This is a genomic window from Cohnella sp., assembly GCF_041640265.1.
Lineage (GTDB): Bacteria > Bacillota > Bacilli > Paenibacillales > Paenibacillaceae > Cohnella.
In genome coordinates this window covers 267,336-323,151 of sequence record NZ_JBEQAP010000002.1, presented here as the reverse complement: position 1 = coordinate 323,151, position 55,816 = coordinate 267,336, and the positions used below count along the sequence as shown (strand labels likewise).

General features: G+C 46.2%; 51 protein-coding genes (1 of these 51 running past the window's edge). 11 read left to right on the top strand and 40 right to left on the bottom strand.

Annotated features, from left to right (window positions below; translation table 11 throughout):
- Positions 1–158: 158 nt before the first annotated feature.
- From ACESLK_RS03250 to moaA, 17 genes are all read right to left on the bottom strand, one after another.
- Positions 159–1,532 carry a glycoside hydrolase family 172 protein gene (locus tag ACESLK_RS03250; RefSeq protein WP_372662112.1) on the bottom strand — a complete coding sequence of 458 codons (1,374 nt, stop codon included), beginning with the start codon at positions 1,530–1,532 and terminating at the stop codon, positions 159–161.
- Positions 1,533–1,572: 40 nt separating this feature from the next.
- On the bottom strand, positions 1,573–2,418 hold the full coding sequence (locus ACESLK_RS03245; protein WP_372662109.1) for a carbohydrate ABC transporter permease: 846 nt from the start codon (positions 2,416–2,418) through the stop codon (positions 1,573–1,575).
- 12 nt (positions 2,419–2,430) lie between these two features.
- Complete coding sequence (locus ACESLK_RS03240) at positions 2,431–3,312, bottom strand: carbohydrate ABC transporter permease (protein ID WP_372662106.1); 882 nt, start codon at positions 3,310–3,312, stop codon at positions 2,431–2,433.
- A gap of 76 nt (positions 3,313–3,388) precedes the next feature.
- Positions 3,389–4,726, bottom strand: a complete 1,338-nt coding sequence (locus ACESLK_RS03235) for an ABC transporter substrate-binding protein (RefSeq protein WP_372662103.1) — start codon at positions 4,724–4,726, stop codon at positions 3,389–3,391.
- 293 nt (positions 4,727–5,019) lie between these two features.
- Complete coding sequence (locus ACESLK_RS03230; protein WP_372662100.1) at positions 5,020–6,459, bottom strand: flotillin family protein; 1,440 nt, start codon at positions 6,457–6,459, stop codon at positions 5,020–5,022.
- A complete protein-coding gene (locus ACESLK_RS03225) occupies positions 6,456–6,989 on the bottom strand; it encodes an NfeD family membrane protein (protein WP_372662098.1) in 534 nt (177 codons plus the stop codon). Before ACESLK_RS03225 ends, ACESLK_RS03230 begins: the two co-directional genes overlap by 4 nt.
- Positions 6,990–7,137: 148 nt before the next feature.
- On the bottom strand, positions 7,138–7,707 hold the full coding sequence (locus tag ACESLK_RS03220) for a manganese catalase family protein (protein ID WP_372662094.1): 570 nt from the start codon (positions 7,705–7,707) through the stop codon (positions 7,138–7,140).
- A gap of 15 nt (positions 7,708–7,722) precedes the next feature.
- Entirely contained in the window at positions 7,723–7,995 is a 273-nt protein-coding gene (locus ACESLK_RS03215) for a spore coat protein CotJB (RefSeq protein ID WP_372662163.1), read from the bottom strand.
- A gap of 28 nt (positions 7,996–8,023) precedes the next feature.
- Positions 8,024–8,257 carry a spore coat associated protein CotJA gene (locus ACESLK_RS03210; RefSeq protein WP_372662090.1) on the bottom strand — a complete coding sequence of 78 codons (234 nt, stop codon included), beginning with the start codon at positions 8,255–8,257 and terminating at the stop codon, positions 8,024–8,026.
- Between the two features lie 184 nt (positions 8,258–8,441).
- A complete protein-coding gene (gene ytvI, locus ACESLK_RS03205; protein WP_372662087.1) occupies positions 8,442–9,476 on the bottom strand; it encodes a sporulation integral membrane protein YtvI in 1,035 nt (344 codons plus the stop codon).
- 4 nt (positions 9,477–9,480) lie between these two features.
- On the bottom strand, positions 9,481–10,797 hold the full coding sequence (locus ACESLK_RS03200; protein WP_372662161.1) for a hemolysin family protein: 1,317 nt from the start codon (positions 10,795–10,797) through the stop codon (positions 9,481–9,483).
- A 53-nt stretch (positions 10,798–10,850) separates the two neighbouring features.
- Positions 10,851–12,005 (bottom strand): radical SAM/CxCxxxxC motif protein YfkAB, encoded by a 1,155-nt coding sequence (gene yfkAB / locus ACESLK_RS03195; protein ID WP_372662084.1) that lies wholly within the window; start codon positions 12,003–12,005, stop codon positions 10,851–10,853.
- A gap of 156 nt (positions 12,006–12,161) precedes the next feature.
- On the bottom strand, positions 12,162–13,277 hold the full coding sequence (locus ACESLK_RS03190) for an HD-GYP domain-containing protein (protein WP_372662081.1): 1,116 nt from the start codon (positions 13,275–13,277) through the stop codon (positions 12,162–12,164).
- 135 nt (positions 13,278–13,412) lie between these two features.
- Entirely contained in the window at positions 13,413–14,264 is an 852-nt protein-coding gene (locus ACESLK_RS03185; protein ID WP_372662077.1) for an undecaprenyl-diphosphate phosphatase, read from the bottom strand.
- 20 nt (positions 14,265–14,284) lie between these two features.
- Positions 14,285–15,721 carry a bifunctional metallophosphatase/5'-nucleotidase gene (locus tag ACESLK_RS03180; RefSeq protein WP_372662074.1) on the bottom strand — a complete coding sequence of 479 codons (1,437 nt, stop codon included), beginning with the start codon at positions 15,719–15,721 and terminating at the stop codon, positions 14,285–14,287.
- Positions 15,718–16,170, bottom strand: a complete 453-nt coding sequence (locus ACESLK_RS03175; protein ID WP_372662071.1) for a hypothetical protein — start codon at positions 16,168–16,170, stop codon at positions 15,718–15,720. The genes ACESLK_RS03180 and ACESLK_RS03175 overlap by 4 nt, the downstream gene beginning before the upstream one ends.
- Positions 16,171–16,182: 12 nt before the next feature.
- The gene (gene moaA, locus ACESLK_RS03170) at positions 16,183–17,184 is read right to left on the bottom strand and encodes a GTP 3',8-cyclase MoaA (RefSeq protein WP_372662068.1); all 1,002 of its coding nucleotides are present in this window, start codon (positions 17,182–17,184) and stop codon (positions 16,183–16,185) included.
- A 119-nt stretch (positions 17,185–17,303) separates the two neighbouring features.
- On the opposite strand from moaA, the gene ACESLK_RS03165 reads away from it, so the two are divergent.
- The 3 genes from ACESLK_RS03165 to ACESLK_RS03155 all read left to right on the top strand — a co-directional run bounded on the left by ACESLK_RS03165 (position 17,304) and on the right by ACESLK_RS03155 (position 20,266).
- On the top strand, positions 17,304–18,068 hold the full coding sequence (locus ACESLK_RS03165) for a molybdenum cofactor biosynthesis protein MoaE (RefSeq protein ID WP_372662065.1): 765 nt from the start codon (positions 17,304–17,306) through the stop codon (positions 18,066–18,068).
- Positions 18,058–19,110, top strand: coding sequence for a ThiF family adenylyltransferase (locus ACESLK_RS03160; protein ID WP_372662062.1), 1,053 nt, complete (start codon positions 18,058–18,060; stop codon positions 19,108–19,110). The genes ACESLK_RS03165 and ACESLK_RS03160 overlap by 11 nt, the downstream gene beginning before the upstream one ends.
- Before the next feature lie 103 nt (positions 19,111–19,213).
- Positions 19,214–20,266 (top strand): HD-GYP domain-containing protein, encoded by a 1,053-nt coding sequence (locus tag ACESLK_RS03155; RefSeq protein WP_372662060.1) that lies wholly within the window; start codon positions 19,214–19,216, stop codon positions 20,264–20,266.
- Positions 20,267–20,325: 59 nt separating this feature from the next.
- Here the strand turns inward: ACESLK_RS03155 and ACESLK_RS03150 are convergent, their stop codons facing one another.
- The 7 genes from ACESLK_RS03150 to ACESLK_RS03120 form a co-directional block, all read right to left on the bottom strand.
- A complete protein-coding gene (locus ACESLK_RS03150; RefSeq protein ID WP_372662057.1) occupies positions 20,326–21,279 on the bottom strand; it encodes a C40 family peptidase in 954 nt (317 codons plus the stop codon).
- A 139-nt stretch (positions 21,280–21,418) separates the two neighbouring features.
- Positions 21,419–22,816, bottom strand: a complete 1,398-nt coding sequence (gene sufB / locus ACESLK_RS03145; RefSeq protein WP_372662055.1) for a Fe-S cluster assembly protein SufB — start codon at positions 22,814–22,816, stop codon at positions 21,419–21,421.
- 18 nt (positions 22,817–22,834) lie between these two features.
- Positions 22,835–23,293 carry a Fe-S cluster assembly sulfur transfer protein SufU gene (sufU, locus tag ACESLK_RS03140; protein WP_372662052.1) on the bottom strand — a complete coding sequence of 153 codons (459 nt, stop codon included), beginning with the start codon at positions 23,291–23,293 and terminating at the stop codon, positions 22,835–22,837.
- Positions 23,277–24,506 (bottom strand): cysteine desulfurase, encoded by a 1,230-nt coding sequence (locus ACESLK_RS03135; protein ID WP_372662049.1) that lies wholly within the window; start codon positions 24,504–24,506, stop codon positions 23,277–23,279. Before ACESLK_RS03135 ends, sufU begins: the two co-directional genes overlap by 17 nt.
- Before the next feature lie 2 nt (positions 24,507–24,508).
- Complete coding sequence (gene sufD / locus ACESLK_RS03130; protein ID WP_372662047.1) at positions 24,509–25,813, bottom strand: Fe-S cluster assembly protein SufD; 1,305 nt, start codon at positions 25,811–25,813, stop codon at positions 24,509–24,511.
- A gap of 18 nt (positions 25,814–25,831) precedes the next feature.
- Positions 25,832–26,611, bottom strand: coding sequence for a Fe-S cluster assembly ATPase SufC (gene sufC / locus ACESLK_RS03125; RefSeq protein ID WP_372662044.1), 780 nt, complete (start codon positions 26,609–26,611; stop codon positions 25,832–25,834).
- Between the two features lie 172 nt (positions 26,612–26,783).
- Positions 26,784–27,350, bottom strand: coding sequence for a DUF1802 family protein (locus tag ACESLK_RS03120; RefSeq protein WP_372662041.1), 567 nt, complete (start codon positions 27,348–27,350; stop codon positions 26,784–26,786).
- A gap of 295 nt (positions 27,351–27,645) precedes the next feature.
- Here ACESLK_RS03120 and ACESLK_RS03115 point away from each other — a divergent pair, with 295 nt between their 5' ends.
- The 3 genes from ACESLK_RS03115 (at position 27,646) to ACESLK_RS03105 (ending at position 31,827) form a co-directional block, all read left to right on the top strand.
- Positions 27,646–29,394 (top strand): alpha-glycosidase, encoded by a 1,749-nt coding sequence (locus ACESLK_RS03115; RefSeq protein WP_372662038.1) that lies wholly within the window; start codon positions 27,646–27,648, stop codon positions 29,392–29,394.
- Positions 29,395–29,574: 180 nt separating this feature from the next.
- Positions 29,575–30,489, top strand: coding sequence for a LacI family DNA-binding transcriptional regulator (locus tag ACESLK_RS03110; RefSeq protein WP_372662035.1), 915 nt, complete (start codon positions 29,575–29,577; stop codon positions 30,487–30,489).
- 72 nt (positions 30,490–30,561) lie between these two features.
- Positions 30,562–31,827, top strand: coding sequence for an MFS transporter (locus ACESLK_RS03105; RefSeq protein WP_372662032.1), 1,266 nt, complete (start codon positions 30,562–30,564; stop codon positions 31,825–31,827).
- A 94-nt stretch (positions 31,828–31,921) separates the two neighbouring features.
- On the opposite strand, the gene ACESLK_RS03100 is transcribed toward ACESLK_RS03105, so the two are convergent.
- The 4 genes from ACESLK_RS03100 to ACESLK_RS03085 form a co-directional block, all read right to left on the bottom strand.
- Positions 31,922–33,511, bottom strand: a complete 1,590-nt coding sequence (locus ACESLK_RS03100) for an alpha-amylase family glycosyl hydrolase (RefSeq protein ID WP_372662029.1) — start codon at positions 33,509–33,511, stop codon at positions 31,922–31,924.
- Positions 33,508–34,347: a sugar ABC transporter permease gene (locus ACESLK_RS03095; protein WP_372662026.1), complete on the bottom strand. Its 840-nt coding sequence runs from the start codon at positions 34,345–34,347 to the stop codon at positions 33,508–33,510. Before ACESLK_RS03095 ends, ACESLK_RS03100 begins: the two co-directional genes overlap by 4 nt.
- Entirely contained in the window at positions 34,344–35,657 is a 1,314-nt protein-coding gene (locus ACESLK_RS03090; protein ID WP_372662024.1) for a carbohydrate ABC transporter permease, read from the bottom strand. The genes ACESLK_RS03095 and ACESLK_RS03090 overlap by 4 nt, the downstream gene beginning before the upstream one ends.
- Before the next feature lie 83 nt (positions 35,658–35,740).
- A complete protein-coding gene (locus ACESLK_RS03085; RefSeq protein WP_372662021.1) occupies positions 35,741–37,051 on the bottom strand; it encodes a sugar ABC transporter substrate-binding protein in 1,311 nt (436 codons plus the stop codon).
- A 398-nt stretch (positions 37,052–37,449) separates the two neighbouring features.
- On the opposite strand from ACESLK_RS03085, the gene ACESLK_RS03080 reads away from it, so the two are divergent.
- From ACESLK_RS03080 to mtnA, 3 genes are all read left to right on the top strand, one after another.
- The gene (locus ACESLK_RS03080) at positions 37,450–38,475 is read left to right on the top strand and encodes a LacI family DNA-binding transcriptional regulator (RefSeq protein ID WP_372662018.1); all 1,026 of its coding nucleotides are present in this window, start codon (positions 37,450–37,452) and stop codon (positions 38,473–38,475) included.
- A gap of 185 nt (positions 38,476–38,660) precedes the next feature.
- Positions 38,661–39,869 carry an S-methyl-5-thioribose kinase gene (gene mtnK / locus ACESLK_RS03075; protein WP_372662015.1) on the top strand — a complete coding sequence of 403 codons (1,209 nt, stop codon included), beginning with the start codon at positions 38,661–38,663 and terminating at the stop codon, positions 39,867–39,869.
- A gap of 31 nt (positions 39,870–39,900) precedes the next feature.
- Positions 39,901–40,974 (top strand): S-methyl-5-thioribose-1-phosphate isomerase, encoded by a 1,074-nt coding sequence (gene mtnA, locus ACESLK_RS03070; RefSeq protein WP_372662012.1) that lies wholly within the window; start codon positions 39,901–39,903, stop codon positions 40,972–40,974.
- 14 nt (positions 40,975–40,988) lie between these two features.
- Here the strand turns inward: mtnA and ACESLK_RS03065 are convergent, their stop codons facing one another.
- Positions 40,989–41,303 (bottom strand): YunC family protein, encoded by a 315-nt coding sequence (locus ACESLK_RS03065; RefSeq protein ID WP_372662009.1) that lies wholly within the window; start codon positions 41,301–41,303, stop codon positions 40,989–40,991.
- Positions 41,304–41,485: 182 nt separating this feature from the next.
- Between ACESLK_RS03065 and ACESLK_RS03060 the strand changes: the two genes are divergently transcribed.
- The gene (locus ACESLK_RS03060; RefSeq protein ID WP_372662007.1) at positions 41,486–41,878 is read left to right on the top strand and encodes a hypothetical protein; all 393 of its coding nucleotides are present in this window, start codon (positions 41,486–41,488) and stop codon (positions 41,876–41,878) included.
- Positions 41,879–41,915: 37 nt separating this feature from the next.
- On the opposite strand, the gene ACESLK_RS03055 is transcribed toward ACESLK_RS03060, so the two are convergent.
- Together ACESLK_RS03055 and ACESLK_RS03050 are read right to left on the bottom strand one after the other, a co-directional pair.
- Positions 41,916–43,730 (bottom strand): putative bifunctional diguanylate cyclase/phosphodiesterase, encoded by a 1,815-nt coding sequence (locus tag ACESLK_RS03055; protein WP_372662004.1) that lies wholly within the window; start codon positions 43,728–43,730, stop codon positions 41,916–41,918.
- A 108-nt stretch (positions 43,731–43,838) separates the two neighbouring features.
- On the bottom strand, positions 43,839–44,216 hold the full coding sequence (locus tag ACESLK_RS03050) for a DUF423 domain-containing protein (protein WP_372662001.1): 378 nt from the start codon (positions 44,214–44,216) through the stop codon (positions 43,839–43,841).
- Positions 44,217–44,288: 72 nt separating this feature from the next.
- On the opposite strand from ACESLK_RS03050, the gene ACESLK_RS03045 reads away from it, so the two are divergent.
- Positions 44,289–44,726, top strand: coding sequence for a hypothetical protein (locus ACESLK_RS03045; RefSeq protein WP_372661998.1), 438 nt, complete (start codon positions 44,289–44,291; stop codon positions 44,724–44,726).
- 331 nt (positions 44,727–45,057) lie between these two features.
- Here ACESLK_RS03045 and ACESLK_RS03040 read toward each other — a convergent pair whose 3' ends face one another.
- The 9 genes from ACESLK_RS03040 to ACESLK_RS03000 all read right to left on the bottom strand — a co-directional run.
- Entirely contained in the window at positions 45,058–45,903 is an 846-nt protein-coding gene (locus ACESLK_RS03040; protein WP_372661995.1) for a carbohydrate ABC transporter permease, read from the bottom strand.
- A 14-nt stretch (positions 45,904–45,917) separates the two neighbouring features.
- Entirely contained in the window at positions 45,918–46,820 is a 903-nt protein-coding gene (locus ACESLK_RS03035; RefSeq protein ID WP_372662158.1) for a carbohydrate ABC transporter permease, read from the bottom strand.
- Between the two features lie 87 nt (positions 46,821–46,907).
- Positions 46,908–48,275, bottom strand: coding sequence for an ABC transporter substrate-binding protein (locus tag ACESLK_RS03030; RefSeq protein WP_372661992.1), 1,368 nt, complete (start codon positions 48,273–48,275; stop codon positions 46,908–46,910).
- A gap of 148 nt (positions 48,276–48,423) precedes the next feature.
- Complete coding sequence (locus ACESLK_RS03025) at positions 48,424–49,701, bottom strand: extracellular solute-binding protein (RefSeq protein WP_372661989.1); 1,278 nt, start codon at positions 49,699–49,701, stop codon at positions 48,424–48,426.
- A gap of 30 nt (positions 49,702–49,731) precedes the next feature.
- Positions 49,732–50,718, bottom strand: a complete 987-nt coding sequence (locus tag ACESLK_RS03020) for a substrate-binding domain-containing protein (RefSeq protein ID WP_372661986.1) — start codon at positions 50,716–50,718, stop codon at positions 49,732–49,734.
- Between the two features lie 12 nt (positions 50,719–50,730).
- A complete protein-coding gene (locus ACESLK_RS03015; RefSeq protein WP_372661983.1) occupies positions 50,731–52,521 on the bottom strand; it encodes a cache domain-containing sensor histidine kinase in 1,791 nt (596 codons plus the stop codon).
- 1 nt (position 52,522) lies between these two features.
- The gene (locus ACESLK_RS03010; RefSeq protein ID WP_372661980.1) at positions 52,523–54,148 is read right to left on the bottom strand and encodes a response regulator transcription factor; all 1,626 of its coding nucleotides are present in this window, start codon (positions 54,146–54,148) and stop codon (positions 52,523–52,525) included.
- A 228-nt stretch (positions 54,149–54,376) separates the two neighbouring features.
- Positions 54,377–54,763, bottom strand: coding sequence for a hypothetical protein (locus ACESLK_RS03005; protein WP_372661977.1), 387 nt, complete (start codon positions 54,761–54,763; stop codon positions 54,377–54,379).
- A gap of 53 nt (positions 54,764–54,816) precedes the next feature.
- Positions 54,817–55,816, bottom strand: partial view of an AAA family ATPase gene (locus ACESLK_RS03000; protein WP_372661974.1) — the end only. Its footprint extends 2,093 nt past the window's final position; the window shows 1,000 of its 3,093 coding nt (coding positions 2,094–3,093); its start codon lies beyond the right edge, outside the window; the stop codon is at positions 54,817–54,819.

Genomic DNA, 55,816 nt, shown 5'->3' with positions numbered 1-55,816 from the left:
CTTTGTTTGCTGTGCACTTTTTTTTGCTTTCACCAAAAAAACAAACGGCACAGGACTTTACCCATGCCGTTTCGGATTTCATTTTTATTCCTGTTCTTGTCTTTGAGCTAAACTAAATGACATTGCCACTCAGGGAGCCCTTGTTACGGTTTACGATATCAATCCGCTACATTTGATTTAACGTTATCTGTTATTAACTGCCGCAATTTCCGACTCTGCTCCACATTTCCCTTGGAGTATTTGCGTGTGTTCTCCAACTTTTTCTCCAATACCTTGCTCATGCCCTCTCGATATTCCCTATCCCGCTGTTTATAGGCGTCTGCGACTTCCTGGTAAGGGGAATCGCGAACGTCTAGGTTTGGCCGGGCAGGCTTCGCAACTTCAGGCATACGCTGAATCCGTTGTTCAACCGGCAAAATTCCGAATGGCTTTGTGGGCAGCGTTTGATACCAGTAAGCCGTGGTTGACCAGTCATCGGAAAGGTGATTGGCGTGGCCATGCTCCATGGTTACTCGGATGCTCTTATCGAAATGAATCGGGTCTACGAGATGAAAGCGATACGATACCTGATAGCCCGGCACGTCACTTTCGTGGACGATTGATCCGCAGAATGGAGCGGAAACCTTCTGCAGACCCCAGCCGTGACCGAAGTAATCCTCCATCCCGCTTCCGGCAATACTCGGCTCGGTTTCCCCGTCGATGAAGAACATGTCGTCCCCCTCGCCCCACCAGCTTTCTTCGAAATGAGTGACGGAGTGGTTGCAGCCGATATAATGTCCCTTACCCTCGGCCTCCAGCACGATGTAATTGCCCTCACCATTAATATTTGCGACACTGTTCACTTCCGGCGAGTTGGGCTGCAGGTCCGGTCCCCAGCCGTCGCAAGGGTTTTCCCGCCGCCATTGTGCGTGGAAATAAGCGGTGTCCTTGCCGAGCGGCTGACGGTACAGCTCATAATCGATATAAAAGAACAGTCCGAACGGAATATCGTTCTCATTGATGATTTCGATCCGTGCCCGACCGTTAAACGGCATAGGCAGGTAGCAATTCAAGGCGGACACGCCGCCGAACTTGTATTCTTCGCCCGGCTTCGCAGACACCGTGAAAGGCATGGATGTGAACGTCCCCGGCATGGAATGACCGACGCAGAAGAAGTCGCCGAGCGGCGCAAGCACGCTTGGATGGCTCTGATCGTCCCAGGTCATCTTGATCAGCACCTTGCGATACCACGCCGGATCGGCCGTTTCATAGGAAACGCCGAGCGCATTGTGAATCTCAAGCACCGATGCTACCATGCCGGCCTGATCCGTATCGAGAATGGCAGGGCCCAGAATTCTTCGGCAGAAGGAGGTCATCCAGATGTGTGTGATGCAGCCCGGCCCTTCTATATCAGCCAGAACGATAGATTCTCCTGCAGGAATCATCCAGTAATCCTGATTCCGTCCACTTTGATCCGAGCTAGATGCCCGCGCGGAGCGGACGTCCTTTACCTGAGTTAATTGGCCCAAAAAGTTTGATGATTGATTTAACATCTCATTTTTGCCTCCTGTGTCGATATGCTTCCTCTACGTTTTATTTCATGCCGGTAGTAGCTAGACCTTGCACATAATACTTCTGAAAGGAAGCAAAAATGATGACCATAGGCATCGTAGCAATCAATATAGCCGCGAGCACGGGTCCCCAAGGGACATTGGGCAAGTTGAAAAAGTAATTGATCCCGATCTGGATAGTCCTCATTCCGTTATCGGTAATGAGCATACTCGGCCACAAATATTCCGTCCAATGATACGTGAATTGAAGGATGGCGACTGTCGCCATAACGGGCTTGGCTAACGGTATAACAATCTGAAAGAAAGCTCTTAATGTGGATGCCCCGTCAATTCTTGCGGCTTCCTCCACTTCCTTCGGGATTCCGAAGAAAAATTGCCGAAATAAGAAAATATACAACGGCGCGGCTACGAATGGCACAATCAAACCGACATAAGAATTGATCCATCCAAGTCGATGGATAAGCAGATATAAGGGAAGATAAATGGTTTCCACAGGTACGATAATTGTGGCAAGCAGCAAAATGAAGATGAAATCCTTCAACCAGAATTCCAACTTTGCAAAAGCATATCCCGCCATAGAGTTAATGATCAGTCCAAAGAAGACAATCAAAGTGCTGTAGAACAAACTGTTAATGATATATTTCATCAATGGTACTGCCTCGAAAGCGATTAGATAGTTATCAAAATACCCGTCGTGAGGCGCTGGAGGCAATATGGCGCGAATCGACCGCATATCTCCGAAGATTTGAAGCTGATCAGGTTTGAATGTCGATGCAACCAGCCAGAGCAGCGGGTAAATAAAAATTAATGTCAGAAAAATCATAATGGCGTATCGAAGGATAGCCAGCTTGTCCGTTTGTGCATTCACGGGGTGAACCTCCTAACTCTTATCATCCTTAAGTGCAAGGCGTTGTATGACGGTTACCATCAGTACGAGCAACAGAAAGACTACAGCGATTGCTGAGCCGTATCCGAGATTTCTAAATTGAAAGCCTGACTCGTACATGTAGTAAAGCAGCGTTTTCGTAGAATCCAGCGGACCGCCCTGCGTCATAACCAACGGTTGGATAATGAGACGGAATGCCCCCATTGTAATAGTTATCAATACAAATATCATGACATTCCTTAAACCAGGCAGTGTAATATGAAGGAACTTCTGCCACATACTTGCACCGTCAATCGACGCCGCTTCGTACAGTTGCTCAGGAATATCCTTCAAACCAGCCAGGAAAATAATCATCTGATAGCCGGCACCCTGCCATACTGACATCACGATAATGGAATTCATCGCCTGATCCGGGGAGCTTAGGAACTTCAAACCTTCGAAGCCGAAAATATTAAAAATTGCATTAAACAAACCGTTATTCGGGTTGTACAGGAACGTGAACAGCAAACCCACAATAACAAGCGACATGACGACTGGACTGAAAAAAGCAGTTGTAAAAAAACGCTTGAATTTGATTTTCGGGTGAACCAACAGAGCTAGTCCGAGAGACATCGCGGTCTGTAAAGGAACCACGAATATCACAAAGTACAACGTATTCTTCAACGTTTTGTAAAACAAAGGGTCATCGGACAGACGAATGTAGTTATCGAAGCCAATGAAAGTTTTATCATTCGGCCTTAGCAAATAATAGTCCGTGAAACTGTAATAGATCATGAAACAAATCGGCACAAACAAAAATAGGGTGATACCCGTCAATGCCGGCAAGAGGAACAATAAAGATTCCCTGGATATTCGGCGCTTTGAGGAATCAGCCATTATGTTCCTTCCTCTCTTCTACGTAAATTACAGGAGCCTGCCGAACACAGGCTCCTGCCCTCATTGCTTAGCTATATTATTTCTTGAGGTACGCGATCTGCTGGTCAACTTTCTTAACCGCATCGTCTAGTACCGTTTTGACATCCTTGCCGAACGCCGCAGCACTGTATGCTTCTGCGAACGCTTTTGACAACACCGGATATACAGGAGTTCTCGGTCTGGCTTGTGCGGATTGCTTCAATTGATCAGCAACGATTTTGAATGGCTCGCTGTTGAACTTATCCATTTGAGCGAATACTGATGTACGGCTAGGAGGCATTGTGATCGCTTCAGCATGGCCCTTCACGGTGTCGGTATTCGTCATCCACTTGATAACTTCAGTTGCTTCTTTCATATTCTCGGATTGTTGCGTGACACCGTAGGACCATCCACCGGACGGAGACTTAGGCGTCTTGTAATACGGAAGCGGCATCATGCCGTATTCAAATTTCGTCTCAGCTGCAACCCATACGCCGCCGATTGCAAGCGGGGATTTCTGGTCTTGCCAATCCGTTTCACCAGGGGACGTTGTAGACAATTTCTCGGTATAGAACTTCGCGATGTTCTCGAGAACTTCAATCGTTTCCGGGGAGTTCAGGTAACCATCAGTTGTGCTTCCGTCTTCGGAGATAATATTGCTTCCATTCGACCACACGAACGGAGTAGCCATATAGGTCTGCCATTCGCCAACGCCATAGTTATCAAAGAAAGTAACGGGGAAATTTTCGCCCTTCTTCAGCTTCTTCGCGTTTTGGTAAAATTCTTCCCATGTCCATGCATCTTCAATGGATGTTGCAGGCTTGATTCCTGCATCTGCCAATGCTTTCTTATTGTAGAACAGAACAACGCCCGACTCCGTAGGAGCAAGTAGATACAATTTTCCTTCGTAGGTCCCTTGCTCAATAACGGAACCAACGAAATCTTTCAAATCCTCGTCAGTCAAATACTCATCCATCGGTGCCAGAATACCGGATTGTACATAAGCAGCAGCATTTGGACCATCGACATCTACGATGTCCGGCAACTCGTTTGCTGCAATCGCGACGTTCATACGCTCCTCATATCCGTTACTGCTTTGCCCGCGTGGAATACCTGTCAATTTAACTTTGATTTTCCCATCGTGAGCCGCATTAAACGCTTCTACGCGTTCGCGCTTGTATTTGTCTTCCGCTTCGTTGGATTCGTGTGTCCACATTTCGATCTCTACCGGATCCCCAGCTGCGGCAGGCCCCTCTTTCTCCGGTGCATTGTTTGAGGGTTTCTCCAGAGCTGAAGTGGTAGTTTGCTTTTCATTGTTGTTTCCGCAAGCGCTAACAATCAAACATAAAATGAGGATGACACTTAAAGCCACGATACCTGATTTACCCTTGCGCATTGGATTAACTCCTTCGTTTAGTTTCTGAATATAATACTTATAAATACTCAATACAAGAGACTCCCCTTACCACCACCTCAATAAATATTCGAAGTAAACGTTTACTTATGAGAAAAAATTACGCCTACCTCGCAAATTACTTAAATTTACTTCTTCATTATAAGTACTTATAAGTAAATAAATCAATACTTGTGTTTGATTTTTTCAAATATTTTATTAATCTAACTATCTATATGAAAAGTCCACTTTCCCAAGTGTTTGGAAAAGTGGACTCTCGTTTGTTGAGGATATGATTATACATCGCCCTGTGCACTTATATCTTTTTTCATAGCCTTATCCCCACTTGCAAGCTTGCGGAGTAATTGGTTGACATCCACGCCTGTCAACGCTCCCACTGTTTCCGGCATTTTGGCGAGGAGATCTGTTACGTACCCGGTTACTTTGCCCGCTCCGCCATTGGGACCGCTTCCACCCCCATCGACAATGACGATTTTCTCTGTCCTTGAGAGCGGCTCCGCGATTGCCCGCGCAATTTCCGGAAATTTCTCTACGATTAGCTCGATAACTGCTGCTTCCCCGTATTTACGAAGCGCGTCGGCGATTTTGTCTTTGGCTTCCGCTTCTGCCAATCCTTTGAGCCTAATGACATCTGCCTCCGCTGTACCTTCAGCTCGTTCCTTATCTGCATTAGCATTACCGGCAAGCCTTACGGACTCCGCTTCGGCTTTCGCTTTGGCTTCGATCTGATAACGATCCCCTTCGGCCCGCTGCTCTTGAGCGAAGCGTTCCGCCTCCGCCTGCTTCTTCACGGTTGCAACAAGCTCCTTCTCCCGTCTTTCAATTTCCTTGCTTTCCAGCTCGATCTGCTTTTCCCGTTCAATAACCTGGATTTGCATTTCCTCGGCTTTGACCGATTGCATCGTACGGGCTTCTTGGAGCTTATAGGCTTGATCCGCTTCGGCTTTCTTCATATCCTGCTCTTGCTTAAAGGCGGCTTTTTTCACTTCCATCTCTTTATGCGCCTCTGCGATATTTGTCTCGGCATTAAATTCCGCCTTTTTACCGTCTTCTAACGCCTTTGATTTAGCAACCTGTTCATCTCGGAAGGCGTTGGCTTTGGCAATTTCCGCATCCCTCCTTACAGAAGCAATCTGCGGCTGCCCAAGGGCTTCCAAATATCCGTTCTTATCTCTAACGTCGCGAATGGTGAAGGAAACGATTTGAAGTCCCATCTTGTTCAGATCGCTTGCCGCTACTTCTTGAACATTCTTAGCGAATTCCTCTCGGTTCTTATACACGTCTTCAACAGTCATCGTACCAAGGATGGACCTTAGATGGCCTTCCATGGTCTGCGTGGCAATATTTTTGAGCTCAGCATCCGGTTTACCTAGAAATTGTTCCGCAGCTGTAGCCATCGATTCCTGATCGCCTTTAATTTTGATTTGTGCGACGCCATCCACCATGACAGGAACCCCATGCACGGTATAGACTTCAGGTGTATGTACATCTAGCGTTTGTACTTGCAAGGACAAGAAGGAGGCATTTTGTAAGATAGGCCATACGAATGTGCCTCCGGCTTTGACGATTTTCATCCCGTCACTGGTCAGTGCCCCCGTTACGATCATCGCCTCATCTGCCTTAACGGTACGGTAACGAGAAGCAAAAACAACAATAAGTAAAATAATTACAATAACAATACCTACAGGTATATAGATCGTAGCATCCATGTTCATTTATAATCGCTCTCTTTCTTTATCAAGATGGCTTCTTTTTTTACAATAAACGTTCCAGCTATCTCATCCACAATCCTTACCGAAGAGCCATAGGGAATTGTAATCTCCTCCAATCCTCTTGCCGGAGCGTTATGCCTCGTTCCTCCCTGCTCATAAACGATCTCGCCAACCCTAAATCCTTCAATTGAAGTGATAACCTTTGCTTCACAGCCAATCATTGCTTTCGCTGAGAGCGCCTCTCCTTTCTGGGCGGCATGAAGGGGAAGAACGACAAGGAATAATACAACAGAAGAGACCCCTATCGCTATCAGCAAAGACAACCCTGCAACGGCAAGAGCAGGCCAACCGGTGTTATGTAACAGCATATAACCCACCCCGCCGAAAACCGTTAAGAAGGTAGCGATGATTGTCGGTGACAAGAAGGGAAGCTCTCCCGCATGAAACTCTACTCCGAATACATCACCTGCAATCGCTGAAAGAACGGCATAACCTATTCCGATGGCGAACAATACAATCAACAAGGTTTCCAAGTATGCACCCCTTTCTAGCAGGATGGTCTCTCATATGATGTAATACGTTGCTTTGTATGGAAAGTTTCCCCTTTTATGGCGACTTGTGCTGTAAACCAGCAAAGGCATCCCACATATGTTTATGGGATGCCTTTTACTAACCCTATATCTAGAAAACCTTCTTCTGCTCCCTATCAGCCTTAAGCATCTCAACCGCTTCCTTAAATCGCATGGAGTGAACAATTTCCCGTTCGCGGAGGAATTTCAAGCTATCCTGGATATCAACATCATCCGTATAATCAATAAGCCACTGATAGGTCGCTCGGGCTTTCTCCTCTGCGGCGATATCTTCGTACAGATCGGTAATTGGATCACCCTTCGCTTGGATGTACGTAGCAGTCCAAGGTACTCCTCCTGCATTCTCATAAAATAACGCACGATCATGATTGACGTAATGAGCTCCTAATCCCGCAGCCTCCAGCTGCTCTGGGGTCGCATCCTTCGTCAGCTTATAGATCATCGTTGCAATCATCTCGAGGTGCGCGAATTCCTCCGTTCCAATATCCGTTAGAAGACCGATTACTTTATCGGGAATCGAGTATCGTTGGTTTAAGTATCTTAAAGCTGCCGCAAGCTCACCATCCGCACCGCCGTATTGCTCAGTAAGGTAACGAGCCATTCGGGGATCGCATTTGCTTACCTTTACAGGATACTGCAGTTTTTTCTCATATACCCACATGTTCTGGCTCCCTCCTTAAACCTGCCATGGCCATGGACTATCTACCCACTGCCACGGGAATCGGCTATAGCTGTGACCATATTGCAATAAAGGACCATACTTCATCTCGAAGACATTCGCCTGTTGCTGACGTCGCTGAGCTAATTGGTTAAATTGCTGTACTGCCTGCATATCCGTTGGGTGAGTGTCCAAGTATAAGGTTAATTCCACCAAAGCGAAGTCGACCTTCTGAAGCTCCTCCAGCTCTCTGCGATAAACCTCATCTCCGCGAACGCTTTGCTCTTCCATTTTGTTCCCTTCATCGCGTTGGTTTCTTTCAGCCATTCACCTTACCTCCCTTCGCCCCGCGCCGCGCAGGATAGGGACTATAGAGCGCCGGCCATAACGTCCCCCTGTATAAAGCTTCATCTAATGAATATTGCGGCAAATTCATCGGCTGGTATGGGATGTACTGATTCGGAGGCACAATATACCACTTCACTCGGATAGGGGGACACGGATCATAGGGGCTGACATAAGGTGCGTATTCCCTCCATTGGGCATCGTACATGGGAATTTCCCTCCTCTGATGTTTAACAATCTGTTTATAAACCGTGATATATCCGCTTATATCCTATGCTCAAGTTGACGGCTTTCAGACATTTTTATTTCGGATCGAAGAAGAGAATGTTTCATAAAAAAATAGAGCCATCCCCTTTTGAGGCGGGATAGCTCTATTACTTAGAAAGCTTCTGTTATTGGAACTTGATTTTGAAATCGAATAAGCCCGCTTTACGCATCGCCATGAATACGATCACTACGATAGGTCCGAGGAACACACCGATTAGTCCGACAAGTTCGTACCCAACGTACAAGCTGATCAGCGCAGACAACGCCCCAATCCCGACTGCATCTCCGAGGATTTTCGGCTCCACGATCCGTCTGACAACAGTAATAACAAGAAACAATAACAGCAACCCTATTCCCGTGAATACATCTCCGACCGCCAGCTGATAGAGCGCCCACGGAACAAGGACTGATCCGGTTCCTAGTATAGGCAGGATATCCACAACAACAATTAATAGTGCAATGGCCAGCGGATATCCTGTTCCGATAATAAGCAATCCGATAAACGAAATAATATAAGTAATGACGCTAAGCAACAGCTGCGCACGTAGAAATCCAAATACGGATTTGCGCAGACTTATCAACACATCCTCTACCTGAAGGCGGGATTTATCCTCGAACATCGAGAGAAACGAGCTTTTCATCGACGGCAAGCTTAAGCTAAACAAAAACACAGCGACCAAGAACACGATAAAGAAAATAAAGAAATCCGGAACACCGGCAGCAACCCCTAATAAAATGGTAGAAATCTTGCTGGATAGTGTTGTCAAGGCGTCAATTAACTTGGATACCCAATCCTCAAGCTGATCCGGAAGCGGAGCATTGCCATTGTTCGAATAGCTTTGGAGCTGCTTCAACAAATCACGTATGTAAGCATTCGCGTTCCTAAGAATATCAGGCATTTTCGCGAAAAAATTACTTAATTCACTGACAAGCTTCATTCCGATTAATCCCAAGACTCCAAGTAATAGAACAGTGAATATGGAACTTGAGATAGTCGATGCGGCTAAGCGATTCATCCGCGTCTTCTTCATCAAAAATGTCGTTAATGACTCAAGAAAAATAGCAGCGACAAGTGCCAATAGGAAAGGAGCGCCTACCGTGAATAATAAATATAAAAAGGCTACTGAAAATCCCATTAACAACATAGTGCGTATCGGCATACTCTTACTCCTCTCTAACTCCCTTATAAATATGCACTCGTTGAACACGTAACCGTTCCGTCTGTGCAATCTCAAAAACGTAGTTCTCATGAAGGACCTTCTGACCTCTAGAGATATTACCTTCAAGATGATTGAACAGCCAGCCGCCAATGGAGTCCACTTCTTCATCCTCGATATCAAGGCCTAATAAGTCATTTACATCTTCAATTAGCATACGTCCATCCACTGATGTTAATTCGCCCTTCACTACGACTGTCGGCAGCTCGTCATCGAATTCATCGTGTATTTCCCCGACAATTTCCTCTAATATAGTTTCAGCCGTCAGCATCCCCGCAGTACCGCCATACTCGTCAATGACGATGGCCACCTGTGACTTCTTGTGCTGCATCAGCTTCAACACCTTACTAACTTCCATAGACTCCGGAACGCTTAATATCGGGCGAAGAAACTGCTTGAGATCATGCTCCTCATCCGGGTCGGCAGTAAGCAGATCAGTGATATGAACGAATCCAATAATTTGGTCTTTGTCTTCTAGCCCTACAGGATAACGGGTATGCTTCGATGTATAAACCTGCTTCACATTTTCCTCATAGGAGACATTGGCAAACAAGCAATCCATGTCTGTTCTTGGAAGCATAACCTCGCGTGCAACACGGTCCGCGAATTCGAATACGTTATCGAACAACGTCATCTCATCCTTGTCGATAATGCCGCTCTTGGCGCTCTGGCTCATCAGGATACGGATCTCTTCCTCTGTATGGGCAGCCTCGTGCTCACTGGCAGGTTCAACTCCGACGAGCTTAAGCAATCGATTCGCAGTTCCGTTCAGAAACCAGATAAAAGGAAGGAACATTCGATAGAAAATAAGCAGGGGCCAGGAAAGCCACAAGGAAACGCCAACCGAACGTTGGATGGCTAGCGACTTAGGTGCCAATTCTCCAAAAACAATATGAAGAAAAGTAATGATGATAAATGCAACCGTGAAGGCTATCGAGTGGATGACAGTCTGATCCGTCATACCGAAGCTATGCAGCAATGGTTCAATTATCAGGTCCGCAATAGCAGGCTCTCCTACCCATCCTAGTCCAAGGGAAGCTAAGGTAATGCCTAATTGTGTTGCCGAAAGGTAAGCATCCAGTCGTTTATTAACCTTTAAAGCGTATTTCGCTCTTACATTCCCCTCATTGTTCAGCTGTGTTAATCGGGTTTGACGGACCTTAACCAGAGCAAACTCCGAAGCTACGAAGAAACCGTTCAGAAACACCAAGAGTAGGACAAGCGTAATATTCCAAAAGATTAAACTCCACTGTAGTTCCAAAATAAATCAAACTCCTCCTAGTCTACCCCATTCCGGCAGCTTAATTATCTGATGCCTTAGGGGATTGCGCGCCTGATCGTAAAGTCAGTATCCCGGTAATACATGTCGGACACTAATAAATTCGGGCCGCAGCATTTCGCCGCCGGACAATGACAATTCACAGCCTGCTGCATCGGATGATCCCGCCATTTCGCAAACACTTGATCCAGCCTTTCATTCTTAATATTTCCAAAAGAAGGGACGGCTGCGAAATCCGTTACGTATACATCTCCGGTGAACATGTTTACATTTACCCGATTACGCCCATCAGGATCATTACGGACGGTAACGTTCTTTTCAGTCGCAAGCCGATTAACCAACCTTCTCTCCTCTAGATTGTCGCTGCATGCAAAGAATGGCAACGTCCCAAACAGCATCCAAATGTTGGGATTACGGTTATCTAGAAGCGATGCTATCGCTTCAACCATCTGATTGCGCGTTACGGCAGGTAAGCCGGAAGCGAATGAGCTCGGGTACATCGGATGAATCTCATGACGCTGGCAACCCATCTGGGAGATCATTTGGTGAATTTCTGTGATTTTGTTATAGGTTCGGTAGTTGATCATGGATTCAGCCGAGACGAGCAACCCGCCTTTAGATAACCTCTGAGCATTATCAATCATGCGCTCATACATTTTCGATGCGGCTTCTAATCGAACGCTGCGACCTGTTCGGGCGAACCCAACCTCGTGAAAGTCTTCTGCTTGCGTATAATTAAAGGATATGTGCATGACATCCAAAAAAGGAGCGATGAGCTCATATCGCTCAAAATCCATCGTTACGTTGGAATTCAATTGAGATCGTAACCCGCGCGCTCTAGCATATTTCAGTAAGGGCAGCACGATATCCCGAACTGTCTCTATCCGAAAAGTGGGCTCTCCCCCTGTCAAGCTAATGGTCTCCAAATATTCAATTTCATCAAGACGCCGAAATATAAGGTCGAGCGGAATGTGTGGCGATTCTAGCATCGTTAAGCTATCGCCTACAGCACAGTGCTCACATCTCATATTACAAAGATGTGTTACTGTAAGCTCGACGCTGGTCAGCTCATGGCGACCGAATTGCCCGAGAGATCGAATAGGATCCCACGGATCGTAGTCGGGTGATAGTGCTGTCCAGCTTGCAGGCGGTGCAAATGGACCCGTTAACACTGGATGGGAAATACCTTGCATATTCAGTACTCCTGTCTAAACTTAGTTCCTATTATTGTACGGGTCGAGTAGAGAAAAAAGCAACATTCTACAATTGTATACGATTACCATTCTTAAAGAAAACAGGCTGACCTCGCCTGCAGATAACCTGCTGTGGTGGGGCAGCCTTGAGTGATGTTAGGCAGTAAGCGGATTCTTTTCTTGCTCACCATACCCAACCTTCGATATTAAGATGTTATGATGCTTGGACAAGTCCAGTTCATATGGTGTTTTAAGATCGACACCCGCTTCATCGGTAAGCACGCGCACTACCGGGCGATGGGCACATGTCGAATTGATGTCAACAACGATTCCGTTTTCTCCCGTGTTAAGTGTAACTAATAAGCCAATTGGATAAATCGCTACTTTATCACGGAACAACTCCAACATCGTCGTATCATAGAGAGTATTGCTGCCGGAGTATAATGCTTCTACCGCTTGATGAGGAAGCATAGCATCACGATATATTCTGTGGGACGTCATGGCATCGTAAGAATCCACGATACCGATCCACTTGGCAAACTCATGAATCTCATTTCCTTTTAGCCCTCTAGGATATCCCATACCGTTAATTCTCTCATGATGCTGATATGCGCAATGAGCTGCCAAAAGCGGTATATTGGGCTCGTCTTTTAATAAATAAAACCCGCGCTCTGCATGCCTCTTCATCTCATCGAATTCATTTTCAGATAACATCCCTGGCTTCAGCAATACTTCCATCGATATCTGGGTTTTACCAATATCATGCAGCATGGCTCCAAGTCCCAATGTGGTAAGCTGCTCGTGATTATATCCATAAGCCTTGCCTAGCAAAATAGAGTATACGCAGACGTTGAGAGAGTGCGAGTACAAATAATGATCTACTGTATGCAAATTCATTAACATAATCATGGCATCTTGATTATTATTAAGATCGTCCATGATCATCTGCATGACTTCACGCATTTTACGGCCTACGTAGGGGTAGGTTCCATTTTTCCTTTTGTTTTGTTGTTCGGTAAAGGCGTTGAATGCTCCGCGAATCTCCTGTAATGCACGCCTCTGAGTCTCATCGCTGAGCAGCTCCGGAATGACCAAATCATCAGTTCTAGCATCTTGGATGTAAATAAAGCTGATCCCGCAATCGCCCAATCGTCGAATGAGCGATGAGGTTAGTTCAATACCTTCAGCCAAAAGCACAATGCCATTGTCGGAATATATTTTCTTGGCTAATTTCATGCCCGGCCGACTAAGTGAAATCGGCATTATGCGCATATATAATAATTCCTCCCTGTTTTTTTTCCTGATACGTCCGATAAGGTAAATACTCTCTAATGTTAGAATCGGATTATTCCGTAATAAATTGTATAGTTTTTCGCAAAATACGACATTTTTCGTCACTCACCTATTTTAACGCATTATAAAGATATAAAAAAGCGCCGCCAAAGCGAAACGGTACCATGCGAAATGTTTGAGCTTGATTTTCTGAAGAACTTTAAGAAAAGCCACAACAACAACCCAAGCTACAACAAATGAAACGATGAAACCTGTCATCAAAAATCCGAGATCCATCTCACCTGAACGAAATTGATCCAGATTAGTAATAACCTCATAGCCTGTCGCAGCAGTCATAATCGGAATCGCAATGAAGAAGGAAAAATCCGCTGATGCCCGATAGCTTACTCCGCTCAGCATACCCGCTGCAATGGTTGAACCCGACCTTGAGAAACCAGGCCAAACAGCTGAAATACATTGCAAAATACCAATAAATAAAGCCTGCTTATATGTAATGTCATCCATGGTTTCCGAGGTGCGTTTGATCTTGCCCGATTCGTAAAAAAATTCGGAAACCCACATGTATATCCCGCCAACCACGAGAGCCCACAGCACCGGTGCAGGGTGAAAACCAATTTCCTTTATATAATCCCGGAACAGAAATGCCACAGCCATTGGCGGCACAATCCCAAGCAGGACATGAAGGAGATTTAGTTTCTTCTTCGGAAAGGCATTAACAGACAGCCCTTGAACGGATTCCCGTTTTCCTAGCCCCAACACTTGAAAAATCTTTTGACGATATACAAGCGCAATCGCTAGAATAGCCCCAAACTGGATGACGATCTCAAAGGTTTTGAGTTCCTCCGGTATTACCTCATAACCTAATAGCTTGTTCGTTAGAATCATATGCCCTGTCGACGATACGGGTAGAAATTCGGTCAAACCTTCAACAATTCCTAGAATAATAGAATCAAACCAATGAAGCATGCAGTAATTCACTCCTCTTCCTATTTTGACTGAATATGGATGCGCGGTCTTCTGCAATCCTCGACCCATTCCTCTTGATTAAGCGCTTCGGATAGAACATCCCGAATAAATTCTGGAAGAAAATAACGAATGTCATACCCTTCTTTTAACCCCACATAGCCTACCCCGAACGCAAACATGTCCAAGGTACCTACAGAGTAAACGCGATTCTCATCCAGCGATATTCCATTGATCTTAGCGTGCTTTATTCGATGGTACGGGGCCGCGGAAAGATCGATGGTTATCTCCATACCATCTAAACATAGTGTCCCTAATACTTGGCCGCGAAAGCCAAAGCCGCGAATGACAAGCTCATGGAACTCAGGCAACAAGCTTTCTTCTAGCGCTTGGACAATCTGGCACCCTTGCAGCTTCATTACACAGAGATTGATCGGCGACGGGCAGATGGCGTGAATCAACTCTTCTGTCACGACTCCTGATTGAAGCCCCTGAAGCAGCTGTCCAGCATTCACAATCCCGATCTCTGCCTCTGTTTTCCGACGAACGGCACAAGCAAGCAACGTACTTAACGGAGATTCCGAATCGGGCAGCCACTCTAGCGGTTCGGCCAAACTCGCAACCTGCTTATCCATCTTTCGCTTTGCTTGTAAGCGATAATCAGCAATAAGAGTGTCCAATTCAGGATGACTAGGAAAATCATCCGTAGGTATAGCTCCGCCAGAAATTTTGATGAGTTTCCTCTCCGAATCGAAAGCAAGCTCCAAATGTCCAATATGATTACCGAATTTCCCGGCCGCGCATAGTGCTGTTTGACCGATTATCAGGGGAACCTCCAAGAGGTGGTGTGTATGTCCTCCCAGTATTAGATCGATTCCTTCCACTGTGGCAGCAATCCGCTCGTCTTGGCGTAAACCTAAGTGTGATAACACGATCAGAACGTCTACTTCATTTCGCAGACGCTTAACCTCTTTTCTCATGGTTTCCAGCGGATCGAAAGCATTCCAGCCCAACAGCTCATAATAATCATTAAACGGCGCCGTTAAGCCAATCAATCCAATACGTATACCGGATCTCTCGATTGTCAAAGTCGGAATCATCCACGAGGGACTCTTACCGGTCTCCTTCAGCACCATATTGGCACAAACGACGGGTATGGGCATACCTTGGAACAATTCATCAAGTTCTTCAGGCGTATAACTCAACCCTTCGTTATTGCCAAGCAGCACCGCATCATAACCGATACTCTCAAGAACTGCACGGTTGGATGCGCCTAGCGTCCCTTCGGTCTCTAGCCTGACGCGATCCAGAAAATCGCCGCAATCAAGTAATATAATCCTGTCTTTAGGCTGACTGGCTCTGACCTCTGCAATGTAACTCGCAATGCGGGATACTTCTTCAAAATGGCTGTGCAAATCGTTCGTATGCAAGAGCGTAAGGGTTATATTGGATTCAGTCATAGTGACTTCTTCCCTTTAATAATCTGAATTTGAGAAACCTCATGCAAAAATCCGTAGCTCGCTTCCTCTCCAAGCTTTGGATTAGCAATAAATTGGAGAGACACCATGCTTTTGACATTCAAGCAAGCGCTTGACCCGTCGGGTACATACAAGCGGAGAGGACCGCCTTTAATAAGCGGATTTCCATCAATGGAATATTGCAGCAATGCCTTGATTAATTGCCCTCTGGGAATTACCGCTTGGAACTCATCGGAAGCCCTTACTATCAAATGGGTCATATTGGCATAGGTTTGCTGCATGGACATGTACCAATCCAGCAGGTCAAAGCCTTCCCCGCTTGCTTCGGGTACACGCTCTGCAATGGGGAAAACATGACCTGATTTAGCAGCCATTTCCTGCGGCGAGGTTACGATTTTCTCCTCATTCGGCAATATCACGGTTATAGACAAATATCTTCTCTCCTAACCGCCGATTTGCGACATTCGCCGCTCCGTCGGCACATGACTTTGTTTATCTCCCGCAAGCAAAGCCGCCATTTCGTGATTCTCCGGCTTAATATCCATCGCCTTACGGAATAACTGCTCCATTTCATCCGGCGAGCCAAGTGCAGGTCTAACATTCAATTCATCAACCCAATATAAGCAAGGCTTAATATGACCGTCTGCAGTCAACCGCAGCCGATTGCAATTTTTACAAAAATGTTCACTAATCGGATGAATAAGGCCGAAGGTGCCTGCACCACCCGCAATCCGCCAATTCTCGGACGGTCCGCTGCCCTTTGGGCCCGCATCCTGCTCAAGAGCATATCCCAACCGTGTTGCCTCTTCCAATACTCTAGAGAGAGGCAGGTAATGATCACGCCAATTCGCATCATCATGTCCGATCGGCATATATTCGATAAATCGGATGTGCAGAGGCTGCTCCATCGACAGCTTCAGAAACCGCCCGATTTCATCCTCGTTCACGCCTTTCAGGAGCACGCAATTTAATTTTATCGGATTCAACCCAGCCTCTGCGGCCGCTTCTATGCCTTCCCAGACTTTATCCAAGTTTCCGCGGCGGGCAATGAATTTAAATCTCGCTTTATCTAAAGTATCTAAGCTGATATTTACGCGCCGCAGACCTGCTTCCTTAAGCTTCGCTGCCTGAGGAGCAAGTAATAAGCCATTCGTTGTTAGGGAAATATCATCAACGCCGGGCAAAGCCGATAATCCGGCAATGAGCTCCTCGAGTCCAGGTCTTACGAGCGGCTCTCCGCCCGTAATCCGAAATTTGCGAATTCCTAATTTGGCAGCTGTAGACGCAACCTCTAGAATGTGGTCATAGGATAGCAGCTTATCCTGGTCCATGAAAACCATACCTTCTTCGGGCATGCAGTAAAGACATCGCAAATTACATCGGTCGGTTACGGATATCCGTAAATAAGTGTGCTTTCTCCCGAATCGATCCAACAATTCCGTCATCTCTATCCACTCCTTTGCTACCGTTCTAGTGTCCCTCTAGCATAACATTTTCGCAGGCGATATGGTATGCTTGAAGAAGGGAATCTTTGACGTTTGACGGAAGGAAGCTGAACATAAAGATGACAAACACTTGGACAATTTCTTTATTTGCCGGGCTTGCCGAGAGACTTGGAACACGCAGCCTGCTTCTTTCATGGGAAGAAAGCCAATTAACAGCAGGCCAGATAAAAGAAAGACTGACGATACAGTTTCCAGAGCATGCGACTATTATTTCTATCTGCTTTATGGCGCAAAATCAAGCTTACGCCCACGATGAAACGATCGTTTCCTCAAAGGATGAGCTTGCACTGTTACCGCCGGTATCCGGAGGAAGCGATGAAGACAAGCTTCTCGAGGATGAGGTTGCATTCGAGAAGCGTTATACGATTGTCGAGCATCCCCTTGATGTGGATAGCGTTATCTCAATGGTATCTCATCCCGACCATGGTGCCGCGATCGCTTTCGTTGGCACTACACGTGAGTGGACTGCCGGTCAAAGAACGGTCACTTTGGAATATGAGGCTTATATCCCTATGGCTGAAGCCGCATTGATTCAAATTGGCGAGGAAATCAGCTCGCGATGGCCAGGAACGTTATGCGCTATCGCTCATCGAATTGGCAGCGTTGGAATCGGTGAGATTAGTGTTGTGATTGCCGTCTCCTCCTCTCATCGTGCTGATGCGTATGATGCTAGCCGTTATGCAATTGAACGATTGAAACAAACGGTGCCAATATGGAAAAAGGAAGTCTACGAGGATGGGACGGAGTGGAAGGGACATCAGCTCGGCCCTTGGGATCCCACTGCCACTCTTGATGAATCCGGAGGAAACTCACATGACATCTGAATACAGAGGTGAACCTTCGCGCTACTCGCGTCAGATTCGATACGCGGCTATCGGAGCCGAGGGTCAAGCAAGGTTATCAGATTCTCATGCTGTGATTGTAGGGGTAGGTGCACTAGGCTGTGTCATAGCCAATCATCTAGCACGCGCGGGTGTCGGCAAGCTGACACTTATCGATCGGGATATCGTTGATCGGAGCAACCTGCAACGGCAAATGCTATATGACGAAGCTGACGCTGCTTATGGTACTCCTAAAGCTATTGCGGCCTCTTCCCGACTTTCCGTTGTGAACAGCGAGATTACTCTGGAATCGCATGTGGTGGATCTTTGCACTTATAATGCGGAAACACTATTGAGCGAAGCGGACATTATTATAGATGGCACTGATAATTTCAGCGTCAGGTATTTGATAAATGAGGTCAGCATTAAGCATGCAATTCCTTGGATCTACGGTGGAGCTGTGGGAGCATCCGGTATGACTCTTACGATTGTACCCGAGGTGACGCCATGCTTAAGCTGCCTATTCCCCGAACCGCCCGCAGGAGGTTCATTGGATACTTGTGAGACAACCGGCGTCCTCACGCCCATAATAGATACAATTGCTTCGATCCAGGTAATGGAAGCGATCAAGCTGTTGACGAACAAACAAGAAGCGCTTCATGGCTCGCTCCTGCAAATCGACCTCTGGCAGCATCAATGGCAGTCCTTGTCAGTTGGAAACGCAAGAAAACCCTCATGTCCCGTTTGCGGACAGCGTCGCTTTGATCTTCTAGAAGGAGATGGCGGAAACGAGCCGGTCACTGCTTCACTATGTGGAAGAAATACGGTTCAAGTGTCACCGGCGCGACCTAACCTGCTTGACTTACAATCGCTAGCCAATCGTTTAGGAAAGGCTGGACGCATTGAGTTAAACCCCTATTCCTTGCGGCTGTATTTACCTGATGGAATTACCTTCATCCTATTTACCGATGGCCGGGCCCTCGTAATGGGAACGGATGAGCCTATGCGAGCGCGACGAACGTATGCTGAACTGATGGGCGAATGAAAACTTGCATTCTGAAGTATTTTATTGCAAGTAAGCGCTTTAATTGGTAGCATACAAATTAGAAAGTTTTATCTAACAATCTAATATCCTGCCGAGGTGTGTCATGAGAGTCCATATTACAGATGTACGATCGGGTGACCGTCTATCTGAGGATATCTTCAATTCCTTTGGATTACATGTTCTTTCTAAGGAAGCAATCCTGAATGAAAAGGAGTTATCTAGACTCTACCAGCATCAGGTTGATTATCTAGAAATTCAACCACGCACAGGTAATACTCCCATCGACATTAAAGGGACTGCCACCCCCGCTTCCGATAACACTCTGCTCCGACCGCTTTACCACGATGCGATTGCCGGAGCTGAGGAGTTATTTGAACGCGCTCTTCAAGAAGGGCGTATTTATGAGGAAGATGTAAAGCAAAGTTTTCAGCCGCTAGTCGAGAACTTCCGTTCCGAACGCGATGTCGTCTCGCTCTTGCTTATGCTAAACAGTCAGGATGATTATACATACCAACACTCCGTTCAGGTCGGAATGCTCAGCTATTATATTGCCCGCTGGCTAGATTGGAGCGAGGAAGACACGGTTCGAGCAGGAAAGGCCGGCTTTCTGCATGATATTGGTAAATGTAAAATATCTGAAGCAATCTTAAACAAACCGAATAAGCTCACCGAAGAAGAATTTATGCAAATTAGAAATCACCCTCAGCTGGGCTATGATATCTTGAAAAACTCTTTTGAGGATCCTGCAATCGCGCTTGCTGCTCTGCAGCATCATGAACGAATGGACGGCGGAGGTTATCCTCTTGGTCTTACGAAAGAAAAAATCCATCCCATGGCGAAGCTTGTTGCCGTTGCAGATGTGTATAGTGCTATGATCTCCACTCGTGTATACAGAGAGAAGAGAGACCTGCTTTATGTTCTCAAAGAGCTGTATGAGTTAAGCTTCACAGAGCTTGATCCTGATATTACCCATACCTTTATTCGACATTTGGTGCCGAACTTCATTGGCAAGAAGGTCGAACTAACCACAGGGGATAGAGGCAATATCATCATGACTAATCCAACCGATTTCTTCCGTCCACTCATCCAAATCGGTGAGCAGTTCATCGATTTATCATCCAAAAGGAACTATGAAATCAAACAGATATTCATGTAAAGAAAATGAAAAAGGGCAGTACTCCCTTATCTGGGGAATACCGCCCTTTTTCGCATATTTCACGTTAATCTTTTGGCGTAGAGAAAAGTATCTTTCCAATACGTCTTGTTAATCGGCGTTATTTGAACACCGTCCTCCGGCTTCGGGCTGGAATGGATCATATTTCCATCCCCCATATATATGCCAACATGGCCAACGGTTTCATTACTTTTAAACCGACCTGGTACGTAGAAGAACAACAAATCTCCATGCTGCAGCTTAGTACGATCGACAAAATTCCCTTTAGAAGCTTGTTGCCTAGCTAATCTAGGTAAATCGACGCCAAATTCTCCGAACACGTGCTGCGTAAAGGTTGAGCAATCAAATCTATGGGATTGTTTATAAGGTGCTGCACCGAAATCATATGGAACGCCAAGATACTTTCTGGCGAAGCTTATCATTTGTACTTCATCGACATTATTGCCTGCCATCGCCATCGAGAGTTTCGAAGGCTTGTCATCCGCGAAGTCTAAGCTTTTGCCGTCTACTCCAGTCTCTGGAGCGGGCTTAGGAAAAAAAGCAACATTGTCGGGCTCGATTACGAATACTGTTACATCACCGAATAGACTCTGCAATCCAGATACAGGGATATAAAGTTGATTTCCTTCACTCACAGCTGGCCCAGGCATTGTTACTGCCTTGCCGGCAAGCATCACTGTACGCTCACCCGTCTGGAAAGTCCATGCCGGATCATTGTCGCCGACGCCAAACTTGCCATTGTCCAGCCAAGCTCCATGGTAACCTGTTGCCTCCGTTAAATCCCCAAGGGAAGCATAAGGTGCATTATTAATCGTTCGAATTGGAACAATATGGCGCCCTTCAGTTAAATCAGTAGTGGATTGACTATCTGATTGCACTTTAACGGGACCTGCATTGTACTTGCTCAAATCCTTTGTGTCTCCAGGGCTGTTGCTCATACAACCAGATAACAATGCCAGGACCAATGCTGTCGGCAAAACTTTATGAAACCTCATGCAATTCGCGCCGCCTTCCAAATTAGTCGTTATAGAACTCCTTTTAGGATGACTCTTAAACGTCCCGATTATGCCTTTGCAACACAAAAAAGGGCCGTTCCCACCGCGTGGGAACAGCCCTTCCATTTAACTGAGCGGTTTAACCGATACTGCCTTCCATCTCCATCTTGATGAGACGGTTCATCTCGACCGCGTATTCCATCGGCAATTCTTTGGTGAACGGCTCGATGAAGCCCATAACAATCATTTGCGTTGCTTCAGCATCCGATAAACCGCGGCTCATGAGGTAGAATAATTGATCCTCAGATACCTTGGAGACCGTTGCTTCATGCTCCAGCGTGATATTATCGTTCATAATTTCATTATACGGGATCGTGTCGCTTGTCGATTGGTCATCCATGATTAGCGTATCGCACTTAATGTTTGCTTTAGCTCCTTCAGCATTTCGACCGAAGGAAGCAAGTCCGCGGTAAGTTACTTTGCCACCATGCTTGGATATCGATTTGGAGACAATCGTCGAGCTTGTATCCGGAGCTAGATGGATCATCTTAGCGCCTGCGTCTTGATGCTGTCCTTTACCCGCTACGGCGATGGATAACACCATCCCTTTAGCTCCGCGACCTTTAAGCACAACTGCAGGATATTTCATCGTCAGCTTGGAACCGATATTGCCGTCGACCCACTCCATCGTTGCATTCTCTTCCGCAACCGCCCGTTTGGTTACGAGGTTATAGATGTTCGGCGCCCAGTTCTGGATCGTCGTGTAACGGACGCGCGCGTCCTTCTTAACGATGATTTCCACAACTGCGCTATGAAGGGAGTTCGTACTGTAGACAGGCGCTGTGCAGCCTTCTACATAGTGTACGGAGCTTCCTTCGTCCGCTATAATTAGCGTACGCTCGAATTGACCCATGTTCTCGGAGTTAATACGGAAGTAAGCTTGAAGCGGAACCGTACATTGTACGCCTTTAGGAACATAGATGAAGCTTCCTCCGGACCAAACCGCACTGTTCAAAGCAGCGAATTTATTATCCGTCGGGGGAATAACAGTTGCAAAATACTCCTTGAAAAGCTCTGGGTATTCGCGAATGGCCGAATCCGTATCGGAGAATATAACACCTTGTTTCGTAAGATCCTCTTGCATGCTGTGATAAACAACTTCTGACTCATACTGAGCAGAGACGCCAGCGAGAAACTTTTGTTCGGCTTCCGGTATACCAAGCTTATCGAAAGTTGCCTTGATTTCTTCCGGCACTTCTTCCCATGTTTTCCCTTGTCCCTCAGACGGTTTAACATAGTACTGAATCTCTTCGAAATCCAGATCATCCATGTTGCCGCCCCATTTAGGCATATCCATCTTCCGGAATTGCTCTAGAGCTTTTAAGCGGAACTTAAGCATAAATTCCGGTTCGCCCTTCATCTCCGAAATCGTGCGAACGATTTCTTCAGTCAGACCTTTACCGGATTGGAAAATTGCCTTGTGCTCATCACGAAACCCAAATTTGTACTCTTCCAGATCGGGCATTTGCTTAGCCATAATCATCAACCTCCTTATTTATTCTTCAATTCCTTCATGTTTGCCTGAGCCATGCTCCACACCTTTGCGAAGTGCGTTCCATGCCAGCGTCGCGCATTTAATCCGTGCAGGAAACTTGCTTACACCCGACAATGCCTCTATGTCTTCGTAATCGCCGAAATCGGCGGAATCGGCGGAATCGCCTTTCATCATGGAAGAGAACTTATCAGCCATTTCCAGCGCTTCGGCAGCATGTTTACCCATAACTGCCTCGGTCATCATCGATGCCGATGACATGCTGATCGAGCAGCCCTCACCTGTAAACCTAACATTACGGACAATACCCTCCTCCAGTACAAGCTGAAGTGAAATACGATCGCCACAGGTTGGGTTGTTCAAGTTAATCGTAACAGAGCCCTCTTCCAACTCGCCTCGGTTGCGCGGTGTTTTATAATGATCCATAATGACGCGGCGGTACAAATCATCTAATTGACTCATAACCGAAAAACTCCTTTGTTTTGACCAACGCTTCCACCAAGCGGTCGACGTCTTGCTCGCTATTGTATAGATAGAAGCTGGCTCTTGCCGTAGCACTGACTTGTAACCACCTCATCAACGGCTGGCAGCAATGATGGCCTGCTCGGATGGCAATGCCTTCTGTATCCAATACGGTTGCAACGTCATGGGGGTGAACGTCCCCCAGGTTAAATGTAACCAATCCCGCTCGTTCTTCGCGAGGTCCGTATATCGTTAGGCCTTCAATATTGGACAGTCTATCCATAGCATAGCGAGTCAACTTCTTCTCGTGCTGGTCGATATTGTGAAGTCCGACTTGCTCGAGGAAATCAATGGCTGCCCCAAGTCCCACCGCACCTGCGATCATTGGAGTTCCGCCTTCGAACTTCCACGGCAGCTCTTTCCAGGTTGAATCGTATAGCTCCACGAAATCAATCATCTCGCCGCCGAATTCAATGGGTTCCATACGCTCAAGCAGCTTCGCCTTACCGTATAATGCCCCGATTCCCGTTGGACCGCACATCTTGTGACCAGAGAAAGCATAGAAGTCGACATCCAGAGCTTGCACATCGACCTTCAGATGCGGAGTGCTCTGTGCACCGTCGACGACGATAATTGCTCCTTTGCGGTGTGCGATCTCAGCAATTTTATCAATCGGGTTAACAGTTCCCAGAACGTTAGACACATAAGTGATGGAGACAATCTTCGTGCGCTCTGTCACTGCAGCTTCCACGTCTTCAAGGCGAATCGTTCCGTCAGGCTGAAGCGGAATGTATTTAAGCGTTGCTCCAGTGACTTTGGCGGCTTGCTGCCAAGGGATCAAGTTACTATGATGCTCCATTGGAGTAATGACTATTTCGTCTCCCTCATGGAGCATCTGCCGAGCATAACCGGAGGCAACTAAGTTTAGTGCTGTTGTTGTTCCCCGAGTGAAAATAATCTCGCGGGTCGAGGCCGCATTTAGAAAGCGAGCTACTTTCTCTCTTGCGCCTTCGTAAGCATCCGTTGCTCTTGACCCGAGAGTGTGGACGCCGCGATGAACATTGGCGTTGTCCCATTCATAATAACGTTTAACTGCCTCAATGACCGAGCGCGGCTTCTGAGTTGTCGCCGCATTATCTAGATAGATAAGCGGGTGTCCATTGATCTCTTGATCGAGAATCGGAAACTCCGCTTTGAGCGCGATGGGATCCATAATCAGCCCAGCTTTCTCTCAAGGATGCGATGCAACTGCTGGCGCAACCCTTCCAGTGGAATTTCGGATACGACTGGATCCAAGAAACCATGAATAATCAGCCGTTCCGCTTCTTTACGCGAAATACCACGCGACATAAGATAATGAACCTGCTCCGGATTAACTTGACCCACACTCGCCGCATGTCCTGCTTTCACATCATCTTCATCGATCAGAAGAATCGGGTTGGCATCTCCGCGAGCTTTCGGACTGAGCATCAGAACCTTCTCCGTTTGCTGACCGTTCGACTTGGTGGCGCCCTTCTCGATCTTCGTAATCCCGTTAATAATGGCGGTCGCTTCATCCTTCATAACGGCACGGGTAACCATGTCGCTTTCCGTATTGCGTCCGAAATGAACCCCTTGTGTTGTGATACTCATGCGCTGACTGCCTGTTCCGACGGAAATGATCTTGGAATCGGAAGTGGAGCCATTTCCTTTAAGAACGGATTTAGTATCCGTAATCGTATTTCCATTGTGCAGATCTCCGGCGATCCACTCGATCCTTGCGTCATTATCGAGAGTAGCACGGCGGTATGAAATATCGATAGCACTGACATCCATATGATGTACAGCCGCATAACGGACGAAGGCGCCTGGCTTAGCAAATACTTCTACGGCGCTATTGTGAAGAAGAGTCGAGTTTGCTCCTTCCAAGGAGGAAGCCACTTGCTCAACAAACGATATCCGGCTATTGCTCTCTGCGATAACAAGAATGTGAGGCATGAATGTCGCCTCCGCATCGTCTACGTATAAGAGCGCTTGAATCGGCGCTTCAATGTTGACGTTACGTGGAACGTATAGGAATACGCCGCCGTTCCAGAGTGCCGCGTGCAGCGATGCGAGCTTGTGCTCTTCTTTCGTATATAAGGTCATGAAGTGGTTACGAAACAGATCTTCATGGTTGCGAGCCGCTTCTTCCATGCTGGTCAGAATAACGCCCTGCGCTTTCAGTTCATCGGAAAGTCTTGTATAAATGACCGAAGAATTGTGCTGCACAATCAACGTTCCGGTATCTTCTGCCGGCAGCAATGCCGATATACCAGCAGGTAGATCCGCTGCTTGTGAAACTGCAGCTCCTGGACGGCTTAAGCCGTAGTGATCTAATGTCCAACGCTTAAGCGGCATTTTCTCGGGTTTCGGCAGCTCCAATTGGTCTACTAGTTCTCCGGCTTCTTCGCGTAATGCCACAAGCCAAGCAGGCTCGTTCTTGCTCCGAGCGATCGCGGCTGCCGCTTCTCGGCCAAAAGAGGTGGTAGGTGTACTCATGATTGCTTAGCCTCCTCTTTAAGCTTGGCCGACGGTCTCGTCGACGATGCCCAATTCTTCTTTAATCCAATCATAACCTTCTGCCTCTAAACGCTGTGCCAGCTCCGGTCCGCCTGATTTAACAATACGGCCCTGCATCATAACATGGACGAAGTCCGGTGTAATGTAATTCAGCAAGCGCTGATAGTGAGTAATAATAAGGAATCCGCGTTCCTCGTTACGCATCGCATTTACACCTTCTGCAACGATCCGAAGAGCATCGATATCCAGACCTGAATCGATTTCGTCCAAGATTACGAGCTTAGGCTCAAGCAGCATCATTTGCAGAATTTCATTACGCTTCTTCTCTCCGCCGGAGAAGCCTTCATTCAGGTACCGGTGCATGAATTCAGAGTTCATCTCCAGCGTCTTCATCTTGCTCTCCATTTGGCGAATGAATTTAATTAAGGAAATTTCATTTCCTTCGCCAAGGCGTGCATTGATAGCTGTGCGCAAGAAGTCTGAATTCGTAACACCTGTTATTTCGCTTGGGTATTGCATAGCTAAGAAAAGCCCCGCCCGAGCACGCTCGTCCACTGCCATTTCTAGAACATCGTCACCATTCAGCGTTACTGTTCCTTCGGTCACTTCATATTTCGGATGTCCCATGAGGGCCGCTGCCAGTGTGCTTTTACCGGTACCATTAGGCCCCATGACCGCATGAACCTCGCCGCCTTGAATCTTAAGATCGATACCCTTCAATATTTCTTTTCCCTCGATTGAGGATTTCAGACCTTGTATTTCAAATTGTGTTGACATTCCCTTACCTCCAAGTTTCAATGGGAATTATTCTGCACGAATAATTCCTTCTTTATAATCATTTTAATTTGATTCTCAATGATTCTCAATACCAATTTTAAGAAAGTTATTGCAAAAAAGCAAACCGGGCCTTTTCCTGCATGGAAAGAAAGGCTCGAATAGGTTGGAAGAATCAGCCTTTTATTCGATTTCTGACTAAAGTTGCTTGTCGTTCGAATTCATTATCATCCAAAACCGGCAGCATCCGCGAGGAGGAAACATCTTCCAGCCATAGCCAAGATTTGCAACCGGCGTAAGTATCCTTCATGGGAAGATCAATGGGTGTCTCTAGTTTATATACCCGAAGAATGAGTACGTGCAACGGTTTCGTTCTTTTCCACTTTAGACGTTCTTCCGCATAGTCCTCCGTCCATATATGAAGCTCTTCTAACCGCTGGAGTGTTTCCACATCCGATATTTCGATGTCTTCAATCACTTCCGCATATGAAGTGATACGTACTCGTTCAGACCGCTCACCTATTTCTTCTTGTATTAGCTCAACTGAATCTCTAGCTTCTAGCTTAACCAGATTCGGCCTTTGATGCTCATACGACGGGAATAAGTAAAATTTGGGACTCTCGAGCCTGAATTCCTTCGTCTCCTCTGCAATCCCGCCTTTGCGAAGTACGATAACCTGCCTTCCTTCTTCCAGCGCCTTAACTGCCACTGCCCATTCCCTTAATGCAATTGTTTGCTCCATTATTAACTTCACCCCTGCATGCTCAGTTTTCTTATTATAACACAATGGTGAGCTTCATCCGGGTTCGTACAGCTGCGGATGAATGAACATGTCTAGCATATATAGAAAGTTTTTTTATGAATATCACTTTCGAATTCCAGATTTATATCGTATAATTAAAAGTATTAATAAGAAGGCCATGTTGCCCCGTATATAACGGAAGGCACAACCTCGGAGCTTTTGTTCCAGGGTTGTGCCTTCTTTTTGTTGTTTGGGGAAACTGTGCACAAACTACTTAATCAAAAGGAGTATACTTATGCTAAGAGAAGCCATCTATCATCGACCCAAGAACAATTGGTCCTATGCTTATGACTGCAAAACGGTTCACCTGCGTATTCGCACTAAAAAGGCGGACGTCTCGCAAGTATCCCTGATCCACGGAGATAAATATAACTGGCCGCAGGCTGGACCTCAAACGACTCCCATGAAGGTGTTCGCCCGAGATACTTTGTACGACTATTGGGAGGCAGCAGTCCAGCCATCTTTTCGAAGGCTCAAATATGGCTTCAAGCTGCAATCCTGTAACGAAACGCTATGGCTGAACGAACAAGGCTTTCATGAGTCCGAACCCGTGAACATCTATCTGTACTTTGAATTTCCTTTCCTAAATCCTACGGACGTATTTGAAACTCCCAGCTGGGTCAAGGATGCGGTATTCTATCAAATTTTCCCCGAGCGTTTCGCCAACGGAGACCCATCGCTTAATCCTGCCGACGTAGAACAATGGGGAGGAGTGCCCACGCCGCATAATTTCTTTGGAGGTGACCTGCAAGGCGTTATGGATCACTTGGATCATATCGAGAGGCTCGGAGTGAATGCCATTTACTTTAACCCCCTATTCGATGCTCCAACGAACCACAAATATGATACGAAAGACTATATGAAAGTCGACCCTCATTTCGGAACGAATGAGCTATTGAAAGAGCTCGTAGATCAATGCCATGCCCGCGGCATCCGAGTATTGCTTGACGCGGTATTCAATCACAGCGGCAAGCTGTTCCCCCCCTTCGTCGACGTCTTGGAAAAAGGGGCTGGATCTCGTTATGCAGACTGGTTCCACGTACGGGAATTCCCAATGGAGGTTCAGGACGGTATCCCAACTTACGATGCATTCGCCTTCGAGCCGCATATGCCTAAGCTAAACACAGAAAACAGCGAAGTACAGGAACATCTATTAGACGTCGCTAGATATTGGATTGAAGAGATCGGTGTGGATGGTTGGCGGCTGGACGTCGCGAATGAAGTCGACCACCGATTCTGGCGGAAATTTCGCGATGTCGTCAAGAAAGCAAATCCGGACGCCTACATCCTTGGGGAGATTTGGCATGATTCCCTTCCTTGGCTCGGCGGAGATCAGTTCGATGCCGTTATGAACTATCCATTCACGGAAGCCGTGCTCGATTATGCTGTACGAGGCACCCGGGATGGACGGGAGTTTGCGGATTTGGTCGGCACCTTAATGGCAGCGTATCCGCAGCAAGCGACAGAGGCAGCGTTCAATTTGTTGGGCAGTCATGACACTCCTAGGCTGCTAACGCTGTGCAAAGACGACAAACGGCGTATGATGCTTGCCACAGCCATACAGTTCACCTCTACGGGAACTCCTTGTATTTATTACGGCGATGAGGTCGGACTCAGCGGAGACCATGATCCAGGCTGCCGCAAATGTATGGAGTGGGATGAATCGAAGCAAGACCGTGAGCTGTTCCAATTCTTCGCAGACCTGGTGAAGCTGCGGAGAAGCCATCGCGCGCTGCGCGACGGAACCTACGAGGTTGTTCAAGCCGAGCAGGGAAGCAGCGTGTTGGCGTACGCTCGGGTGGCAGACAGCGAGAAATTCATAGTGGTTCTTAATGCAGGTAAACGAAAAGCATCAATAGTACTGCCCCATGAGAAGAACCTCAGCGCTAATATCGTGCTGGGCAACGGTGAGGCAAAGCCGAAAGGAAGCAAGCTGCAGTTATCGTTGCCTCCGCTCGGTTACGCCATTGTTCGAATCGGCTAATGGCAGCAACAAATAAAGCAGCAATCGGCTTGGGAAAAAGGTTCCTTCCGATTGCTGCATTATTTATATTTAACGGCGATGCTGCGGAAACTTGAATAATCGATTTCGTCATAGACAAATAACTTTTCCATATGCCATTATGACTTAAACGATTAAGTCGTGTTTAGGAGGAACTATTTCATGAAGAAAACAACCATGAAGGATATTGCAAAAGCGGCAAATGTCTCTGTTGCTACTGTCAGTTATGTCTTAAATAATGTGTCAAACCAAACGATCCCAGATGATACCAAATGCCGAATTATCGAAACTGCAAATAAATTAAATTATATCCCCGACCTGGCTGCAAGATCTCTTGTTAAACAAAAAACAGGACTGATCGGAATCTTAGTTAATCGAACGGAAAATGAAGGGTTTTGGAGAAGGCATTCTAATTTAGAATTAATCGATCAGCTAGAAAACTATTTTACAAATAAAGGATATCATGTCGTTCTTTCAAGTCTGGACGCCACAAATCCGAATATTAATATTATTGCGGAAAGAAAGCTGGATGGCGTTTTTCTGATTGATGTTAAAAATGAACAATTTCATCGTATTTCGAATCAATTCAAAGCAGGCGTTCCTTTAATCGTGATCGACAGCTTTATTGATGATCCGCTATTTTATAAAGTCGTTTATGATTATGAAGATGCCATAACCAAGGCAGTGAAAATCCATTCACAGGATTGCCACTTCGTTATTGAGGCCTTTAATAACCAAGAGACTATTGAGAAAATAAAAGTTTTTTCTGGTGTTGCAGATAACAGCATCCATGTCATGGAACATGAACAGGGACTTGTGCGATTTCTGAATCAACATCCGAACAAGTCAGTGATCGTAATAAATGAGTTAATCGGAGCGATCGTCTCTAAGTATGTAAATCCATCTCAATTAGTTGTCATTTGTACCGCGAATTGTCCAGCCATTCTTCCAGTGCAAACTACACGGATAGACTTCGGGGAGTTGAAGTCATCTGCGGCTTTTCATTTAATGATGCAGCTTCTGAGTGGTCAAAGAGATATACCGCACGATAAATATATTCGTGTAAAAGCAGAGTAACCTCTCTGCATTAATTTATACCAACTTAAACGATTAAGTTAATTCTTTAATACTTTGCAAGGAGGGATTGAAGTGATTGGATTGTCTAGAGACCAATCAAATAGTTTGGTTCTTGAAAACAAAGCTGGAAAAAAATCAGTTTTGCGGAACCGTTCCTTTCTATTTGTTTTATCAGGTTATTCCGTTTCTTTATTAGGAAATACCTTTCACAGCATGGCATTAAATCTGTGGATTATACAAACAACTGGAAGTGCCAAATTAATGTCTACGGTTCTGATAACACACTTGCTGATCAGTATGCTGTTTGGGTCATTTGCCGGCACTGTTGCTGACCGTATGGATCGGAGAACCTTAATGGTGATAGCGGATGTTTGTCGGTTTTTCTTGGTTTTGGGGATCGTTCTTTTGATGGTTATACCTAACACTCCATTTTATTTGATTATTCTTTTAACTGCTCTTATTGCTTTCACGAGTTTGTTTCATGCCCCCTCCTTCCAAGCTTCTCTGGTTGACATCGTTGGAAAAGAACAAGTTTATCAAGCTGTCGGGGTTCTGAATATCGCCGATAATATTGTCCGGATATCAGGTTTTGCGTTAGGAGGAATTGCTTTTGCAGCATTCGGAGGTGTTTTTGCGATTACAGTTGATGCGATAACATTCTTATTATCGGCTTGTCTGATCTACCTAGCAGGAAAATTTCCTAATCCCATTAAGAAAAGCGTGGAAAAAAAATCTTTTAGAGATGATTTCATCTCAGGTTTTCGATATTTATGGCATAATCCAATTGCAAAGTCTGCTGTACTTTTATCCCCAATGTTATTTCTTTTCTTCATATCGTCGTTAATGTTGATTCAAGTCATGGCGGTTCAGATTTGGCATGCGAATCCTTTGGAGTTTGGATTAATCGAATCCTGCATTCCTCTGGGGTATGTAATCGGGTCGGGAATAATCCTCTTATTAGGCAGCAAACTGAAAAGCAGGGGGAAATGGATCATCATGAGCATCATGATGATGGGTCCTGTTTATATCCTGCTCTCGCAAGTTCATTCCGCTGCACTTGCCCTGCCCTTTATTCTCATCATCGGATTTCTTTTCTCATTTAGCACACTCATTATTAATCTCTCGTTACGATTAGAAGTCAATTCAGAAATCCAGGGGAGAGTTTTCGGCACATTAGGCTCACTCACAAGTGTCGCTCCGCCAATTGGGTTAGCTGTCTCTTCTATTTTTTCCGATCTTTACGGACCGTCAATCGTTATCGTCTATTGCGGCTTCGGTATACTCTGCATGGGCGTGCTATCCTTTATATACCTGAAAAGTTTACGAAAATATGACTGAAGGCTGAACAAACCCGCCGGAGGTCATCTCCAGCGGGTTTGTATACTCGAACACGATGATCTGAAGGGGGTTCAGAATTATCGTTTATTTTGTTTTAAGGCTTTAATACGACAGTCGTATAAGGCGGAAGCACCAACACTTCTTTATTGAGCTTCGCGCCGGCTTTGGTTGATAGAGCCAATTGAGTATAAGCTATGGGTTGTGCTTTCGTTACTTGCAGCGTTAACGTCTGCTCTTGCCCCGATAAGTTGTGGAGAACGAGCAATTGCTCTTCTCCTGCAGTACGAGTATAGGAGGCAACGGATGAGTTTCCGTTCTCATATGAGCCAATAGTTCCGCCTCGGAGTGCGGGCTCCGAAGAACGCCACGAGATGAGCTTGCGATATAGGTTTAGTAACGAGTCAGGCAATTCCTCCAGCGTCTCCACGGAGGCGCTGCCGTCTCCTCTGTAGCGCGACGCGATCCAAGTGGTCTCTGTGGAGGTGCCGGGTTTCTTCGACCAAGGAAACGGCTCCCGGATGTGCTCGTCCGGTTTAGCGCCTTCCATTCCGAGCTCTTCGCCGTAGTAGACGAACGGGGTGCCCGGCATGGTCAACAACATCGCGGCTGCCATACGCGCATGATCTACGTTGCCTTGCAGCTTCGTCATGACTCTATCCTTGTCGTGATTCGTAAGGAAGTACGCATCCTTGAATTTGCCGTCAGACATATCAGCAAAATATTCATGCGCCCTCGACAAAGAAAAACCGATGTCTTGTGCCGTTTCCTGACTCGCGATGCTGAGCAGCCGATCCGCAAGATCGAAGTTAAATGCTGAATTCAGCGCGTTGTCCAGATAGGGACCGATAACCGCGGTAGAATCCCAAACTTCACCTACCAGGTAGGCGTCCGGTTTGACCTCATTGAGGCCTTGGCGAAACTCCTGCCACCAGACTTTGTTCTTGTCCTTGACCGCAGGGGTGTTAATAGTCGAGCCGAAGTCGCCATATATATGCTTGGCTGCGTCCAGCCGGAATCCGTCGACACCCTGGGTAAGCCAATATTTACCGATGGCTATTAGTTCCTTACGAACATTGGGATTATCGAAATTCAAATCCGGCATCCCTTCCCAGAACACGCCGAGATACCGATCATCGCCCCGAGCATGCCAAGGCGACGGTCCAACGGCGCCGTCCGCCGGCTTAGCGCCGCCTCGATCACTAGCCCAAACGTACCAGTCCCGGTACTCATTGCTAATGTCTTTCGCAGATTCCACAAACCAAGGATGCTCCGAGCTTGTGTGATTAACGACCAAGTCCATGATCACCCGAATATCCAACTTGTGGGCTTCGTCAAGCAAGCGTTTGAAATCTTCCAGCGTACCATAATCGGGATGGATGCTGTAATAATCGGTCACATCGTAACCATGATAGCTAGGGGATATTTGGATCGGCATCAGCCATATCCCGTCGACCCCAAGTGATTTCACATAGTCCAGCTTATCGGTAATTCCATTCAAGTCGCCAATGCCGTCTCCGTTCGAATCCGCGAAAGCCCGTACGAAGATTTCATAGAACGTATCCGACGGCCCTGCTTCCTTAAGTTCCGAGGGGGGAGCGGAACTGCAGGCCGACAGCAACAAGCACAAACTGATTAGTAAACCCAGAATAGGAGCAAATAATCGATTCATAGCTTTCCGACTCATCCTTTATTCGCTCCCGATGTGAGACCTTCAACGATAAACCGCTGTAGAAGCAAATAGATAACCGTTATCGGTACAGCTACCATTACGCAGCCTGCGGCAAACATCGTAAAGTTGGCTGTTCTGAAATTCGTTGCCAAATCCCAGAGCCCGACCGCAACCGTCCATTGATCTCTCGAGCGAAGAACGAGACGGGCCAAAATAAAGTCAATCCATGCTCCAACAAACGTCGTAACCGCCATATAAGTCAAAATCGGTTTGGCTAAAGGAAACATTAGTTTCCAGAATACGGTAAGGTGACTTGCTCCGTCGATGCGAGCGGACTCCTCTAGACTAACAGGAATCGTATCAAAGTACCCTTTCACAATGAAGGTTGCCCCAACCGGCGCACCGCATGAATAAATGATGATCAGAGCCAAATGCGTGTTCAATAAATCAAACTGATAGAGCAGCAAGAAGATTGAAATCAAAGCCATAAAATTAGGGAACATCCCCAAAACAAGCAAGGCGGTCAACGTTGTCTTACGTCCCTTAAACCTAAAACGAGACATGACATAAGCCACCATCGTTGTCGCCATCGTTCCGAAAACCATCGTATAAACCGCGATTTTAAACGTATTCCAATACCAACGGCCGAACATAAAGCTTGGATCGGTAAACAACGTCCTGTAATGCACGAGTGTATATGATTCTGGAAAGAAGTTGGGACTGTAGATCGAGCCGCCTGGACGGAATGAGGAAACGAGAATCCACGTCGTCGGATACAGAACCGAAATAGCAAGTATGACTAGCAGGACATAGCTGAAAAACAAACCAAAGCCCGATCTCGTTTTCCTCATTGCACCATGTCCTCCTCTTTGAACGATTTGGTCTGTAAATAACTATAGATAGAAATCGACGCAATAATGAAAAATATGATAATTCCAATGGCTGAAGCGAAATTATACTTAGCGTTGTCGAGCGTTAACTTATATAACCAAGTGACTAGAAGATCGGTTTTCCCGGCAAATTGATACTCCCCGGTTTTTGGATCTCCGCCTGTCAGAAGATAAATCGAGTTAAAATTGTTGATGTTCCCAGCAAATTGGGCAATCAGAACCGGTGCGGTAACAAATAATACGCGAGGCATCGTAATGCTTCTAAATTTCTGAAAGGGCGAAGCCCCATCGACATCGGCCGCTTCATACAAATCCTTCGGAATCGTCGAAAGAACGCCAAACATCATCATCATTGTAACGGGAATGCCGTACCATGAGTTGACAAGCACGACAGTGAAGCGAGCCCAGTGCGGATTCGTCAGCCAACCGATTTTCTCAATTCCAAGCATAGCTAGGTATTGGTTTACCGGACCGAATTCGCCATTAAACAAGTTGTTCATGATGAGTGCCGAGCATAACGCCGGGATCGCAAAAGGAACGATGAATAAGGTGCGCCAGAATTTTTTGAATTTGACGCGCGGCTGCTGCACCAGCATGGCAACAAGAAGTCCCCCGAAATAAGTGGTAATCGTCGCCAGAATTGCCCATTCGACTGTCCACAAAAGTACGTTCCAGAACGTATAGCTCCATGTTTTGAGGGTAAATAAATCGGTAAACGTCTTGAATCCGACCCAATCAACCAGCGCGCTTGGCGGAATAACATTCGGTCCCGAAAAATTCGTAAACGCGATTATAATTCCGAATATAATTGGCATGATGGTAAGGAACAGAATTCCGATCGCCGGAACTGCCAACATGGTATAAGGAAACGTCTTGTCGAACAGAGATCCGGCAGACTTAGAGAAAGATGCTGTTTTGACGCCGCTTTCCCTCAATATACCGTTGCGGTAAGCATCAAGAACAGCTTGCGCGTAAAACCAGACGAAAATCAGGAAAAAGATAACAATGATCAGTCCCTGTACAAGAAGCTGGATAGAGTGGTCGCCAGCCACCATTACGGTTAACTTTCCAACCTTTTGCATTCCTTGCTTCTGCTCGCCTAAAGTGACAATGCCCCAAACAGCCCTGGGCAGATTGTTTATGAAATACCATAAGCCAAGTGCATCAATGACTAGGAACACGAGACCTTTAATGAATTGGCGATTATAAAGTTGCCCCAAACCTGGAGCGATAAGCGACATTATGGAAGCCGTCAAGCTCATACGGCGCATCCTGTCACCACCCCTTTCATGCCCTAAATAATGGGATCACCCGCCGCATAAGCAAGCGGGCGGGTGACCTTATCGGTAATCGATTATTTAACTGCAGTATTCGCTTCTTTGATTTGTTTCACAGCGTTATCCAGCGCTGCTTTGGGATCTGTGCCTTTGTCCCAAATATCTGCCATTGCCGCTTGACCGGGACCCCAAACGTTGCCCATTTCCGGAATAGCCGGCATTGGATAGGAGTTATTAAACTGTTCAAGGATTCCCACGAGCAACGGATCGGCGGTTACGGCCGGATCAGCTGCTGCTTCTTTGTTCGCCGGCAGAGTGCCGATAGCCTTGAAATCGTTTAATTGGGTTTCTTTCGTCGTTGCAAAGCGAGCAAACAGTCTTCCTGCTTGCGGATATTTCGAGAATGCGCTGACCGCATAACCTTTGACTCCAGAGAAGGAAACGTTAGGTTTGCCATCGATTGACGGGAGCGGAGCGATGCCGAAGTTGACACCGGCTGTCTTGTAATCGGCAATCGTCCAAGGCCCGTTGATGTCCATGGCCAAGTTACCGCTCGTGAACGAGCCTTTCTTCACATCATACGTTGCATCGCCGGATTGCATAGGAAGAATTTCTTTCAGCGATTGATAAACTTTCGCACCGGCAACCGCACCATCGTTATTCAGACCAATGTCGTTCGGGTCGGAGCTGTTTGATCCGAAGACATAACCGCCCGGCGTAGCCAGGAAGGAGTAAGCAAAGTAGAAATTGCTGATTTCCCACATCAAAGCGTATTTTTTCTTTCCAACATCATTGAAAGTCTTCGCGAATTCTATTACTTCTTCGAAAGTTTTCGGTGGATTCGGAACCAGATCTTTGTTGTAGAACAAAGCGTAAGTTTCTACGGAACGCGGGTAACCGTATAGCTCGTCTTTAAATGTGAACGCTTTGACCGAAGCCTCGGAGTTCTCTTCCTTTGTTACATCTGCGAAGTAGTCGTTCGGGAGCAGCAAACCAGCCGCTACCGCTTTACCAAGGTTATCGTGCGGGAAAACCACGACGTCGGCACCTACGCCCGCAGGACCATCATTGATTAGCTTGTTGATTTGATCTCCGCCGCCAACTTCTTCGATTTTCACGGGAACGCCGTATTTTTCCGTAAAGGCTTTAGCGATCGTTTCCATATGAGCGCGGTGTTCTTTTGATTCCCATACGATCAGGGATGCGCCGTCTTCCGCTTTAAGCTCCTCCTCCGCTGAAGCTTCTTCGGAAGGAGCTGCGCTTTCAGATGCAGCTGGAGCGCTTGCGCTAGGAGATGCAGTGTTGTTGTTTGCATTACCGCCGCATGCCGCTAGGAAGAATACCATCGATAACACCAGAGACATGATCAACCATTTCGTTTTGTTCATAAACTTGAGAACCCCTCTCTGAATCCATAATATTGGTGCTTACCTTCTAAATCTGGCCAATTTCAAAGATTCTCGATTACAGCTTCTTTTGTGCAAACGTTTGTCCATGTTGGCATAAATGTAGCTATTTTTCGAATAATCAACGCTGAAACGACTCTAGATTGAGAATGTAAGCGCTTTTGAATATACCTTTATCATATATATTTTCGAGAATAAGTAAATCGTTTGCACAGATTGAATTCTGGCATTTTCATCATATAAACATATTAATACTCTGAATATCTTTCATTATCACAATAAAACAAAACTTGTGATTCTATGCCACGTGTGGCACAATAATCGCATGATACATTTATTTCTATATATAGACCAATTGAAGTGTAAAGGACGTAATATCAATGTCGGTAACCATAAAAGACGTAGCCAAGAAGGCTGGAGTGTCTCCCTCAACCGTATCTAGGGTTATTGCGGAGCATCCTAGAATCAGCGCGGAAACAAGCAAGAGAGTAAAGGAAATCATGGAAGAGCTCGGCTATCATCCTAATATGATGGCAAAAAGCCTCGTTTCCAAAACGACTCGTACAATCGGCGTCATATTACCAAGACCTGCCGAGGAATTGCTGCTTAACTTCTTCTTCTACGAGCTGATGCGAGGTGTGCTCGCTCAACTAACGAGGGCAGGTTACGACCTGTTAATGGCTGGGGGCAGTAATGAACGAGAAGAGCTCGATACGGTCACACGGCTTGTGCGGGGTGGACGAATCGATGGCTTACTGCTCTTGTACTCCCGATCCTCGGATCCGGTTATCTCATTTCTTCATGAAGAGAAAGTTCCCTTCGTTCTAATCGGACGCAGTCTTGACTACGAGAATATCAATTCTGTCGATAACGATAATATACAAGCGGCTTATGATGCGACCAATCATCTCATAGCCCAAGGCCAGAAACGTATAGGCTTCGTAAGCGGACCAGCGAGACTGGCGATGACTCAGGATCGAATGACCGGATATACCAAAGCGCTGTCGGAGGCCGGACTTCCGTTCAGAAACGGTTGGGTCGTTGAAGGTGAGTTTCTGCTCGAAAGCGGGTATCGGGCGATGGCGTCCATCATGTCGCAGCCCGAGCCGCCGACAGCTCTTGTCGTTATCGACGATGTCGTCGCTTTCGGAGTATTGAAGGGCCTTGCTGAGCTTGGCTATCGAATTCCGCAGGATGTCGCGATCGTGAGCTTTAACAATATCGCCTTATCAGAGTTAACAATGCCCCCGATTACCAGTGTTGATATCGGAACTTATCAGCTCGGATATACAGCCTCCCAAATGGTATTGCGAATGATTCAACAAGAGGCCATACTCTCTCGCCAAATCATCCCGCATCGCCTTGTCGTCAGGGAATCTTCACTACGTACGGTAACGCTTATTTAATCCATATTTTATATATCCCAGGGGCTGTTCCATAAGAGTTTTATGGTCAGTCCTTTCTTTATGCCTGCTTTTACTGCCGGTATCACGATCTACTTTAAACCGCCGATAAAGTGCTTTATACTTACATCTATAGGCTTCGACAAATAACAACTTTACCTATCGGAAAACCCCGCGGAGGCGAACTTATGAGCCAATATCATCCATTAACAGATCCAGATGCTATACAGATTGCACGTTCCATACCCCATTTTTTCGAGGCAGAAGGCGAGCTGGTCAGCCGCGAAATCGGTGACGGTAATTTAAATCTTGTCTTCCATGTCAGTCAACCAGGTTCAGGCCGCAGTCTGATCGTTAAGCAAGCACTCCCCTATGCTAAGGTCGTGGGAGAGTCCTGGCCGCTTACATTAGACCGTGCCCGTATTGAAAGTGAAGCCTTGCGGATAGAAGATCAGTTTGCTCCAGGACTCGTTCCCAAAATTTATCATACGGACAATGTGCTTGCTCTGACGATTATGGAGGACCTAAGCAACCACGTTATTATGCGTCAAGGGCTTATGGATGGCGGAGTTTACCCGAAATTTGCTGAGGATATCTCTGAATTTCTAGCAAAAACCTTGTTCTTCACCTCCGATTTGGGAATGAATCAACAAGAAAAGAAGCTGCTTACTCTATCCTTCGTCAATCCAGAGTTATGTAAAATCACAGAGGATTTAATCTTTGATCACCCCTATACCGACGCAGACACGAACAGCTTTGACCCGCATCTGCAAGCAGAAGCCTCGATACTTTGGTCCGATTCCGCTCTTCATTTGGAAGTAGCGATATTAAGAGAGAAATTCCTGACTCACTCTCAAGCTCTGCTGCATGGCGATCTCCATACCGGCAGTATTTTCATTACCCCTCAATCGACCAAGGTTATCGATCCTGAATTCGCTTATTTCGGACCAATGGGTTTTGATATCGGTGCAATCATAGCAAATCTGCTGCTGAACTACGCGGCTCAAGAGCATTGGTCTGCTGAAGAGACTGCTCGTATAGGGCGTAGAGAATATCTGATAGAAACCATTCGCGATATTTGGGTATCCTTTGAACGGAAATTCCGCACGTTGTGGAATGAGCATGGAACAGATCGAATCGCAAAGACACCTGGCTATCAGGATCATTACATGCATAGACTGCTTCAGGACACGATTGGATTTGCAGGCTGTAAGATGGTACGCAGAGTTATCGGACTCTCACACGTCGCTGATATCGACCGTATTCCCGATCCAATCGTACGGGAGAGAGCGCAAAAAAAGGCACTTTCGATCGGTAAAAGCTTGATTGTGCTTAACCGCCAAGCACAATCAATTGAGGAACTAATCGCTATAGCCAACTCCGTCTCCAAAGCATAATGGAGAATGAATGAGTGAGAGGAGAAAGATTATGGATGAGCGGCAACAATTAGAGAAATCGGAAGTTTTACAATCCTTGCGTTGGATAGATCATACTTTATCATTGCTTGATCAACGGCTGTTGCCGGAGGAAACGGTATACTTGCCCCTAACGACACCCCAAGAGGTTTGGGAAGCTATTCGTGAGCTTAAGGTTAGAGGAGCACCCGCCATTGGAATTGCGGCAGCATATGGTGTCGTACTGGGAGTTATTCATTTCAAAGGTACCTCTCAGGAAATACTTGATATGGTTAACCGCAATGCAGAGTATTTGGCAACATCCAGGCCTACTGCAGTTAATCTATTCTGGGCGCTTGATCGAATGAAGGCTCGTGCACAAGCTTTAGTGCAATCTGGTATTCCCGTTGAACATCTCATTCAAGCTTTGTTAGAAGAAGCTAAACTCATTCAAGCCGAAGACGAAGCAACGAATCGTGCGATTGGAGAGCATGCGCTCACATTGTTCTCGGATGGAATGGGTGTATTGACCCACTGTAACGCCGGAGGACTAGCAACAGCGAAGTATGGAACTGCGCTTGCACCATTCTACTTGGCACTCGAGCAAGGCATTCATCTTAAAGTGTTCGCTGATGAAACGCGTCCGGTCCTCCAAGGAGCACGATTGACCGCGTTTGAGCTTCAGCAAGCGGGTGTGGATGTTACGTTAATCTGTGACAACATGGCTGGTCACGTCATGTCCAAAGGCTGGATCCAAGCCGTTATTGTTGGAACAGACCGCGTGGCTGCCAATGGCGATGTGGCTAACAAGATTGGAACTTACAGCGTAGCCGTACTTGCAAAAGCACATAATATTCCTTTCTATGTGGCCTGTCCTCTCTCAACCATTGACTTGTCGACGCCTGCAGGCGCCGACATTCCAATCGAAGAAAGACATCCTGATGAAGTGTCTCACGGCTTTGGCAAACGGACTGCTCCCGAAGGAGTGGCGGTTTACAACCCCGCTTTCGACATTACTCCAAATGAATTCGTCACTGCGATCATTACGGAGAAAGGCATCATTAAGGCGCCTTATGATCAAGCTCTTAGAAATTTGTTTGAATCCTAGAAAAGCGTGAATGCTTAAGAAGCAGACTTGGCCATTAATCGAATCGCTTCTTCTCCGCTCATTCCAACAGTAATTCCCAAACCCAATGCGGAATCGGTGACGGACTCCATTGGCGCGTCAAGCAGCTGCTGAAGAGTTCGTACTCCGACCGCTCGTCCGGCAATGATCTCACGGTCTTTTAGCTTTTCGTTAAGCAATTGAACATCCAACGCGCCGCACATAATGTATCCATTACCGGCTGTAATTGCTAGAAGCGTTGTTTTCGGCAAAAGCACTTCGACACCAATGGCTGTCCATTCACCAATTTGAAGCGGAATAACCTTTACCATGCCTACCACCTCCCTGCTGCCTTCCCTTCGGCATAGGTTCATGCTTTATACAATATGCGACAATTGATTCACTTTTCAGGGCATATTACCTGCCAATACTATATTGGGCATTATAAACATGCTATATTAGGTAATAAGACTTAGTTTTTGTCGTACTGCCCTCTTATGAAAGGTGGCCAATAATGAAAAGACCTACAACTTTAGAAGGCTCCTATCTATTCCAAGTGGAAATCAGTATTTCCGCTACTAACAAGGGAGCAGCTCTGGAACATCTCCTCCGAGTGCTAAACAGCGGGGAGTTCGTTGATTATCGAATCGGATCGGGAATACAAAAGGAAACCATTAGTATCAAAGCACCCTCTCAGCTGGAAGCTTTAAATAATCAGATTGAGCAATATATTCAGAGCAACAAGCTTCTGCGATTAAATGTGAACAAAGGCCTTGGCGTGAAGATGGATATCCCCTGCCGAATTATTAATTTTGATGCTGACAAGCAGCTGATTACGGTTTATCATGTAGATGAGAAACAAGTATATAGCTTCGAATTAAACGAGATTGACGATTTCTTGGATTAGCAAAGAAACGCCGTAACCCTTTAGGTTACGGCGTTTTTCATGAAATCGGAATTGCTGAGCGATTTAACTTCTCTTGCAGCAACTGATGAATGCCGGCGCTTGGGAGAGGAGGGCTTCCGAAGTACCCTTGCATCTCATCACAATGATGTGATCTTAAGAAGTGTACCTGCTCTTCCGTTTCTACTCCCTCAGCAATAACCTGAAGCTGCAAATTATGAGCCATAGCGATAATAGCAGCGACGATCGCCGCATCATTCGGATCCTGTTGAACGTCTCTAACGAAAGAACGATCAATCTTAAGCCTAGCGATCGGGAGATTTTTCAGATAATGAAAGGAGCTGTAACCGGTTCCGAAATCATCGAGGCTAATAGTAACACCCTTATCCGTCAGTTCCTTCAAACAATCTGACGCACGCTGGACATCCATGGTCATGCTTTCGGTTATTTCGAGCTCCAAGTACTTGGAATCTAAGCCGGTCTGTTGCAATATTTCTTCGACTTTACCCGTTAAATTTCGTTGTAAAAACTGCCTAAAGGACAGATTAACGGAGACTGGAATGAACGGCATTCCCTCATCTTGCCAAGCCTTGTTCTGTCGGCAGGCTTCCTCGATAACCCAATCTCCAATCTGTACGATAATCCCGCTCTCTTCGGCCGCAGATATGAATTCACATGGAGGCACTAATCCCCGCTCTGGATGCATCCAACGAATTAGCGCTTCTGTTCCAACGATTTGACCGGTTGCCAAGTCATATTGGGGCTGATAATAAAGTAGAAATTCATTATTCATGAGCGCACGCCGCATCTCATGCTGAATCGTCAGCTTTTGCAGGGCAACATGTTCCATATCCGAGGAATGAAGCAGGAAATCGTTCTTCCCGTTCTCTTTTACTCGATGAAGCGCTGTATCCGCTCTCTTCAGTAGAGTACTTGCATCTTCATTTGCTATACCGCATACCGCAATACCTATACTTGCTGTTATGTGAATGGGTACACCTTTAAGTTCGAATGGTTCTTCTAATACAGACATCATCTGTGAAACACGTTTAGAAATATCCTCATCGCCTTGCAAATGATTGAGGCAAGCGGCGAACTCGTCACCCTCCATATGGGCAAGATCTCCTGCCTCAGGGAAGCATCGTGTTAACCGTTCTGCAATTTGGAGAAGCAGCATGTCGCCGAAGTCTCTTCCAAAGGATGAGTTAACCAATTTAAATCGATCCACATCCAAGTAGCATACCGCAAGCGATATACCGTTAGCCATGGCAGCCTTCAGCTTATGCTCCAAACGATTCGTGAAAAACCTGCGGTTTGGAAGCCCTGTCAAATCATCGTAATAAGCCATGTGTCGAATACGTTCTAGTGTACGTTTGTGATCGCTAATATCTTGAATGAATACAAGAATACCGATAATCTTGTCCCTTCTGATTAGCGGTGAGGTATGAATATTCAAATCTAACGGATGACCTTGCTTATGTATAATTCTAATTTCCTGCGTGCACTTATCCCCTTTAAGCGTTCGATGGAACATCTGAAGGGTGACATCATGGGAGCCGTCATCTACCAAAGTAGAGAATGGTTGACCAGCCATCTCTGCCTTAGTGTAGCCGAATAATTCCGTGGGGTCGCTGTTGATGTCAAGAAATCGCCCTTGTCGATCAATTAAGGCAAATGCAATCGGACTATTATTGTATAATGAATCTAATAATTCCAGTTGATAGGACGGAGCAGATGATGAAATACGGGAACGTCTTCGGGCGAACCACCACCCCAATGACGATGCGCTTGCGGTCAAAACTACACCAGACGCAATCCATGCAGGCCAAAGCTCACTAACGGACCATCCGATCACCAGGCGACGTCCTTCCTCCACTATGGGAACTATGACTAAAGTAATATTCTCTATTATTATAAATCAATCTACATTTTTGTATAGTATTTTCCATCTTTCGAATGGACCTCACCCCTTATTAGCGGGCCGCGCTGCAAGAGCCATGCAAATCCAACCTGCGATAAAAGCAACACCGCCTAGAGGAGTAATCGCTCCAAGCTTCTCCACGCCGCTGAGCGCCAAAACATACAGGCTCCCGGAAAATAGGACGATACCGATCAAATGAAGTCTCGCAGCCCAGATTGCCAGCTTCTGAGAGGATAGCCGTTCCATCAGTAAAGCAATTAATAATATCCCTACGGCATGAAACATGTGATATTGAACAGCAGTATCGTAAACCTCCAGCGCATGGATAGTTAAGCGATCTTCCAGCAAATGTGCACCAAAGGCACCTAGAATTACCGATAACATAGCGGTAAGTGCTCCAATTTTTGTATACTTATTCATAGCAGGTGAATCCTCCTTAGTTTGCATCTGTTGCTCACTGTAAGTATCATAACGTTTATGAGGTGAAATGTCATGAATGAACACGAGGAACAAATGGAATCCAAGCACCCCTTTACCCCCGTTTTCAGCCCGGTAGACGCACCATTAAAGCATAGTGGATTAGGAATTGCATCTTTTGTCATGGCCGTAGTAAGTATTATTTCGGTTGTAGGTATCACCATTGCCATCATTGTATGGGTAAGCAACACCATTGATTTCACAACCTTTCTGGATGCTAGCGGGAAACCAACGATGACAGAAGAGGAGCTTATAAGTACAATAACGCCCATTCTCGGTTACCTCGTCTTATTCCCTCTCATTTTTGTCGTCATCGCCGTTGGGCTGATATTGGGTATTGTCGGCCTAGTACGCCAAGGGTACAAAAAGGTGTTCGCCATCATTGGAACTGTTCTAAACGGCCTGTGTTTACTGTCGGTATTTCTTATGATGATGATTGGATTTATGCTTTAAGAAAGTTGGTCCATGGTATATTGAATGTAAAAAGAAATCGCTCTTTGGTTGATGGTAGGTGGTACTTCCATTTTACCAAAAAAAGCGGTTTCTTTTTGTTGTTTTATGGGCTATTTTAGTCGAAATCGAAGATGAAAAGGGGGCAGTATCTCCTGTAGGAGCGTAGCGTTTGCTTTTTGAGATAAGTGAAATCTCCGAATAGGAGTCGTTCCAAATTTCGCTTATCTCACTTGCAACCGGAAGGAGATACTGCCCCGCAAAAATCATAAAGTCGATTTAAACATATAAGGCTGCCCATAACTACTTATGGGACAGCCCCTGCCGATTGAGCTTATTTGACCGCACCCGCCGTAATTCCGCTTGCAATTCGCCTTTGGAAGAAAATATACATAACCAATACGGGGACAATCGTAATGAGCAGCGCTGCGAACAATGGGCCCCATTCCGTTCGGTATTGCATCTCGGCTTGCATAATGCCGATCTCGACGGGAAGCGTATATTGCTCCGGGTCGTTGACCAGTATCGTTCCCACGATATATTCGTTCCATATATTCAGGACGTTAATAATAGCGATCGTAATCAGCCCTGGTTGGGACAAAGGAAGCATGACCCGGAAGAACGTTCCGTAATAAGAGGCTCCATCCATAATGGCCGCTTCCTCTAATTCCTTCGGCAATGATCTGAAAAATCCTACAAGCACAAAAATTCCGAAAGCAAGCACGCTCGACGTATATACGAGAATCAAGCCGATTTTAGTGTTAATGAGCCCCATCGTGTTCATAAGGAAGAACAAAGGGATTAGCGCAAGAACAAACGGCACCATCATAGAAGAGATGTAGAGCAGGAATATCGCATTGCTTCCTCTAAATTTATATCTGGCCAGGACGTATGCAGTCGTAGCGGAAAATAACAGCCCAAGACCCGTGGAACCGACTGTAACGATGATCGAATTCATGAAGTAGGTGCTGAAATTATACTTGCTCCATACGTAAGAGAAATTAGACCAGAATAAGGGCATTTCCGGCAAAGCCCATGGCATGTTAAGGAAAAATTGTTTATTGTCCTTCAATGAATCGAGCAAAGTCCAGAGCAGCGGATAAAGAACGGATACGCTCCAAATGATAAGAATAGTATAGAAGAATAGTTTTACGACCGGGTTTTTTATCGATGTAGTCATTTTGATCGTCCTCCTTAGCTCATCTCGACGGTTTCATGACGCATTAGCCGTTGAAGCGCTATTGTCGTAATGAGAGACAAGATCAGGATCATAAAGCCAATTGAAGCGCCGTAACCGAAATGATATTGTCTAAACGCCATTTGGTATAAATAAGAACCCATAACCTGAGTGCTGTTGTCCGGACCGCCCTCAGTCATAATCCAAACAATGACAAAGGAGCCATTCAGCGTAGTCATCATAATGTTCAATACAGATACCTTCATCTGCTCCCAAACCAGCGGGATCGTGATGCTGCGGAATTGTCTCCACTGGCCCGCTCCTTCCATATTCGCTGCTTCATAATAGGACGCGGGAATGCTTTGAATAGCCGCGATTAACAGGATCATATAAAATCCGATTCCCGCCCAGATTGAGGGAGGAAGCAGCATCCAAATTGTATGATGGGGGAAACCAAGCCAAGCGATATCCACCTTCTCGCTCGTGAACAACGACAAGAAAGCGTTAAGGAAACCAATTTGCGGGTTATATATGAAATTCCACAATACGCCGATAACGACGACGGAGATTACATTCGGAATGAAGAAAATCGACCGGAAAAACCCGGCGGCTTTGAATCCGAAACGTGTAAGTGCCACGGCGAAAAAGGTGGCGAGAGCCATAATGCCGATCACTTTGCCCGCAACGAGAAAGTAGTCATTGCCGATCGCTCTCCAAATAATCGGGTCATGGAACATTTCCTTGAAATTATCGAAGCCGATAAATGTTTTGTTATTCGACATACCGGACCAATCGAAAAAGGAATAATATAATCCCTGTATAACCGGGTAAATCGTAAATACGCTAAAGAACGCAAGGGTAGGAAGGATGAATGATGCGATAAATACGTTGCGCTGCCACTTTGCTGTCCCTGAGTTCATGCTTGCCAACCATCCCTCCGAATATATTCGAGAGAGGATGATCGAGGCGTATGCCGCGATCACCCCCGCAGTTATCCAATAAAGCTTTTATTTACTTACCTTTTTGACTACGTCCGTAACGCGTTTGACCCATTCTTCAGTGGTAATCGTATTGATAGTCAAAGCATCCGTCGCATCCATCATCGCTTTATCCACGTCGGCGTTGTACGTAATCGTTGGGATAACAACAGTGTTCGGGTCGGTCAAATATTTCGCTGCGTCTTTAACAAAATTTGGAGCCATGGAGTTACTGATATCACCTTTAATGTTCGAAGGCGCTCCGCTAAGCTCGGCCCATTGGGATGCTTGCGCTTTGGAGAATACGAATTGCAGGAACGCTTTAGCAGCTTCTTTGTTCTTGCCGTTCTTGGCAATTGCTACGGTTGCAGTGGATGTGTTGGCCACTACTTTGCCGCCAGCTTCCTGCGTTATGGAAGGGATGAAACCGAAGTCGAAGCCTTCCGGAACGTCTTTGGACATTTCATTGGGCAGCCACAAACCGTTAGGGATAAAGGCGTCTTTATTTTGCAGGAACAGCATTTGCGAATCGGTATGGTTAATTTGAATGGAAGCTTTATCGATGAACTCTTTATCACGGAGAGTTACGATTTTATTCAGGGCAGCAAGCACAGCAGGGCTTTCATAAGCTTCTACTTTGTTGGCGGCCATGTCTTGGAGAATAGTGAAATCATTATTATTAGCGGATACGATGGCAGGGAACAGGATCGAGCCGTTAATATAATAAGGGTACTTACCGGTATGGATAAATGGTGTTATGCCATCCGCTTTGATCTTGTCGCTGACTTCAAGAAACGATTGGAAGTCTTGAGGTTCAGCCCAGCCTTTTTCCTTAAAGAGTGCTTTATTCCAGAATACGCCCCATGAGTTCAGAACAAGAGGGATATTATATACTTTACCGTCGAATTGCTGAGCTGGCTGGGCCAGAATGTCTGTGATCAGATCGCCATCAATATTTTTGGCATCCTTCAGCCATTCAGTCAAATCTTCAAGCTGGCCATCCTCCACCATTTGCCGATCATTCAGCCCGGCTCCATCGATGTATACGAAATCCGGTGGATTGCCTCCAATCCAGCGCGGCTTCATCTGATCGTTGATTTTAGGTCCGCCGGATTCCTTAACTTTCAAATCCGGGTTAGCGGCTTGAAAGTCAGCAATAACCTTTTTCCACCATTTGTCGCCGTATCCGCCTACGAAGTATTGAATTTCGAAGTCACCCGTCAATTTAACGCCGGCATCCGCCGGTGCCGATTCGGAAGCAGGAGCACTTGCCGATGCAGCTGCAGATTCGGAAGGCGAGCTCGAGGCTTCTTCTTTGGTAGAACCGCAGCCTGCTAGTGTTACCGCGGCCATGATTACAGCGATACCGAGCGCAGCTATTTTTTTCCTAATAATCATAAAAGCAAACCCTCCCACGAATGATGATTTTACGCTTTTTATCGGCATTCGTTCTGAACGCCAGCGCTTAATCTCATCATAGAGCGGGAGGGCTTAAGTCTCTATCGAATATCTTCCATGAATTCTTTATTATCTTCTTATCATACTATTATCGTCCGCTCTTGCTCTCCGCGAATAGCTGAAGCTGATCTAGCGCAGCCTTCGGGGTTAGCTTCTCATAGAGCACGGCGTCACCTAGCTTGCGGGCGTAATCAAGCACAGATTGCCAGGAAGGATCCTGGACAGGATAAAACTTCGCTGCGCGAAGAGATTCCAGATTGCTTCTCATAACGGGGTCTTGATTGGAAAGGCTGCTGCCCACCGTCCAAGTTACGGGGAGAAAACCTTCGCGCACGATCAACTCTTCATATACGGAATCGTCGTAAAGAAAGTCCAGAAATTTGGATAACGCCTCTTTGTCCGTATGGTCTGTCTGGAACGAGACGAATACATCATGGACGCCAAACGATATCGGAGGCAGTCCATCCTTGACGGGAATCGGGCCGACACCCCACTTAAGCCCAGGAAATTCCTTCGGTACGACGGTCGTGAAATAGTTGCCCGAGATCATCATGCCAAGCTTTCCATCACCCAATATCCGCTGTTTCTCATCTCTAGTCGTTACGGTCGGTTCGGGATCCGTTAAGCCTTTATCGAATAAATCTTTAAGAAAGGTTAAGCCCTCGATATTTTCCGGAGAATTAATTGCCCACTTCCCATCCTTGATCCATGAGCCGCCGGCTCCGTAGAAATAATAGGACAAGTATGCCTGCGTTTCATTGTCCGTTAAATCAACGCCGAAGCCGTCAGCCTTTCCGGTTGATTTAATTTTAAGCGCCGCATCTTCAAGTTCGGCCCATGTGGTCGGCGGTGCGGTGATACCGGCAGTTTCCAGCAATTCCTTGTTATAGTACAACTGCCGGATTGAGGCATAGTATGGAATGGCGTACTGAGCTCCATCCATCTTGTCCATCTCCATCAAATTCGGAAGCAGCTTAGCTTCTAATTCGGGAGAAATAATATCCTTGAAATTGTTAAGGAGTCCATCTTGAGCAAAATGAGCGTATACGTTCGTATTCAGCAGATCAGGCGGTTGGTTTTTACTAATCATCGTCGTATAAATGCCGTCGAGGACATCCCAATTGGCGACTTGAAGCTCAATGTCTATCAGTGGATTTTTGAGCTCGAATTCTTTGATCAGCTTCTCCAGCAGAGGCTTTGTTTCCGTACTATATTCCGCAGCGACAAATCGAATTAATGCTCTCTCCTCCACAGGGGTGGCTGATAGCTCGGCATCAGAGCCGGCACATGAGGTTAGAACAAAAAGAATAAGCAGTCCCGCCGTTACCCAATAGAAGCGACGCGCAAGAAGGATTAAAGTCGGCATTAGCTCATCAAACCTTTCCCGAAAAGATGCTTACTTATTATCGATAAATGGAAAAAGCAGTTTTTGGTTTTCCGGCAGGTACATATTTTCTTGAGTAATGATGTTCGATTCGATATAAGTGACGGCATCCGTATCTTCACCTTCAATTAGCTTCAACGCAGTTTTGACTCCGAGATACCCCATGTTAAACGGCTTCTGGACGATAGCGGCATTAAGAACCCCTTCCTCCAGCAGTTGGATTTCATTGTTAGAGCTATCGAAGCCGATGAGTTTGATCGTACCTGCCTTGTTCCGCTCCTTGAGCGCTTTCGCAACTCCTAAAGTGGAGGGTTCGTTCAAGGTCACGAAAGTATTAAATGGATTGTCCTCCGACAGAAGCTTCATGGCAACTCCATAAGCCTTATCCTCGGAATTATCGGCATAATAGACGCCGAGGATGCTGTTAACATAGCTGCTAAGCGCTTTCCTTATGCCGGCAAGACGTTCAGCGGATATTGCTGAGTCCGGGTAGTCACTTATGATGGCGACATTCGGATATCCCTTAGTTTCATAGATAGAGGATTCTCCAGCAAGTCGACCCGCTTCAACATGGTTATTAGAAACACCGACGGTTGGAGGGTTCAAATCCAAGGGAGTATCAATTACAACCAATTGTATCCCTGCTTCGCGTATGCGGTTAATGACGGCTGGCATTCGTTCATCAATAAAAGGAGCGACAACAATGGCTTGAGGCTTCTGCTCGATTGCCTCCTCTAGAACACGAATTTGGTCATCCGCATCCGTTTCCAGAAGCGGACCTTGAACATCAATATCCAGCCCCATTTCCTTTGCCGCCGCTTGCGCACCCGCGCTCACCGTTTGCCAGAAGTCCAAACGTACATTTATTGACTTTAGAACGACTATAACCCTTTTATCCTGTTTGGTCGCAGCGGAGAACACATTAAATTGGTATATGGAATATATGGTTACTAGAATGACTACGACAGTGAGTAAAATCGTAAATCGCTGTTTGTGCATATCATTCTCCCTTTAAGCGAGTTTGGGTATCGTAATCGTAACACAAGTACCCACCTCGATTTCGCTGCGGATTTGAATTCCGTATTCATGTCCGAAATACAGCTTAATCCTCTCGTTGACATTACTGATTCCTATTCCTTGATTTCGGTTGGCACCTTCTCCGGTAATGAGAATTCGCCCCAGCTGCTCCGGTGTCATACCAAACCCATTGTCCTCGACTTCAAACACGATTTGGTCCTTAATGAGCCTCCCCCGAATCGTGATGACCCCATCGCCTATCCCGAATTTGTTCCGGATGCCATGATAAATCGCATTCTCAACGAATGGCTGCAGTAATATCTTCAGGGTTTGGAAATCTAGAATCTCTTCATCGATATCGATGAGGTATTCTAATTCAGTAGTGTAGCGCATCTTCTGGATGAGCAAATAATTCGTAATGTGCTCGATTTCAATACGGATCGGCACCAGCTCCTTATCCTTCGTAATGCTGGCCCGAAAGAGCTTGGCTAATGCCGATGTCATAAGCACGACTTCTTCATGCTGCTTCTGCTCGGCCATCCAAACGATCGAATCGAGAGTGTTATATAGAAAATGCGGATTGATTTGCGATTGCAGCAGCAAAAGCTCGCTTTTGCGTTTGCTCTCTTGGTTGCGGATAAGCTCCTGCATTAACGTTTTGATGCGGCTGACCATCATGTTAAAAGACCGGCCTAACTGTCCGATTTCGTTCATTTCCCCGATTTCGGTCTGAATATCGAAGTTGCCTTTCTCTACTAGCTTCATATCCGTTTGCAAATCCTTGATCGGTTTGGAAAACCGATGCGACAGCCACACGGAAATTAGGAGCGCAATCGCCAGTCCGCACAGTGCATACACAATAATAGAGTTGCGCAACTCTTCTTTGCTTGCGATCAGCTCGTCTGTGTATGCAACTCCTGCGATTTTCCAACCGAAGCTCGTATCCTGCACGGAATAGATCCGTTTGCCTTCTCCGTCCTCAGCCGTAAAAGAGCTTCCGCTCTCCGTTCCAATCACTTCGGTGATCTTCTCTGTCCGAAGCTTGCTGTCGATGAGCTGCTGCTGCGGGTGATAGACGATATGCCCCTCTTGGTCCACAATGAAAAGGTAACCCTTCTTGCCTAGGTTAATATTACTGCAGATATCGTTAATGATGCTTAAATTGAGGTCAACCAGAAAGACGCCTTCGGCCGTAATCCCGTCCGTGCTTTTCAGCTCCCGACTCAAGGATACGACCCAACGGTATTCGTTCTTAATAATATTCTGAACGTGAGGCGAAGAAATAACCGATTTGCCCGCTTCGCTCTTGGCCATCCTATACCAAGATTGTTCTTCTATTCTAGTATTCGGATTCAAGGTTGTAATACGCCGGTCGGATACATATCTTCCGTTATAGCCGAATACCATAATCGAGGCAATATCCTTGCGCGTATACAGAATGGCCTGGAACAAATCGGAGATACGCTTCTCATAGATCCTGCGACCATCTGCGCTGATGAAGTTATTGTCGGATATATAATATTTCACGTCCTTGTTCGTTAAGGCGAGCAAGGATATGTTCTCCATATTATCTACATACGACTGGATATTCGTATTTACTTGTTTAATAATCTCCTCAATGTACCCCTGCGAGTTTCTCTCGACCGCATCAACGGATAATTGGTAGCTTACGAGACTTGTGAGCAGGATTGCGGCCAGAATGAGGCACGAGAAAGCCAGGGAAATGTTCGATTGGATACTCTTTAACGGGAATAAGTGAAATCGGAAAGCACGCTTGTTGGGCATCTTAATTACCGCTCTCCTTTACCTGCTTATCCCGGTAGTCTTTAGGAGTTATACCGGTATGCTTCTTGAATAAAATACTAAAATAGTTAGGGTCTTTATATCCTACTTTCTCGGCAATCTCATAAAATTTCAGCGTGGTACTATGCAGCAATTCCTTCGCTTTCTTCATTCGCACCCCTGTTAAATACTCTACGAATGTCTCTCCGGTGTGTTGCTTAAATACGAGGCTGAAATAACTTGTGCTCATGAGCACGTGCCGGCATAAATCCTGAAGGGACATTTTATCATTGGCATAATTCGTATCGATGTACTCTACCGCGCGATAGATTTGCATATTGGTCAAGTGACTTCGATTGTCCGCAATCATAGAGATGACGGAGCGCACTACTTCTTTTAACCAGATCTCGACCTCATCTAAAGTTTTGAATTGATAAACATCCATCAGTCTCATTTGTCTATCGAAGGAGTCTTCAATATCATGGACAACAAGCTCTTGGATCGAATTCATCAAGGAGAGAACAACCTTCTGCAATTGCAGAAAACAAGCTTCGATAGGGGCACGCGATGATTTAAGCTCTGCTACTCCGTTCTCGATAAGCTCATTGGCTTCCTTAATGGAACCGGTTTTGACGGCGGAGGCTAGCTTGCGGTCCCAATCCAGCTTGGGCGGAAATGACGTGGAGTGCTTACCTTCCATATCCAGTATACTAAGCACGCGGTTCTTGCCGAGTAAAAAGCGGTAATCCAAAACGGAAAGCGCAGTTTTGTAAGCATGCGGCAGCTGCTCCGGGAAAGCGCAAGTTCGGCCAATACCGATCGTCACCGTGAATTTCAAATATTTCTCAATATGATACCTAACCTCTTCAGCGAGGGAAAACACCCGTTCATATAATAGACTTTCATTGTCCGGACCACCGATAATTGCAACCAATCGCTCCTCGCGCGTGCGAAGCAGCATGACCTCTTCACGCTCCAACGTTTCCTTGAAGATATCAAACGCGGCAAATCGCAGAAACTCGACGTCATGCTCATAAGAATCGAACTCACGATCGCCGAAATCATCGATATCTAAAACCATAACTAAGTAGAGAGGTGAACGCGGGGGTAACTCAAAATAATTAAATCTCTCTTCTATCTCCGCTTTTCCGAGACCGACAGCAACAAGACGTTCAAGAAACCGTTCCTTAAGCAGTGGAAGACTTTGGTTCAATTGGCTTTTGAGCCTGCCGAGATCTTCGCGTCGCCTCGTTTCCTCGTCCATCTCCGCTCTAATCCGATCTAGAAGCTTACGGATTTCCTTCGCTGTTATTGGCTTCAAGATAAAATCCGCCACCTTAAGCCTAATCGCTTGCTGTGCATACTCAAATTCGTCATAACCCGTTAATATAATCATTTTAATATAAGGAAATTGCGCCGAAACCAATCCAGCCAACTCTAATCCATCCATAAATGGCATGCTAATATCCGAAATAATCAATTCCGGCGCAGCCTTCTCGATCGCTTCCCACGCATCGCGGCCGTTTGCGTAGTCGCCGATCAATTCAAAGCCATGCTCGTTCCAGTTGATCGTATTTTTAAGTCCCAACCGGACCACTGCTTCATCGTCGACGATAATTACTTTGTACATCTCTGTCCCCTCCAGATGTGTGAGCACTAACATAATTATGCATGATATGTGCCCATCTGACAAAGACAATTAGCTGAGAGCCTCTTGTATTACGCATGAATCTTGCTACGAATGGTGGGAGTTGGGGTGGCGGATTTACTCCCTGGCGTGAGATCCCGCCAGAGGATTCGGATGCATTTTACTCGAGTTTTCGGCTAACTATCCGCTGTTGTGACAATTTCGTGCAAATTACTGGATCGATACAGCTAATGGTGCTCCGGTGCGTCGGTTGAGCGCTGTAGCTGTAGATTCTACAGCTAATGGTGCTCCGGTGCGTCGGTTGAGCGCTGTAGCTGTAGATTCTACAGCTAATGGTGCTCCGGTGAGTTGGTTGAGCTCTGCAGCTGTAGATTCTACGGCTACTGGTGCTCCGGTGAGTTGGTTGAGCTCTGCAGCTGTAGATTCTACGGCTACTGGTGCTCCGGTGAGTTGGTTGAGCTCTGCAGCTGTAGATTCTACGGCTACTGGTGCTCGGGTGAGTTGGTTGAGCGCTGCAGCTGTAGATTCTACAGCTAATGGTGCTCCGGTGAGTTGGTTGAGCTCTGCAGCTGTAGATTCTACGGAGATTTGGCTCAAATATCAAAAAGAGCCACCTATGCTCCAATCATCTGCAACTCAGCCTGATCTATTTACTTTAGGAGAATAGCCGTTCTACTATAGCCTTCTTTGGTCTTGCTGACTTCTAGAACAGCAGGAAAAGCTTGTTTTAGCTCTTGGACGTGGGAGATGACGCCAATCATACGCCCAGAACGCTGCAGATCTATCAACGTCGTGATCGCCTTGCTCAGGCTATCCTCATCCAACGACCCGAATCCTTCGTCGATGAACATCATCTCGATGGAGACACCGCCCTGATAGGCCTGAATAACATCTGTCATTCCAAGCGCTAGACAGAGTGAGGCGTTGAATTTCTCGCCTCCGGACATCGATTTCACGTCTCGAAGCTGGCCTGTATATGCATCATAAACATCTAAACCCAGACCGCTTTGCTTACCTCTCGTCTCCAATCGGTCGCTGCGCTGCAGCGCAAACTGACCATTAGATATCTCATTAAGCCTGCCATTCGCCGCATGAAGAATTTGCTCCAGAAACTCAATGAGAATGTATCTCTCGAAAGAGATTTTGAGAGCATTATCGCCTTTAAGCATCTGATAGATATCCGATACCTGCTGCTGCTTAAGCTCTAACTCCTTGAATTGCTCGGACACTTTCGCGATCGCACTAAGAAGTCGCTGAGCCTCCTCCTTATACCGTAGAAATGTAACCAGCACGGTCGATATTTGTTCCAATTGCTCCTTCAACAAAACGATAGCTTCTTGTAGGAGTGCGGGCATAGGCATTGCTTGACCCTCTAGCTCATGCTCCAATTCTATAATCTGATGAGATAAGGAAGCGAATACGGATTTGAATTCATCGACGGTTTTTTTCAGACTGCTTCTCTGAGCTTCGGGCAGTTTAGAAGCTTTGTAAGCTTCCACGGTTATAAATCCGGACTTTGTAAGCTCCTCTTCGAACCGGTCTTGCAATAGTTTCCCTCCAATCTCAGATTCTTCCAACTGAATAGCGAGCTGTGCAGAGTTGGTCCTCTCTTCAACAAGACGTGATTGCATCATTTGGAGTTGACGTTGC

Bases quoted from the DNA above. Each gene is read 5' to 3' on its own strand.
- ACESLK_RS03250 (WP_372662112.1), bottom strand. From the start codon at position 1,532: ATGTTAAATCAATCATCAAACTTTTTGGGCCAATTAACTCAGGTAAAG.
- ACESLK_RS03240 (WP_372662106.1), bottom strand. From the start codon at position 3,312: ATGGCTGATTCCTCAAAGCGCCGAATATCCAGGGAATCTTTATTGTTC.
- ACESLK_RS03235 (WP_372662103.1), bottom strand. From the start codon at position 4,726: ATGCGCAAGGGTAAATCAGGTATCGTGGCTTTAAGTGTCATCCTCATT.
- ACESLK_RS03230 (WP_372662100.1), bottom strand. From the start codon at position 6,459: ATGAACATGGATGCTACGATCTATATACCTGTAGGTATTGTTATTGTA.
- ACESLK_RS03220 (WP_372662094.1), bottom strand. From the start codon at position 7,707: ATGTGGGTATATGAGAAAAAACTGCAGTATCCTGTAAAGGTAAGCAAA.
- ACESLK_RS03215 (WP_372662163.1), bottom strand. From the start codon at position 7,995: ATGGAAGAGCAAAGCGTTCGCGGAGATGAGGTTTATCGCAGAGAGCTG.
- ACESLK_RS03210 (WP_372662090.1), bottom strand. From the start codon at position 8,257: ATGTACGATGCCCAATGGAGGGAATACGCACCTTATGTCAGCCCCTAT.
- ytvI (WP_372662087.1), bottom strand. From the start codon at position 9,476: ATGCCGATACGCACTATGTTGTTAATGGGATTTTCAGTAGCCTTTTTA.
- yfkAB (WP_372662084.1), bottom strand. From the start codon at position 12,005: ATGCAAGGTATTTCCCATCCAGTGTTAACGGGTCCATTTGCACCGCCT.
- ACESLK_RS03190 (WP_372662081.1), bottom strand. From the start codon at position 13,277: ATGCGCATAATGCCGATTTCACTTAGTCGGCCGGGCATGAAATTAGCC.
- ACESLK_RS03185 (WP_372662077.1), bottom strand. From the start codon at position 14,264: ATGCTTCATTGGTTTGATTCTATTATTCTAGGAATTGTTGAAGGTTTG.
- ACESLK_RS03180 (WP_372662074.1), bottom strand. From the start codon at position 15,721: ATGACTGAATCCAATATAACCCTTACGCTCTTGCATACGAACGATTTG.
- moaA (WP_372662068.1), bottom strand. From the start codon at position 17,184: ATGACGGAATTGTTGGATCGATTCGGGAGAAAGCACACTTATTTACGG.
- ACESLK_RS03165 (WP_372662065.1), top strand. From the start codon at position 17,304: ATGACAAACACTTGGACAATTTCTTTATTTGCCGGGCTTGCCGAGAGA.
- ACESLK_RS03160 (WP_372662062.1), top strand. From the start codon at position 18,058: ATGACATCTGAATACAGAGGTGAACCTTCGCGCTACTCGCGTCAGATT.
- ACESLK_RS03155 (WP_372662060.1), top strand. From the start codon at position 19,214: ATGAGAGTCCATATTACAGATGTACGATCGGGTGACCGTCTATCTGAG.
- ACESLK_RS03150 (WP_372662057.1), bottom strand. From the start codon at position 21,279: ATGAGGTTTCATAAAGTTTTGCCGACAGCATTGGTCCTGGCATTGTTA.
- sufB (WP_372662055.1), bottom strand. From the start codon at position 22,816: ATGGCTAAGCAAATGCCCGATCTGGAAGAGTACAAATTTGGGTTTCGT.
- sufU (WP_372662052.1), bottom strand. From the start codon at position 23,293: ATGAGTCAATTAGATGATTTGTACCGCCGCGTCATTATGGATCATTAT.
- ACESLK_RS03135 (WP_372662049.1), bottom strand. From the start codon at position 24,506: ATGGATCCCATCGCGCTCAAAGCGGAGTTTCCGATTCTCGATCAAGAG.
- sufD (WP_372662047.1), bottom strand. From the start codon at position 25,813: ATGAGTACACCTACCACCTCTTTTGGCCGAGAAGCGGCAGCCGCGATC.
- sufC (WP_372662044.1), bottom strand. From the start codon at position 26,611: ATGTCAACACAATTTGAAATACAAGGTCTGAAATCCTCAATCGAGGGA.
- ACESLK_RS03120 (WP_372662041.1), bottom strand. From the start codon at position 27,350: ATGGAGCAAACAATTGCATTAAGGGAATGGGCAGTGGCAGTTAAGGCG.
- ACESLK_RS03115 (WP_372662038.1), top strand. From the start codon at position 27,646: ATGCTAAGAGAAGCCATCTATCATCGACCCAAGAACAATTGGTCCTAT.
- ACESLK_RS03110 (WP_372662035.1), top strand. From the start codon at position 29,575: ATGAAGAAAACAACCATGAAGGATATTGCAAAAGCGGCAAATGTCTCT.
- ACESLK_RS03100 (WP_372662029.1), bottom strand. From the start codon at position 33,511: ATGAGTCGGAAAGCTATGAATCGATTATTTGCTCCTATTCTGGGTTTA.
- ACESLK_RS03095 (WP_372662026.1), bottom strand. From the start codon at position 34,347: ATGAGGAAAACGAGATCGGGCTTTGGTTTGTTTTTCAGCTATGTCCTG.
- ACESLK_RS03090 (WP_372662024.1), bottom strand. From the start codon at position 35,657: ATGCGCCGTATGAGCTTGACGGCTTCCATAATGTCGCTTATCGCTCCA.
- ACESLK_RS03085 (WP_372662021.1), bottom strand. From the start codon at position 37,051: ATGAACAAAACGAAATGGTTGATCATGTCTCTGGTGTTATCGATGGTA.
- ACESLK_RS03080 (WP_372662018.1), top strand. From the start codon at position 37,450: ATGTCGGTAACCATAAAAGACGTAGCCAAGAAGGCTGGAGTGTCTCCC.
- mtnK (WP_372662015.1), top strand. From the start codon at position 38,661: ATGAGCCAATATCATCCATTAACAGATCCAGATGCTATACAGATTGCA.
- mtnA (WP_372662012.1), top strand. From the start codon at position 39,901: ATGGATGAGCGGCAACAATTAGAGAAATCGGAAGTTTTACAATCCTTG.
- ACESLK_RS03065 (WP_372662009.1), bottom strand. From the start codon at position 41,303: ATGGTAAAGGTTATTCCGCTTCAAATTGGTGAATGGACAGCCATTGGT.
- ACESLK_RS03060 (WP_372662007.1), top strand. From the start codon at position 41,486: ATGAAAAGACCTACAACTTTAGAAGGCTCCTATCTATTCCAAGTGGAA.
- ACESLK_RS03050 (WP_372662001.1), bottom strand. From the start codon at position 44,216: ATGAATAAGTATACAAAAATTGGAGCACTTACCGCTATGTTATCGGTA.
- ACESLK_RS03045 (WP_372661998.1), top strand. From the start codon at position 44,289: ATGAATGAACACGAGGAACAAATGGAATCCAAGCACCCCTTTACCCCC.
- ACESLK_RS03040 (WP_372661995.1), bottom strand. From the start codon at position 45,903: ATGACTACATCGATAAAAAACCCGGTCGTAAAACTATTCTTCTATACT.
- ACESLK_RS03035 (WP_372662158.1), bottom strand. From the start codon at position 46,820: ATGAACTCAGGGACAGCAAAGTGGCAGCGCAACGTATTTATCGCATCA.
- ACESLK_RS03030 (WP_372661992.1), bottom strand. From the start codon at position 48,275: ATGATTATTAGGAAAAAAATAGCTGCGCTCGGTATCGCTGTAATCATG.
- ACESLK_RS03025 (WP_372661989.1), bottom strand. From the start codon at position 49,701: ATGCCGACTTTAATCCTTCTTGCGCGTCGCTTCTATTGGGTAACGGCG.
- ACESLK_RS03020 (WP_372661986.1), bottom strand. From the start codon at position 50,718: ATGCACAAACAGCGATTTACGATTTTACTCACTGTCGTAGTCATTCTA.
- ACESLK_RS03015 (WP_372661983.1), bottom strand. From the start codon at position 52,521: ATGCCCAACAAGCGTGCTTTCCGATTTCACTTATTCCCGTTAAAGAGT.
- ACESLK_RS03010 (WP_372661980.1), bottom strand. From the start codon at position 54,148: ATGTACAAAGTAATTATCGTCGACGATGAAGCAGTGGTCCGGTTGGGA.